Annotated in this window: 40 protein-coding genes and 5 tRNA genes; 10 read left to right on the top strand and 35 right to left on the bottom strand. The window is 61.2% G+C overall.

Features of this window, described 5'->3' with window-relative positions; translation table 11 throughout:
- The coding region (locus ACRX4W_RS05450; protein WP_432299537.1) for an energy-coupling factor ABC transporter ATP-binding protein at positions 1-972 on the bottom strand (972 nt) is incomplete at its 3' end.
- Positions 972-1,859 carry an energy-coupling factor transporter transmembrane component T gene (locus tag ACRX4W_RS05445; RefSeq protein WP_231500817.1) on the bottom strand — a complete coding sequence of 296 codons (888 nt, stop codon included), beginning with the start codon at positions 1,857-1,859 and terminating at the stop codon, positions 972-974. The genes ACRX4W_RS05445 and ACRX4W_RS05450, both read right to left, overlap by 1 nt.
- 199 nt (positions 1,860-2,058) lie before the next feature.
- On the opposite strand from ACRX4W_RS05445, the gene glmU reads away from it, so the two are divergent.
- The 5 genes from glmU to gltA all read left to right on the top strand — a co-directional run bounded on the left by glmU (position 2,059) and on the right by gltA (position 8,118).
- Complete coding sequence (gene glmU / locus ACRX4W_RS05440; RefSeq protein ID WP_117646163.1) at positions 2,059-3,471, top strand: bifunctional UDP-N-acetylglucosamine diphosphorylase/glucosamine-1-phosphate N-acetyltransferase GlmU; 1,413 nt, start codon at positions 2,059-2,061, stop codon at positions 3,469-3,471.
- Between the two features lie 192 nt (positions 3,472-3,663).
- Positions 3,664-4,650, top strand: coding sequence for a ribose-phosphate diphosphokinase (locus ACRX4W_RS05435; protein ID WP_089573682.1), 987 nt, complete (start codon positions 3,664-3,666; stop codon positions 4,648-4,650).
- 224 nt (positions 4,651-4,874) lie between these two features.
- The gene (gene pth, locus ACRX4W_RS05430; protein WP_192934494.1) at positions 4,875-5,504 is read left to right on the top strand and encodes an aminoacyl-tRNA hydrolase; all 630 of its coding nucleotides are present in this window, start codon (positions 4,875-4,877) and stop codon (positions 5,502-5,504) included.
- A 374-nt stretch (positions 5,505-5,878) separates the two neighbouring features.
- Entirely contained in the window at positions 5,879-6,718 is an 840-nt protein-coding gene (locus tag ACRX4W_RS05425; RefSeq protein WP_117647773.1) for a sulfide/dihydroorotate dehydrogenase-like FAD/NAD-binding protein, read from the top strand.
- Positions 6,709-8,118, top strand: coding sequence for an NADPH-dependent glutamate synthase (gene gltA / locus ACRX4W_RS05420; RefSeq protein ID WP_022094914.1), 1,410 nt, complete (start codon positions 6,709-6,711; stop codon positions 8,116-8,118). Before ACRX4W_RS05425 ends, gltA begins: the two co-directional genes overlap by 10 nt.
- A gap of 459 nt (positions 8,119-8,577) precedes the next feature.
- On the opposite strand, the gene ACRX4W_RS05415 is transcribed toward gltA, so the two are convergent.
- The 11 genes from ACRX4W_RS05415 to purF form a co-directional block, all read right to left on the bottom strand.
- A complete protein-coding gene (locus tag ACRX4W_RS05415) occupies positions 8,578-9,201 on the bottom strand; it encodes a cytidylate kinase-like family protein (RefSeq protein WP_432299533.1) in 624 nt (207 codons plus the stop codon).
- Positions 9,202-9,371: 170 nt separating this feature from the next.
- Positions 9,372-10,010: an amino acid ABC transporter permease gene (locus ACRX4W_RS05410; protein ID WP_117840355.1), complete on the bottom strand. Its 639-nt coding sequence runs from the start codon at positions 10,008-10,010 to the stop codon at positions 9,372-9,374.
- Positions 10,011-10,013: 3 nt separating this feature from the next.
- On the bottom strand, positions 10,014-10,760 hold the full coding sequence (locus tag ACRX4W_RS05405) for an amino acid ABC transporter permease (RefSeq protein WP_035136546.1): 747 nt from the start codon (positions 10,758-10,760) through the stop codon (positions 10,014-10,016).
- Between the two features lie 25 nt (positions 10,761-10,785).
- Positions 10,786-11,661, bottom strand: a complete 876-nt coding sequence (locus ACRX4W_RS05400) for a transporter substrate-binding domain-containing protein (RefSeq protein WP_082435536.1) — start codon at positions 11,659-11,661, stop codon at positions 10,786-10,788.
- 8 nt (positions 11,662-11,669) lie between these two features.
- On the bottom strand, positions 11,670-12,401 hold the full coding sequence (locus ACRX4W_RS05395; protein ID WP_117803476.1) for an amino acid ABC transporter ATP-binding protein: 732 nt from the start codon (positions 12,399-12,401) through the stop codon (positions 11,670-11,672).
- A 319-nt stretch (positions 12,402-12,720) separates the two neighbouring features.
- Positions 12,721-13,164 (bottom strand): GatB/YqeY domain-containing protein, encoded by a 444-nt coding sequence (locus tag ACRX4W_RS05390; protein ID WP_006235801.1) that lies wholly within the window; start codon positions 13,162-13,164, stop codon positions 12,721-12,723.
- A 54-nt stretch (positions 13,165-13,218) separates the two neighbouring features.
- The gene (locus ACRX4W_RS05385) at positions 13,219-14,439 is read right to left on the bottom strand and encodes a peptidylprolyl isomerase (RefSeq protein ID WP_117840356.1); all 1,221 of its coding nucleotides are present in this window, start codon (positions 14,437-14,439) and stop codon (positions 13,219-13,221) included.
- Positions 14,440-14,663: 224 nt separating this feature from the next.
- The gene (locus ACRX4W_RS05380; protein WP_161194393.1) at positions 14,664-15,128 is read right to left on the bottom strand and encodes a PTS sugar transporter subunit IIA; all 465 of its coding nucleotides are present in this window, start codon (positions 15,126-15,128) and stop codon (positions 14,664-14,666) included.
- Between the two features lie 152 nt (positions 15,129-15,280).
- On the bottom strand, positions 15,281-15,982 hold the full coding sequence (gene purN / locus ACRX4W_RS05375) for a phosphoribosylglycinamide formyltransferase (RefSeq protein ID WP_117778666.1): 702 nt from the start codon (positions 15,980-15,982) through the stop codon (positions 15,281-15,283).
- Positions 15,972-17,075 carry a phosphoribosylformylglycinamidine cyclo-ligase gene (gene purM, locus ACRX4W_RS05370; protein ID WP_055251557.1) on the bottom strand — a complete coding sequence of 368 codons (1,104 nt, stop codon included), beginning with the start codon at positions 17,073-17,075 and terminating at the stop codon, positions 15,972-15,974. Before purM ends, purN begins: the two co-directional genes overlap by 11 nt.
- 157 nt (positions 17,076-17,232) lie before the next feature.
- The gene (purF, locus tag ACRX4W_RS05365) at positions 17,233-18,903 is read right to left on the bottom strand and encodes an amidophosphoribosyltransferase (RefSeq protein ID WP_055251559.1); all 1,671 of its coding nucleotides are present in this window, start codon (positions 18,901-18,903) and stop codon (positions 17,233-17,235) included.
- A 296-nt stretch (positions 18,904-19,199) separates the two neighbouring features.
- Here purF and ACRX4W_RS05360 point away from each other — a divergent pair, with 296 nt between their 5' ends.
- Positions 19,200-20,429 (top strand): putative ABC transporter permease, encoded by a 1,230-nt coding sequence (locus ACRX4W_RS05360; RefSeq protein ID WP_117564037.1) that lies wholly within the window; start codon positions 19,200-19,202, stop codon positions 20,427-20,429.
- A 90-nt stretch (positions 20,430-20,519) separates the two neighbouring features.
- On the opposite strand, the gene ACRX4W_RS05355 is transcribed toward ACRX4W_RS05360, so the two are convergent.
- The 15 genes from ACRX4W_RS05355 to rpsF all read right to left on the bottom strand — a co-directional run bounded on the left by ACRX4W_RS05355 (position 20,520) and on the right by rpsF (position 37,675).
- Complete coding sequence (locus tag ACRX4W_RS05355) at positions 20,520-20,936, bottom strand: molybdenum cofactor biosynthesis protein MoaE (RefSeq protein WP_117564036.1); 417 nt, start codon at positions 20,934-20,936, stop codon at positions 20,520-20,522.
- A 66-nt stretch (positions 20,937-21,002) separates the two neighbouring features.
- Positions 21,003-22,001: a class B sortase gene (locus tag ACRX4W_RS05350; protein ID WP_118373259.1), complete on the bottom strand. Its 999-nt coding sequence runs from the start codon at positions 21,999-22,001 to the stop codon at positions 21,003-21,005.
- 35 nt (positions 22,002-22,036) lie between these two features.
- Positions 22,037-22,501, bottom strand: a complete 465-nt coding sequence (gene purE / locus ACRX4W_RS05345; RefSeq protein WP_006235810.1) for a 5-(carboxyamino)imidazole ribonucleotide mutase — start codon at positions 22,499-22,501, stop codon at positions 22,037-22,039.
- Positions 22,502-22,943: 442 nt separating this feature from the next.
- Positions 22,944-26,258 carry a carbamoyl-phosphate synthase large subunit gene (gene carB, locus ACRX4W_RS05340; protein ID WP_432299526.1) on the bottom strand — a complete coding sequence of 1,105 codons (3,315 nt, stop codon included), beginning with the start codon at positions 26,256-26,258 and terminating at the stop codon, positions 22,944-22,946.
- A gap of 1 nt (position 26,259) precedes the next feature.
- Positions 26,260-27,699 carry a glutamine-hydrolyzing carbamoyl-phosphate synthase small subunit gene (gene carA / locus ACRX4W_RS05335; RefSeq protein WP_432299524.1) on the bottom strand — a complete coding sequence of 480 codons (1,440 nt, stop codon included), beginning with the start codon at positions 27,697-27,699 and terminating at the stop codon, positions 26,260-26,262.
- Positions 27,700-27,907: 208 nt separating this feature from the next.
- A complete protein-coding gene (locus tag ACRX4W_RS05330) occupies positions 27,908-28,873 on the bottom strand; it encodes a hypothetical protein (RefSeq protein ID WP_117564028.1) in 966 nt (321 codons plus the stop codon).
- 19 nt (positions 28,874-28,892) lie between these two features.
- The gene (locus ACRX4W_RS05325) at positions 28,893-30,665 is read right to left on the bottom strand and encodes an ABC transporter ATP-binding protein (protein ID WP_432299522.1); all 1,773 of its coding nucleotides are present in this window, start codon (positions 30,663-30,665) and stop codon (positions 28,893-28,895) included.
- A gap of 185 nt (positions 30,666-30,850) precedes the next feature.
- The gene (locus ACRX4W_RS05320; protein WP_432299520.1) at positions 30,851-31,546 is read right to left on the bottom strand and encodes an NUDIX domain-containing protein; all 696 of its coding nucleotides are present in this window, start codon (positions 31,544-31,546) and stop codon (positions 30,851-30,853) included.
- A 21-nt stretch (positions 31,547-31,567) separates the two neighbouring features.
- Complete coding sequence (gene purD / locus ACRX4W_RS05315) at positions 31,568-32,872, bottom strand: phosphoribosylamine--glycine ligase (RefSeq protein ID WP_432299518.1); 1,305 nt, start codon at positions 32,870-32,872, stop codon at positions 31,568-31,570.
- Between the two features lie 118 nt (positions 32,873-32,990).
- Positions 32,991-34,277, bottom strand: a complete 1,287-nt coding sequence (locus ACRX4W_RS05310) for an adenylosuccinate synthase (RefSeq protein WP_432299516.1) — start codon at positions 34,275-34,277, stop codon at positions 32,991-32,993.
- Between the two features lie 93 nt (positions 34,278-34,370).
- Positions 34,371-35,768: a replicative DNA helicase gene (gene dnaB, locus ACRX4W_RS05305; protein WP_006235827.1), complete on the bottom strand. Its 1,398-nt coding sequence runs from the start codon at positions 35,766-35,768 to the stop codon at positions 34,371-34,373.
- A gap of 218 nt (positions 35,769-35,986) precedes the next feature.
- Entirely contained in the window at positions 35,987-36,526 is a 540-nt protein-coding gene (gene rplI, locus ACRX4W_RS05300; RefSeq protein WP_022094073.1) for a 50S ribosomal protein L9, read from the bottom strand.
- Between the two features lie 15 nt (positions 36,527-36,541).
- Entirely contained in the window at positions 36,542-36,808 is a 267-nt protein-coding gene (rpsR, locus tag ACRX4W_RS05295) for a 30S ribosomal protein S18 (RefSeq protein WP_006235829.1), read from the bottom strand.
- A 72-nt stretch (positions 36,809-36,880) separates the two neighbouring features.
- A complete protein-coding gene (locus tag ACRX4W_RS05290) occupies positions 36,881-37,333 on the bottom strand; it encodes a single-stranded DNA-binding protein (protein ID WP_006235830.1) in 453 nt (150 codons plus the stop codon).
- Positions 37,334-37,381: 48 nt separating this feature from the next.
- Positions 37,382-37,675 (bottom strand): 30S ribosomal protein S6, encoded by a 294-nt coding sequence (gene rpsF / locus ACRX4W_RS05285; RefSeq protein WP_006235831.1) that lies wholly within the window; start codon positions 37,673-37,675, stop codon positions 37,382-37,384.
- A gap of 505 nt (positions 37,676-38,180) precedes the next feature.
- Between rpsF and ACRX4W_RS05280 the strand changes: the two genes are divergently transcribed.
- The 4 genes from ACRX4W_RS05280 (at position 38,181) to ACRX4W_RS05265 (ending at position 40,721) form a co-directional block, all read left to right on the top strand.
- Positions 38,181-38,271 (top strand) — tRNA-Ser (locus tag ACRX4W_RS05280).
- Positions 38,272-38,319: 48 nt separating this feature from the next.
- Positions 38,320-38,410: transfer RNA gene (locus ACRX4W_RS05275), tRNA-Ser, on the top strand.
- 369 nt (positions 38,411-38,779) lie between these two features.
- Positions 38,780-39,469 (top strand): trimeric intracellular cation channel family protein, encoded by a 690-nt coding sequence (locus tag ACRX4W_RS05270; protein ID WP_233504599.1) that lies wholly within the window; start codon positions 38,780-38,782, stop codon positions 39,467-39,469.
- A 106-nt stretch (positions 39,470-39,575) separates the two neighbouring features.
- On the top strand, positions 39,576-40,721 hold the full coding sequence (locus tag ACRX4W_RS05265; RefSeq protein ID WP_432299512.1) for a bactofilin family protein: 1,146 nt from the start codon (positions 39,576-39,578) through the stop codon (positions 40,719-40,721).
- 129 nt (positions 40,722-40,850) lie between these two features.
- Here the strand turns inward: ACRX4W_RS05265 and typA are convergent, their stop codons facing one another.
- From typA to ACRX4W_RS05230, 7 genes are all read right to left on the bottom strand, one after another.
- Positions 40,851-42,689 carry a translational GTPase TypA gene (gene typA, locus ACRX4W_RS05260; protein ID WP_432299510.1) on the bottom strand — a complete coding sequence of 613 codons (1,839 nt, stop codon included), beginning with the start codon at positions 42,687-42,689 and terminating at the stop codon, positions 40,851-40,853.
- 117 nt (positions 42,690-42,806) lie between these two features.
- Positions 42,807-43,256, bottom strand: a complete 450-nt coding sequence (locus ACRX4W_RS05255) for a hypothetical protein (protein ID WP_432299508.1) — start codon at positions 43,254-43,256, stop codon at positions 42,807-42,809.
- 30 nt (positions 43,257-43,286) lie between these two features.
- Positions 43,287-43,643 (bottom strand): hypothetical protein, encoded by a 357-nt coding sequence (locus tag ACRX4W_RS05250; protein WP_432299507.1) that lies wholly within the window; start codon positions 43,641-43,643, stop codon positions 43,287-43,289.
- A gap of 33 nt (positions 43,644-43,676) precedes the next feature.
- Positions 43,677-44,177 carry a bifunctional nuclease family protein gene (locus tag ACRX4W_RS05245; protein ID WP_432299505.1) on the bottom strand — a complete coding sequence of 167 codons (501 nt, stop codon included), beginning with the start codon at positions 44,175-44,177 and terminating at the stop codon, positions 43,677-43,679.
- A 158-nt stretch (positions 44,178-44,335) separates the two neighbouring features.
- Positions 44,336-44,412: transfer RNA gene (locus ACRX4W_RS05240), tRNA-Ile, on the bottom strand.
- Between the two features lie 4 nt (positions 44,413-44,416).
- Positions 44,417-44,492 (bottom strand) — tRNA-Ala (locus tag ACRX4W_RS05235).
- A 67-nt stretch (positions 44,493-44,559) separates the two neighbouring features.
- Positions 44,560-44,636, bottom strand: a tRNA-Ile gene (locus ACRX4W_RS05230).
- Positions 44,637-44,638 lie beyond the last annotated feature (2 nt).

Here is a 44,638-nt window from a genome sequence, read left to right as displayed (position 1 = left end):
GCTCGACCTTCTCCCTGCTGTACATGCGAACCTCCAGTCCGGACCGCCCCGCGGTCCAACTTTCTGTCCGCACCCCCATTTGTCCAATTCCGAACTTTTTTTCGCGCTCGATACGTCCCCGGGCGGCTCCAGAGAGCCCAAATTGTCCTCACGCCTGCTGAATACTCCGTTTTTTGCACATCGGACGGCACCCCACCCCAACATGTCGTCGGAAAACAACGATTCTCGGCGTCCCAAAGAAGCCATATCCGCCACCTCGCGCACGCGACCGTCCTCAATCCGGTACGCACACGTCGCATACTCGAGCATTGGACGCGGTTGATGCGTAGCCACAACAACCGTGCAGCCCAACTCACGGTTCACGCGAAACAGCGCGTGCAGAAAATTCTTCTCGGCAACGGGATCGAGCTGAGACGTGGGCTCGTCGAGTAGCAGCACACGCGGACGCAGCGCCAGGACGGCGGCAAGCGACAGCAGCTGCTTGCGGCCGCCCGAAAGCGTATCGGTATCGCGATGAAGCCAGTCCTCCAGACCAAAGAAATAGCTGGTCTCAGCTACGCGACGGCGCATCTCATCACGTGCTAGCCCCAAGTTTTCCAGGCCAAACGCCATCTCGTGCCACACGGTTTCGCACACGATCTGGTTCTCGGGATCCTGGAACACATAGCCCACGCGCTCCGCCGATGCCCGCACGTCCATGTCGGCAACGTTCTCGCCCAGCACGCGCGCATCACCAGTGCGCTCGCCCGCCGGCGCGATCTCGGGCTTGAGCAGCGACAGCAGCGTCGACTTGCCCGAACCGGTACCGCCAACAAGCAGCGCAAATGCACCTTGGGGAACACGCCAATCAAGCCCCTCGAGCACCGGTGCCTCGGCCCCGGGATAGGCAAAACTAAGGCCCTGCACCTCAATCGCCGGAATATCCGGGCCGCACGCCGCGCCCGACACCGGGCCCCTATCCAACCGAGCCATCAGCCAAACCTCTTCTCATCAATCGCGTGCGACGCGCAAGGCAGCATCATCCAGGCAGCGTACACGACATAGCCCCGCCACGGCGCCGGCACCGAGAGCTGCGGATAAAACGAATACTGCGTTGTCGCGGTCCATGCCACCGCCACCGCGGCGGCACCAAACACCGCAAGCCCAGCCAGCGCGGCAACGTCGCTGCGCCCCAGTCGATACCGCGCATACGTCGTACGACGCGTCGCGGCACCCCACCCGCGCGAGCGCATCGCGTCCGCGCGCTCCAGCGAATCTTCCATGCCCCAGCCCATCAACACACTCGATGCCCGCAAACGCGAACGCACGGGGTCGGCCGGCGCGCTGCCCGGCACATCAATCGCATCCTGCACCGCCAGCACCGTACGACCGCGGCGCAAAAACTGCGGGATAAGCCTCATGCACATCGAGATCATGAGCGCAATCACCGGCGCGGCATTGCCCAGCAGCGCGAGTACCTTGTCGTATTCGAGCATCGATGCCGCCGCCTCAAACCACAACACGCTCGCCACAAACAGCCCGCCCATGCACAGGCCGTATACCATGCTCTCCAGATACACCGCGCGCATGCCAATACGGAACAGCTCCGTCGAACCCGAGGCGCTAAACAGCGGATTGAGCAGCGCGACGATCAAAATCACCGGCAGCTGCCAGCGGAGCGCGCCCAGCGTGCGGGCAGCCCCACGCGTCGCAAATCCATACGCCAGCCCGCCTGCGAGCGACAGCGCGATCAGTACCGGCTGCATCGAGAACATAGTGAGCCCCAGCGTCAGCACTATATAGAGTGCCGGCACAGCCGGATGCGACATCGAGAATGCCGCGACGGGCCCGCCGCCAAACTCCTCTCGTATGTTATCCACGGGCACCCCCGTTCCCTCGCTCAAACAACAGCTCCGCAGCACCGCCAACGCCGCACGCACGCAGTGCAAACGCCACGCCGGCGGCGCAAGCCTCAACCGCCGCAAACCAATCGTTACGCGCTCGTCATATGCCTGCGGTATCATATTGCGCCGTGTATCGTTTCCAAACACACGTCTCTATAACGTAACAGGAGATCACATGGACGCAACCGCAATTATCCTCGCTGCCGGCGAGGGCACCCGCATGAAGTCGAACCACTGCAAGGTTTCGCACAAGATCCTGGGTAAGCCCATGGTCCAGTGGATCGTCGACGCTACCATCAAGGCCGGCTGCAGCCGCGTCGTGGTCGTCATCGGCAGCCACGCCGACGAGATGCGCGCCCTCATCGACGGCGCCTACGCCAACAGCGCCACCAAGGTCGAGTGCGTCGAGCAGACCGAGCGCCTGGGCACCGGCCACGCCGTAAAGGTCGCGCTCGAGGCCTGCGGCATCACGCAAGGCCCCGTCGTCGTGCTCAACGGCGACCTGCCGCTCATCACCGCCGACACCGTCGCCAAGTTCGCGCAAACCGTCGCCACCGGCGAGCTCGCCTGCACCGTCATGACCATGACCCCGCCCGATCCTTTCGGCTACGGCCGCATCAAGCTGGGCGCCGATGGTCAGATCGAGCGCATCATCGAGCAGAAGGACTGCACGCCCGAGCAGGCCGCCACGCTGCTGGAGTGCAACGCCGGCTGCTACGCATTTGACGGCACGCAGCTCGCCGCCCACATCAACGAGATCGGCAACGACAACGCGCAATCCGAGTACTACCTGCCCGACATGCTCGAGATCCTCAAAGGCCACGGCCAGGCTGTCTCCATCTTCCACTGCGACGACTACCGCGACGGCCTGGGCGTCAACAGCCGCATCCAGCTCGCACAGCTCACCGCCATCGCGCGCGACCGCATCAACGAGCACTGGATGGCCGAGGGCGTTACCTTCATCGACCCCACACAGGCCTGGATCGGCCCCGATGCCGTTATCGGCCGCGATACCGTCGTGTGGCCGCAGACGCACCTGATCGGCCACGTCACCGTGGGCGAGGAGTGCCAGCTCGGTCCCAACAGCCGCCTCACCGACACCACCGTCGGCAGCGGCTGCACCATCGATGAGACCATCGCCATTGAGGCCGTCATCGAGAACGGCGTCGACTGCGGCCCGCGCGCCTACCTGCGCCCGGGCACCCACATGCTCGACGGCTCCAAGGCCGGCACGCACGTGGAGATCAAGAAGTCCACGATCGGCGAGGGTTCCAAGGTGCCCCACCTGTCCTACATCGGCGACACCACCATGGGCTCCGGCGTCAACGTGGGCGCGGGCTCCATCACCTGCAACTACGATGGCGTGCACAAGCACAAGACCGTCATCGGCAAGGACGCCTTCATTGGCTCCGACACCATGATGGTCGCGCCCGCCCAGATCGGCGACGGTGCACTCGTGGCCGCCGGCTCCGTCATCACCGAGCCGGTCCCGGCAGACGCGCTCGGTCTGGGCCGCGCCCGTCAGGTAAATATTGAGGGCTGGGCCGCCGATTACCGCCGCCGCCTGCACGAGGACGACGAGGTATAACGTTTTACCAAGCACAAAAGGAGCTGCTCCATGGGGGCGGCTCCTTTTTCTATCGTGACCTGCGCAACCGGATGAGTGGTCGGTTCGTGTCCGTTGGCGGTAAAGACGTTATCAAGACCCGATAAACCCCGCCGCGCGGTTACAATGCAACAAGGCATCTATATGGCATTCGATGTATAAAGGAGAAGGGTAATGCCGATTAATGATCCCGAGAAGTCGGAGAATATGCGCAAGTCCATCCGCGTGTATTCCGGTTCCTCCAACCGTCCCCTCGCTCAGAAGATTGCTGAGTACCTTGGGGTCGAGCTTTCGGGCCTTACGCTAAAGCAGTTCGCCAATGGTGAGATTTACGCCCGCTACGACGAGACCGTCCGCGGCGCCGACGTCTTCCTGATTCAGTCCGTGGCCGGCGGCAACGTCAACGACATGCTCATGGAGCTGCTCATCGCCACCGACGCTGCCAAGCGCGCATCCGCCCGCTCCATCACCGCCGTTATCACCCACTACGGCTATGCCCGCCAGGACCGCAAGGCCGGCCCGCGCGAGCCCATCACCGCCCGCCTCGTCGCCAACCTGCTCGAGCGTGCCGGCGTCAACCGCATCATCACCCTCGACCTGCACCAGGGCCAGATCCAGGGCTTCTTCGATATCCCGGTTAACCACCTGTCCGCACTGCCGCTATTTGGCCAGTACTACAACGACATGCACTTCGACACCGACAACCTGGTTGTCGTCTCCCCCGACGTGGGTCGCGCCAAGGCCGCCAAGAAGCTGTCCGACATGCTCGGCTGCGACCTGGCCATCGCCCACAAGGGCCGTCCGCGCCACAACGCCGCCGAGGTCATGGGCATCATCGGTGACATCAAGGGCAAGACCTGCATCATCAACGACGACATGATCGACACTGCTGGCACCCTGTGCGCCAACGTCAAGGAGCTCAAGGCTATGGGCGCCGGCGACATCTACGTCTGCGCCACCCACGGCATCTTCTCCGGTCCGGCCATCGAGCGCCTGAACGATGCCCCCATCGTCGAGTGCGTCGTCACCGACGCCATCCCCGTCGAGGTCGGCGGCAAGATCAAGACTATCTCGGTCGCCGAGGAGTTCGCTCAGGCCATCTCCGCCGTTTACCACGAGGAGCCCGTCTCCACGCTCGTCGGCGGCGACTTCGCGCTGTAGTCGCATCGTCCTTGCAACCCGGCGCATCGCCGCCGGAACAGAAGAAACCCCCGCGCTCCCCCTTGCTTCGCAAAGGTCGCGCGGGGGTTTCTTCTGTTCCGGCGGCTCGCTCTGCCGCGGCCGCGCTTTTGTCTGGTGGGATTTCGCTGAAACGAAGTCTCGCCTTCGGCGGGCGTGGTAGCCTTTGTCGTTGAACGAACTACTTATGTAACGAAAGGAAGCCTATGGCAGCTGCACAGCCGCTTAAGATTCGCATGGTTGCCGGACTCGGCAACCCGGGTGAGGAATATGCCGAGACCCGCCACAACGCCGGCTTTAAGGCGATCGATGAGCTGGCCCGTCAGGCCGGCGTCACGTACTGGAAAAACCAGGCCGGCGCCGAGGTCGCGCTCATCAATATCAACGATGCCGAGGAAGAGGGCGGCAAGCGCCAGATTGTGCTGGTCAAGCCGCAGTCATACATGAACACCTCGGGCGGCCCCATCTCCAAGCTCTGCCGCGAGTACAAAATCAAGGCCGAGGAGCTGCTCGTAATCCACGACGAGCTCGATATTCCCGCCGGCGATGTGCGTGTTAAGGTGGGCGGCGGCCACGCCGGCCACAACGGCCTGCGCTCCATCATCGACAAGATGGGCAGCCGCGACTTCAGCCGCATCCGCACCGGTATCGGCAACCCTCCCGGCAAGATGGCTGTCGCCGACTACGTGCTCAAGCAGCTGCGCGCCCGCGAGGCCGAGGACTTCCAGGACACCTGCGCCCGCGCCGCAGACGCCGCCGGCCTGGCAATCGTGCACGGCGTGATCTATGCCCGCGACCACGTCAACGGCTCCGCCTCCGCCAACGGCAAGCACTAAAACCTACCATTTAGGGACAGGTTTATTTCGGCAGGTTTTATCTGCGTAAACGCCGCAGTCGGCACATCGCAATAAACACGCTGCCACCATACATGCATAACGCCCCAAAGGGGGCCGGCCTCACCGATGCGCGAGGCCGGCCCCCTTTGCCGTTTTGCCTGATAAAACCTGCCAAAATAAACCTTTCCCCCTTTGGTAGGCCGAAGTGGATAAACCCTTTTCCCGACCGCCGAAGACACACGTAAGCGACATGTCCATGAGGGTATAATTTGCACCGTATGTCTGCACAACGCCTGTGCGCGTACGGTTTTATTCGGGCTACCGTCCATTTCCGTGGAGGCACGGTTCGGCGGCCCTAACAAGAGAGGGGTTCTATGTATAAGATCCTGGAGAAGACGCAGTTCTCGGAGAAGGTGTTCAAGTTCCGCATCGAGGCGCCTGCAATCGCCAAGCATGCGCACGCTGGACAGTTCCTCATGGTTCGCGCCAACGAGACGGGCGAACGTGTCCCGTTTACCCTGGCCGGCTGGAACGGTGACGAGGGCTGGGTCGAGTTCATCTTCATGGTGATCGGCAAGACCACCGAGATGCTTTCCACCTACGAGGCCGGCGAGTCGCTGCGCGACGTCGTGGGCCCGCTGGGCGTTCCCACCGAGATGGCTGAGGGCCCCTGCGCCGTCATTGGCGGCGGCGTCGGCCTGGCAATTGCCTTCCCGGTCGCCAAGCACCTGGTCGAGACCGGCCACGAGGTGCACGCCATCATGGGCGCCCGCACCAAGGACCTCCTGCTCATGGAGGACCAGTTCCGCGAGCTCCTCGACGAGGACCACATCCACATCACCACTGACGACGGCTCCTATGGCGAGCAGGGCGTTGTCACCGCTCCGCTGGAGCGCCTGCTGCAGGACAAGGCCGTGAGCCAGGTCTTCTGCGTCGGCCCCGTTCCGATGATGAAGTTCTCGACCCTCACCGCCCAGAAGTACGACACCCCCATCACCGCGTCGCTCAACCCCATCATGGTTGACGGCACCGGTATGTGCGGCTGCTGCCGCGTCGAGGTGGGCGGCGTGACCAAGTTCGCTTGCGTCGACGGCCCCGACTTCGATGCCACCCTGGTCGACTGGGATGACCTTCGTGCCCGCCAGGCCGCTTACCGTTCCGAAGAGGGCGCGTCCCTCAAGGCCTATGAGGAAAAGAGCTGCGCATGCCACTAGTTAACGGTCGTTTCGTTGCCGATATGAAGTCGCCCCGCACCCCCGATAACGAGGAGCCGGCTGCCGAGCGCGCCTGCGACTTCCGCCCCGTCGACAAGGGCTTCACCGAGGAGATGGCGCTGGCCGAGGCCGAGCGCTGTCTCAACTGCAAGAAGCCGTTCTGTGTTGAGGGCTGCCCCGTCAACATCAACATTCCCCGCTTTATCGAGCAGATCCGCGCGAAGGACTTCGGCGGCGCTCTCGATACCATCCGCGAGGACTCCATGCTTCCCGCCATCTGCGGTCGCGTCTGCCCGCAGGAGAACCAGTGCGAGGGCAAGTGCATCCGTGGTAAGAAGTCCGAGCCCGTGGCCATCGGCCAGCTCGAGCGCTTCCTGGGTGACCGCCCCGAGCTCGCCTCCACGCCCAAGATGGCCCCCAAGAACGGCAAGAAGGTCGCCGTCGTGGGCTCTGGCCCGTCCGGCATCACCTGCGCCGGCGAGCTCGCCCGTAACGGCTTTGACGTCACCGTCTTTGAGGCCTTCTTTACCGGCGGCGGCGTGCTGGTCTACGGCATCCCCGAGTTCCGTCTGCCCAAGGCGGTCGTCAAGCGCGAGATTGACGGCCTGGAGGACATGGGCGTCAAGTTTGAGTACAACTCCGTCGTGGGCAACATGGCCACGGCCGAGGAGCTGTTCGAGCAGGGCTTCGACGCCATCTACGTGGCGACCGGCGCTGGCCTGCCCAAGTTCCTCAACGTCCCCGGCGAGAACCTGCCCAACGTCTTCTTCGCCAACGAGTACCTCACCCGCGTGAACCTGATGAAGGCCAACAAGTTCCCCGAGTACGACACCCCCACCAAGCACGGCAAGAACGTCGTCGTCTTTGGTGGCGGCAACGTGGCTATGGACGCCGTCCGTACCGCCAAGCGCCTGGGCGCCGAGCACGCCATCATCGCCTACCGTCGTACCGAGGACGAGATGCCCTGCCGTCGCGCCGAGCTGCACCATGCTAAGGCCGAGGGCGTCGAGGTTCTGCCGCTCGTCTCCCCGCTCGAGTTTGTCGCTGGCGAGGACGGCTCCGTGTGCGCCGTCAAGGTCCAGAAGATGGAGCTCGGCGAGCCCGACGAGTCCGGCCGCCGTCGCCCGGTGCCCATCGAGGGCGCCATCGAGGAGATTCCCTGCGACGTCGCGATCTCGGCTATCGGCACCAACGCCAACCCCTTCGCAAAGAAGATCGGCGGCAAGATGGAGCTCAACAAGTGGGGCTACATCGTTGCCGACGAGGAGACCGGCCAGACCACCGATCCCCGCATCTGGGCCGGCGGCGACATCGTCACCGGTGCCGCTACGGTCATTCTGGCGATGGGCGCCGGCAAGAAGGCCGCCGCTTCCATCACCAAGAGCCTGCTGGGCGAGTAATCACCTGCAGTGCTAGCCATCAAACGGCAAAGTCCCCGTCGAGCACACGCCCGGCGGGGACTTTTTTATGCCGGCCGCCCAAACCACCACGATGGGGCAGGCACCTTTGTGGTGGTTTGGGACTTGCCCGGTCGTTTTGTCTCAATCTGTAACAGCTGGAGTCCGTTGAGCCCTGCAGTTGTTACAGATTGAGATATTGTGCCGGCCGGCCACGCTGCATCTCAATCTGTAACAGTTAGAGACCAAATATGCCGCCTGGTGTTACAGATCAAGACGTTGGGCTGACGGCCGAACGGTTCATCTCAATCTGTAACAGTTAGAGCCATTTTCGCTGGCTTGGTGTTACAGATCGAGACTATGCAAAAGCCGAGGATAGGCACTGCCGCCAAGGCCTTCCCCTCAGCCTAAAACAAAAACCACCACAAAGGTGCCTGTCCCCTTTGTGGTGGTTTTGGTCGGCTAGCCTTCGAGCTGCGCCACTTTATAGCGGTAGGCTGCGGCGATGACGTCTTTACAGCCCTCGCGGCCCAACTTGGCGCGGTTGACGACGATGTCCTTGCCGCTCGTCATCTTCCACTTTCCGGCGCTGTAGCGCTTGTAGAACGCCTCGCGCGCCTTCTGCTGCTGCTTGACCAGCTTGGCGCCCTTCTTTTTGTTAAGGCCGCGCTTCTTGCGCACGATCTCGACGCGGTCCTCAAAGGGTGCGGTCACCAACACGGCAATGTGGTTGGGGTTGTTGTGAAGCAGATAATCGGACAGGCGGCCTTCGATAATGCAACTCTCGGTCTCGCCCAGGTCCAAAATCACCTGGCTCATCTTTTGGAACAACTTGTCCGAGTACGAGCGCGCGTCGTAGCGGTCGGGCAGAAACGCCATGTTCTCCACAGCCAGACGCTCGTCGTAGGCGGCCATCTTATCGAGCGACTCGCCCGCACGCAGCGACGCGCGCACCAGCAGCGCGTTGTCGTACAGAGGAATCCCCAACTCGTTGGCGAGGATGCGTCCGATCTCGTGGCCCTCGGCACCAAAGTCGCGCGCGATGGTAATGACCACAGGACTCTTCTTGTTCTCCAGATCGCTCATCGCGATTCCTTTCTAACAAATGAGAAAAGGCAATTCCTGATTCCCATTTTGTCACTTACGACCGTCCTGGTTTCCCAAGTGCGGCAGATTGCCCCGAAAGAGGAGCGCCGCGTACTAAATGTACGCAAGCGACGATTGAGGGGCAAGGTGCCGTGCTTGGGGAAGCAGGACTATGCGGCCACGATGCGGCGTTGATATGCCCTCACCAACAACGAGATACCAAAGTTGAGCATAAAGTACATCGCAAACACCAGGCCGTAGAGCATAAGTACCTGCGACAGATCAATCGCGTGGGCCATCACGACGTTTGCCGTGTACATGAGCTCGGCCACGTTAATGCCCGAAAGATACGAGCTGTCCTTAATGACGGTCGTGCATTGGCTAAACAGCGCCGGAATGATCGTCTTAAACGTCTGCGGCAGAATGATGTAGCGCATGGTGGCAAAAAAGCCGAAGCCTTGGCTCTGCGCTGCCTCAAACTGGCCGCGCGGAATCGAGTTGAGGCCGCCGCGCACAATCTCGGCCATAACAGCGCTGGTAAACAGCGTAAAGGCGATGGTCGAAATCACAATGTCCAAGCCCTGCACCGTAAAGTAGATAAACAGGATCCACAGCAGGTTCGGCGTGCAACGGAACAGCTCGATATAGGCACTCACCAAAATACGGAACGGGCGGGGCGCATAGCTTTTAACAAGCGCCAGCACCGTGCCAAAGATGAGCGAGAAAAAGATCGACAGCGCCGAGATCTCGATCGTCTTAACAAAGCCGCCCCAAATGTAGAGCAGGTTGGTCGCGTTGAAGATTTCCATGCGCTAGGCCTCCTCTACGTTGTCGAGCCCCAGCTCGGCGAGGCTCACGCCGCGCGGACGCTCCTTGGAGCGGCGCTCGAGCCACTGCACCAGCATGGCGAGCGGAAAGCAGATGATGAAGTACATAAGGCAGCAGACGATGTATCCCTGCAGGTAACCGTACAGACTCACAAAGTTGTCGGAACGGTACATAAGGTCGCCGCCGGCCACAAGCGCCAGCACCGACGTGTTCTTGACTAGGTTGAGTGCCTGGTTGCACAGCGGCGGCAGAATGATCTTGAATGTCTGGGGCAGCACGATGTACCAGTACGCCTGCGCACGGGTGAAGCCCTGGCTCTGCGCCGCCTCCATCTGACCGCGCGGAACCGCCTCGATACCGGTGCGGATGACCTCCGAGATGTAGGCCGCGTGATACAGGCCCACGCCCAAGAAGCCCAGCACGAACGGCGCGATGCGCACCGGCTGGTCGGCACCGGTTATGGCCTGCAAAAACTGCGGACCAGCCATGTACATAAAGAGCACCTGCACGGGCAACGGGGTGTTCTGGTAAAACTCCACGTATACGCGGCTTATGGCGCGCAGCACGCGCGAACGGGTGGTAGAGAACACACCCAGCAGCGTGCCCAGCACCAGCGACAGCAGCAGACCGGCAACGACCACCTGTAGCGTCACGCCAAAGCCCTCCCAGAAGGGCCCCATGTTTTGAAATGTCGTCGACCAACGGTCGGCGTCAAATAATCCTTCGAGCATTTGATTCCTTCCTTGGACGATGCGCCTATACAAGACCCCAGGTCTTGACCTCTTGGTCGAGCCAGCCGTCGGCCAGACGATCGCAAATCACCTGATCGACCACGGCCGAAAGGTCGCAGCCCTTCTTGGTCGCCACGCCGTAGCCCTGCTCGCCAAACTTGACCTCGGGCTGCAACAGCTCAACGGTCTCGTTCATGTAACCGGCCAGCGTGGAGCGGTCCATGGCAAAGACGTCGATATTGCCGGCGTCGAGCGAGCTCTTGATGATGGGGTAGCCGCTAAAGGCCCTAAACTCGGGCTTGCAGCTAAAGCCGTTGTCCTTGATCATCTGCTCGATCAGGCCCTGCGTGGTGGCACCCTGGCTCACGCCGATGACCTTGCCGTCCAGGTCCTCAATCGAGGTAAAGCCCGAACGCTTCTTGACCATGAGTCCCACGTAGTCGGTGCGGTACGGCGTCGAGAAATCCCAGCTCTTCTTGCGCTCGTCGGTGATGGTGTAGGTCGCTGCGACCACGTCGAGTTGGCCGTTATCGATCAGCGGGCCGCGTGTCTTGGGCGTTACGTCGGTAAACTCGACAAGCTCCTGGGCACGGGCTTCCTTGTAGCTCACGCCAAAGACAGCGGCGGCGATCTGGTAGCACAAATCGACTTCCATGCCCTCAAAGCGGCCTTTGGCGGTGTCGTAATAGCCGTAGCCGGGAACATCTTTCTTGACGCCGGCATTCAGATGGCCGCGCGACTTGATGGCCGCAAGCTTGGATCCCTTGTCGGAACCCTCGCCGCTGGTGGAGTTGCCGCAACCGGTGAGCGCGGTCCCCGTCAGCGCGAGCATGCCGGCGCCCGCCAGCTGCAAAAAGTGACGGCGCGACACGGCCGCCCTCGTCATATCCGTCATGTCCATCACCGCGCCTAGTGCAGAATCTTGGACAGGAACTCGCGGCAGCGCGGGTTCTCGGGGTTATCGAAGAAGTGCTCGGGCGTGCCCTCCTCCAGGATGCGGCCGTCCTCCATAAAGATGACGCGGTCGGCCACCTGGCGCGCAAAGCCCATCTCGTGCGTCACGCAGATCATGGTGATGTCCTCCTGCGCGAGCTCAATCATAACGTCCAGAACCTCCTGGACCATCTCGGGGTCGAGCGCCGAGGTCGGCTCGTCAAACAGGATGATGGGCTGCTTGGTGCACAGGGCACGGGCGATGGCGATGCGCTGCTGCTGACCGCCCGAGAGGTTCTGCGGATACTCGCCGGCCTTATGCGCCATGCCGACGCGCTTGAGCGCGGCGACGGCGATCTCGGTCGCCTCCTCCTTGCTCTTCTTTTGCAGCTTGATGGGCGCGAGCGTCAGATTGCCCAGCACCGTCATGTTGGGATACAGGTTGAACTGCTGAAACACCATGGAGCTATATTTGCGAGCCATTTCCAGGTGATTCTTCTTAGTGAGCGGCGTACCGTCGATGATGACCTCGCCCGACGTGGGCTCCTCAAGATAATCGACACAGCGGATGAGCGTCGACTTACCCGAGCCGGAAGGCCCGATCATTACGAGCTTCTCGCCGCGCTTGACGGTGAGGTTGATATCTTTGAGCACATGCAGGTCGCCAAAGTACTTGTTGAGATGCTTGATCTCGATCATGTCTGCCATGAATGTCCCTTCCCTGCGTTTACACGAGTTGAACTATTGTACGGAAAGAACCACGTTTCCGCAGCCCACACTACATTCCCGTAAAGAACCCGCAATCTTCCACCCACTCATTGGGCACTCATTTAAGTCTGTCCCCAGTGAGCGCCCAACCGCCCTTGTTGAGCATAAGTCAGCGAAAACCCGTACACGCGAGCAAGGTGACGTGAAATGAAAGGGCGCAGACCTTATGGTCGCGCCCTTGAAATTGAACGTCAGATTGCCGCGTGTACGGGTTTGCAGCGTCGAGCCGTTACGCGGTTTGGTAAAACCGCGTAACAAATTACGCGAGTTTGGCTCCGACGATCTTTGCCGCGGCCGGCTTATCGAAGTTGCCGCCAGTGGCCTTGCCGAGTGCACCCATAACCTGGCCCATCTGCTTCTTGGACGTGGCGCCCAGCTCGGCGATGACCTGCTCGATCAGAGCCTCGAGCTCCTCGCCCGAAACCTGCGCGGGCAGCAGGCTCTCCAGAATCTTGACCTGCTCGGTCAGGTTGTCGGTACGCTCCTGGTCGGTGCCGGCCTTGATGGACATCTCCAGTGTCTCGCTCGTCTGCTTGATCAGACGCTTGATCATGCTGTTGACGTCTTCCTCGGTCACATCGCGGCGCTCATTGACCTCGATATTCTTCACCTCGGCCTTAACCTGGCGAATGATGGACAGGCGAACCTTGTCCTTGGCCTTCATGGCCGCGATCATTTCCTTCTGCAGCTCTTCGTTGGTCATCTGCAAATCCTCTCTAATAGCGTGGGCGGCACTCGCGCGAGCACCGCCCCATGATTACTCAGTCGTCGACGAATCGTCGGTCGAACTCTTGGTGATGCCCTTCAGACTCACGTTATAGGGTACGTCCTTGGGCATGGGGTTGACGGTAATGTCGGCGTCCTTCTTGTACTGCTCCAGCCACTCACTGTACGCGGTACTGGCCGCCTGCGTCTTCACCACGTTGGAGACGTACTTCTTGATGGCCTTGGGCACCTGGTTGATGTCATCAACCTGATTATCGACATGGAAGTAGTCGGTGCACTTGATGATGTGGTAGCCATAGGTCGACTCGATGACTTCGCTCACGTCGCCCTTGTTGAGCCCCTCGAGCGCCGTCTGGTAGCTGTCGACAAAGGTGGTGAGCTTATCCCAGCCCACATCGCCCTTCTTCTCCTTGGAACCGGTGTCCTCGGAGTACTGCTCAACGGCGTCCTCAAAGCTCAGCTCACCGGAGTTGATCTTGTCCAGGCACTCCTGCGCCTTGGCCTTGGCGGCAGCCTTGTCCTCGTCGGAAGCGTCGGAATCAACCTTGATCAGGATGTTCGACGAGCGACGGGCGTCGTTGTAGCTGGACAGGTTTTCGTTGATGTAATCGACAATCTCGCTGTCCTTGGGTTTGCTCGTGGGCGCGGCGGCATCCTTGAGTTTCTGCTGCGCCAGACTCTCCTTGAGCGAATCCTTGTAGGTATCCTCGGTATAGCCGTAGGTCTTGAGGGTCTTCTTAAAGGCCTTGGCACCGCCCGCGCTCTTGCACGCGTCCTTCCAAGCCTTCTCGACCTCCTCGTCCGACACCGTCACGCCGTTCTCCTTCTGTGCCTGTTGAAGCAGAATCTGCTGCGTGTAGGAGTCGATGAGTTGCTTGCGATACTTCTTGGGCGTGAGGTCGTTGTCGACCAGATACTGCGCCCAGTCCTTGTCCTTGGTGTAGCCGTAGGACGTGCGCATGCTCATGATCTGCTTGGTCACGGTGTCCTCGGTGAGGTTGGTGCCGTTGATAGTAGCAGCAACACCGCCGGTCAGCTTGTAGCCCGAGGTGTCCTCGGCCTGCGACATAAGGCCGGAGCACGCCATCGCCGAGACGGAAAGCAGCATCGCCAGCACGCCGATGACCACCAGAACGATCTTGACGGTCTTGGACACGCGGGTCTTGCGCTGCTTCTTGCGAGAGTTGGAGGCGGCGCGAGCCTGCTGCTCGGGCGTCGGCTCGAGTGCGGGGTTCTTTTTCTTATTTGCCATAGTTGGCCTTTCGCATAACGAATCGAACAAACGCCATTGTGTCACAACGCAGCCCCCGCGGCACGCTTGGTGCATTGGGGACAGGTTAATCTGCACCATTTTGGTGCAAAGGGGACAGCTCTGGCAGCCGGCAGTTAGGGACGTTCCTTTTCTGCCGGCAGTTAGGGACAGTCCCCAAGTGCCGGCACATAAGGAACGTCCCTAGGTGCCGGCTTAGCCCCACCTTAGAAGTGGCGGCGGATGGCGTCGACCATGCCCTGCGGCGTGGTCTGGCCGAGCACGTCGGCTGCGGCATCGGCGTCCATAAAGATGTTCATGAGCGCCTGCAGAGCCTCGACCTGGCCGCCCGGCTCGGCGATGCCCAGATTGATGACGATCTGCGCCGGCACCGGAGCGCCCATGCCAGCCATAGCGTTAAATGTCACGGGCGCGGAGGGCTTCACCACCGCGATATAGGGCTTGGCCACAAACCCCGGATCGGTATGCGGAATGGCAATGTTTGCCGCCGGCATGGCAAGACCCGTGGGATAGGCATCCTCGCGCGTGCGAACGGCGTCGAGCCAACCGTCGGCAATGTAGCCGCGCGGAGCAAGCTCACTCTCGAGCTGCGCAAACACCTCACCCGGCGTCGCACACTCCCAATCAAAAAACACCAGCTCAGGCGTAAACAGCGCTTCGTTATCCGCCATGCGCTCACCTCTCTCACCTAGTCACCTGCGACGTTCTTAAACGACTAGTCATTCAAGAACGTCGCGGGTGACTACCCAAAACAAAAGGTGGCCACGCGCGCCTTGGCGCCAATGACCACCCTGACCACTCAACTAAATTGTACTGTGCGCCGCTAGCCGCGGGGCGCATCAATTGCGACCTTGCCGCTCTCCAGCACGTGGACGCGGCCGTCGGCGAGCATTTGCACGACCTCGGGATACAGCACGTGCTCAATCGCGTGGATGTGCTCCTCGAGCGTGTCGACATCCCAGCCCTCCTCGACAGCCAGCGCACGCTGGGCGATGATGGGACCGTTGTCGTAGACCTCGTTGGCAAAATGCACGGTCACGCCAGTTACCTTGACGCCGCGCGCAAAGGCATCGTCAATCGCATGCGCACCGGTAAAGCTCGGCAGCAGCGCCGGATGCAAGTTGACCACGCGGTTGGGAAACGCCGCCAACAGAGGCGTGTGCACCATGCGCATGTAGCCGGCCATGACCACATACTCGCAGCCGCGCTCGAGCAGCTCGTGCGCGATGATCTCGTCGGCGGCAATAGGGTCGGCATAGACATCCTTGGACAGCGTGAGCGTCTGGATGCCCGCGCGCTCAGCGCGCTGCAAACCCTTAGCCGAAGGACGGCTCGACACCACAAGCTCAATCGAGGCGTTGAGCTTACCGGCGGCGATCAGATCGATCAGCGCCTGCAGGTTGGTACCCGAACCGCTGATGAGCACACCGATCTTAAGCGGCTCGGCCGTATCGGTGGCGGTCGGACGGGTATAGGGCACAAAGTCCAGGCCCTCGGCGGCAGCCATCTGCTCGTTAGCGCTCATCGGAGTACACGACCTTACCGGAACCCTCGACGCACTCGCCCACGCGGAACGGCTTCTCGCCCAGCGCGACCAGGGCCTCGGTAACCGCGGCCTCGTCCTCGGGGGCGACGATCAGGCACAGGCCAACGCCCATGTTGAAGGTCTTGCATGCCTCGTTGGGGGCGAGCTCGGCCTGGCGCGACACGTAGGTGATGACGGGAGGAACGTCCCAACCCATCTCGGCGCCGTTGCGGGTGACCACGGCGTCAACGTCGTCGGCGAGCGCGCGGTTGAGGTTCTCGGTAATACCGCCGCCGGTGATGTGGGCGATAGCATGCACGTTGGCGCCGCCGCGCAGCAGCTCAAGAATCGGCTTCACATAAATGCGCGTGGGGGCCAGCAGGGCGTCAGCCAGCGAAGCGCCACCGAGCTCCTCGAGCGGACGGCTCAGCTCCTCGGCCTTAGCGGCGGCCTCGGGCGTGCCCGGCTTGATGCCGTCGACGCCGATGACCTTGCGCACGAGCGAGTAGCCGTTGGAGTGCACGCCGGTGGAAGGCAGGCCCAGGATCACGTCGCCGGGGCGGACGTTTGCGGGGTCGAGCATCTTGGGACGGTCGACGACGCCCACGGTAAAGCCGGCGAGGTCGTAGTCGGCCGGAGCCATGACGCCCGGGTGCTCGGCCATCTCGCCGCCCACGAGCGCGCAGCCCGCGAGCTTGCAGCCGTCGGCCACACCCTTGATAATCTTTGCCATGTGCTCGGCCTCTATGTGGCCAATGGCAACGTAGTCCAGGAAGAACAGCGGCTCGGCGCCCGAAGCCAAAATGTCGTTGACGCACATAGCGACCAGATCCTGGCCCACCGTCTCGTGACGGTCCATGATCTGGGCGAGCACGAGCTTGGTGCCCACGCCGTCGGTACCGCTGATCAGGATCGGGTCTTCCATATCCTTAAGCGCGGCGGCCGAGAACAGGCCACCAAAGCCACCGATGCCGCCGATAACTTCGGGACGATTGGTGTCCTTGACCATCTGCTTAATCGCGTCGACGGCGCGACCGCCCTCGGCGGTATCGACGCCGGCGTCCTCGTACGTCACATGCTTGCTGTCGCTCATCTGAGCCTTCCTCTCCCACTACCGTCGCGCCGCGCGGGCGCCAAACGGTGCTCATAATTGCGTTCATTTCGGCGTGTGCCATAACAGCACCCGCCGTCATATCAACAAAACAGCAGGTAAAACCTACCAAAATATACCTGTCCCCATATGGCAGGTTTTAGGCCTCGCCGTGCTCCTCTTCCCAGCTGCGGTCGTCGTATTTCTCGACCACGGCGTCGTCGTCAAAGTACAGCGGCTTGTCCAGGTTGCGGGGCTTAAAGCCCTCCATAAACTTGTCGCGGCCAAAGCTCTCGGGAATCGCCACGGGATAGCGGCCGGTAAAGCACGCGTCGCAGTAGCCGCCCTTGGGCATGACCTTAAGCAGGCCCTCGACCGAAAGGAAGGCCAGCGAATCGGCGCCGATATACTCGCAAATCTCGTCGACCGTCTTGTTGGCGCTGATAAGCTGCGACTGCACGTCGGTATCGATACCGTAGAAGCACGGCCAAATGACCTCGGGCGAGTTGATGCGGATGTGAATCTCCTTGGCGCCGGCGTTGCGCAGCATCTTGACGAGCTGCACCATGGTGGTGCCGCGCACGATGGAGTCGTCGATGACGACCAGGCGCTTGCCCTCGATATTGTCGCGCAGCGGGTTGAGTTTCATACGCACGCCCATGGCGCGCAACTCCTGCGTAGGCTCGATAAACGTACGGCCCACGTAGCGGTTCTTGATAAGGCCCTCGCCAAAGGGAATACCGCTCTCGTGCGAATACCCCTCCGCGGGCGGCAGGCCAGAGTCGGGCACGCCGATGACCAGGTCGGCCTCGACGGGCTCCTCGTGTGCCAGCTGGCGACCCATGTCGTAACGGCAGGCATAGACGCTCTTGCCGTTCATGATGGAGTCGGGGCGGGCAAAGTAGACCTGCTCAAAGATGCAGTTGGCGGGCTCTTCGGCTGCAGGCACGCCCTGCTCGGATACCAGACCCTCGGCGCTGATGCGCAAGATCTCGCCGGGACGGACGTCACGGACGTACTCGGCACCCACGATGTCGAGTGCGCAGGTCTCGGAAGCAACGACCCAGCCGCCGGCGCGCGTGACACGGACGGCGGAGTCGACCGTCGCGGCGCCGTCCTGCGACGGCAGCTGCGAAACGGCTGCGGCGTCGGCCTGATCAAGACCCTCGTCCACCAGCTTGCCCAGCACGAGCGGGCGAATGCCGTGCGGATCGCGGAATGCATAGAGCGCTTGCTCGTTGATGAGCGTCATGGCGTAGCCGCCGCGCACGAGCTCCATGGTCTTGCGAATGCCCTCGCGCAGATGGCCCGTACGCTGGGTAAAGTAGCCGATGAGTTTGGTCGCGACCTCGGAATCCGAATTGGAGAGGAATGGCACGCCCAGCTCGATCAGCTGGCGGCGCAGCTCGTCGGTGTTGACGAGGGTGCCGTTGTGAGCAAGCGCGATAATGACGCTGTTGATGGTAGAGAGGTGCGGCTGAGAGGCTTCCCAGCTCTTGGCGCCGGCGGTGCCGTAGCGCACATGACCCACGGCCAGCTGGCCGGAGAGCGTCGACAGGTCGGCATTGGAGAACACGCGGTCGAGCAGGCCCAGATCCTTGCGGACCATAACCGTGCCGCCGTCACCCACGGCGATTCCCGCCGATTCCTGGCCACGGTGCTGCAGTGCACGCAGGCCAAAGTACGTCAGTCGAGCCACGTCGCGATCGGGCGCCCATACGCCGAAAATGCCACATTCCTCATGCAGCTGGTCGGAGTCCGGATCATACGTCGACATGGTGTTCACCTGTCCCGCGGCACGCTCGGCCGCGCGGATGGTTTCTTGAGACATGGTATCCCCTCAGAGCCTCGTTTTTTTGGCGTTACCCGCCTTATTATACGCACGGCGCGACGTGCTCCTCAGCGCATGAGCAGCGCTTTTTAAAAGCCCACCGAGCTTATAATCCGTTTTGCAGCCAAACATTTTATTGGGCAATCGCCTCGGGACCGACGATCCCGCATGCTTCCGTTGCGGCGCGTCTCGCCCGCCGTTAGGGCTTACATTGTTGCAATTGGGACGTTCGTCCTGTCTTTTGGCAGGTCGGCGGCGTATCCTTATAACCTACAACAAAGCGAGAAAGGTTCTGTATGGATCGAAACGAACTCGACCCCAGCGTCCCCAGCGCCACGGAGGTCAAGAAGATCCCCCTCATCATTAAGGTGTACGCCGTCCTGTGCATCCTTTCCGGCGTGGGCACGCTCCCGTCGGTCGCTGCCTTTATGTGGCAGGTCATCACGGCACTTGTTAACGGCAACGCCACCGAAAAGCTCGGCGACAACACGCTCGTCGCAGTCGGCCTTATCGTCGCCGGCATCATGCTCTCTGCGGCAAGTGCCGTCATCCTAATCATCTTTGGCCTGGACCTTATCAAAAACCAGCGCCGCAACGCCGCCCGCCTGTCCTACATCCTTATTGCATTCACCGTCGTCGAGCTTTTGGTCGACGTGATGCTCCAGGGCATCGGGCCCTTCCTGCTGCGTCCCGCGATCCAGCTCGGCATCCTCGTTGCACTTTCGGCAACCGTCGACCCCACGCTTCGTCAGGAGCGCGAACTGCAGCGCCGCCTGCAGGAGATGCTCGACCGCGACGCCGCCGCCGAGGGCATGCTCGGCCGCGATGAAACCGGCGAGGGCTACATCAAGCTCAACTACTTCAACCTGTTCTGGGTGTTCTTTGTCTGCTGCATACTCGGCCTGATCGCCGAGGACATCTGGCACATGACAGTCGACGACCCGGGCGTCTATCAGAACCGCGCCGGCATGCTGTTTGGCCCCTTCAGCCCCATCTACGGATTTGGCGCCGTGCTCATGACCATGGTGCTTAACCGCTTCTACAAAAAGAACCCCATCATCATTTTCCTGGTGAGCGCCCTGCTCGGCGCCAGCTTTGAGGTGTTCGTGGGCTGGTTTATGCAGACCGCGTTTGGCGTGGTCTCGTGGAGCTACTCGCACATAACGCTGTTCGGTTTGCCCGATCCGCTCGTGGTCCTCACGGGCGGACGCACCTGCACGGGCTTCGCCTGCCTGTGGGGCCTGGGCGGCCTCATCTGGATCAAGCTGCTGCTGCCGAGGCTGCTTAAGCTTATCAACAAGATCCCCTGGAAGAGCCGCTACTCGGCCACCGTCATCTTTACCGTTATCATGCTGGTCGACGGCGTCATGACGCTGCAGTCGCTCGACTACTGGTACCAGCGCGTTAACGGCACGGAGCCGGACATTCCCGTCGCACAGTTCTACGGAGAGCACTTCGATAACGAGTACATGGAAAACCGCTTCCAGAGCATGACCATGAGCCCCAAGGATGCGACGCGCGTGTAGCGCCCACCGCGCCCAAAACGCAAAATGCCCGCCGGTATCACACGTACCGGTGGGCATTTTTATAAACGATCCTTCTATCGACGCAAGCCTCTACGCCTCGCGCTCGACCTCACTCACGCATTCGTTCTTAATGGTGCCAACGAGCGCCTGCAGCGCATCGACCACGTGCGGGCGAATGTCCCCGCCGATGAGCACGAGCATGATGTCGTCACCTACGGCAAGCTCGCCGCTTGCCAGCCACACACGCACATAGCCGATACCCGGCATCGCACGCGTCGCCTCGATAGCAGCCTGCACCTTCTGAGCATCGAAGCCAAACACCATGCCGCCCACCTTATGCCCAGGCGCCACGCCATCGGTCTCGACTCCGCGCACCTCAGCCTTGGGCGTCGCGCGCACCACACCGTTATGCGTCAGATACATCCCACAGCCTGCCGCCGAAGCATCGGCCTTGGCCTCGCGCAGCCAAGCATCAATCGAAGGCATCAATTTGCCACTCTCGAGCATCATTTCTCCCTTACCGTCGTCGAGTAGCTAATTTGGGACGGGGCTTTTTAGCTACTCTCGAACAACTTATTCCTCGACCGGCGTGAGCACCATGACGGCGCGTGTGTTGCTCAGCGACAGCGAACGGCAGGTCACGAGCGTTACAACCTTAGTTGCCGAAGCGGCACGATCGGTGGCATCGCTCGCCACGGCAGAGGCACCGTCGAGCATCTCGGACAGGTAGTTCTTGAGCCCATCGTCGCCCTCAAAATTGGTCGTGCGCGCCTTGGCATACGTGTCCTCGACCACCTTGGTCGCCAGCGGACGCAGCTTATACGTCGCATCGCGCGTGATGTAGTACACATATTCAATGCTATCGAACGTCGCCTGATCAGTGGTGTCCGAAATCACGTTGAACATCGACCCGTCGTTCATATGGTGACCGTAGATCGTGGTCTGCTGGTCGACCATTCCCGGCGCGGTGTCATCGCTATCCAGGAAAATGGCACCGGACGCGTTAGCCGTTCCGTCGAACAGCGTGTTGAGGTATTTGGAGTTGTTGTTGGTCTGCACCACGGGATAGTTGATGTTGGTTCCCGGCACGTAAATCCAACCCACAATCTCGGGGTTCGTCTGAGCAAGCGCATCAAAGTCGATAATCGGCACGCCGCTGGCGTCCTTATCGCTTACATATTGCTTCTCGATTTTCTGATACGAATCGCTCGCCTGCTTATAGCCAATCTGGGCATTAATAAAGATAGCGGCGGCGGCGACAATCAGACCGATACCGATGATGATGAGCAGAATGGGAATAATGGAGCGGCGCTTTTTGCGCGGCGGCTCGGTGCAATCCGACGGCGCGGCATGCGATGAAGACCGGGGCGGCTTCTTAGCGGAGCTATAAGACGAAGGACGATATGCGGCCGGCGCGTCCTGTCGACGATGCGTCGCCGGTGTCACGGGGCGCGGCGCGCGCGGCTGCTGAGGAGAGGATGTCCGACCCTGCTGTGCCGCACGGGCAGCACCTGGCTTCGACGGATCGGGAATCTGAGAAGCCTTGAATCGTTTTCCCTGATAATCGGACATGGCTCTCCTTATACTGCGGTGAAACGGCGGAACGCTTAGGCGTCAGCCATCTCCTGCTTCATCTTCTCGATAACCTTGCGGTACTCGGGGTCGCAAGCACCCAGAATCTGTGTGGCATAGATGGCGGCGTTCTTGGCGCCGTTGATGGCAACGCAGGCCACGGGCACGCCCGAAGGCATCTGCACCATCGATAGCAGCGAATCCATGCCGCCCAGGTCACTCGTCTTCATAGGCACGCCGATAACCGGCAGCGGCGTAAAGGCAGCCACGACACCACCCAAGTGAGCGGCCTTGCCGGCGGCGGCGATAATCACTTTGATACCGCGATCGGCGGCAGTCGAAGCCCACTCGTGGACCTTCGCCGGCGTGCGGTGCGCGCTCGCAATGACGAGCTCATAGGGCACACCCAGTGCCTCGAGCTCGGCGGTGCAGCCTTCCATAACGCCCAGATCGGACTTGGAACCCATGATGATCCCGACAACCGGCTTCTGATCTGCCATAAACATAGACCTCCTGTTGAGAGCGGTGACGCAGCGAATCCGCGACCCTTAACTACTGAGAGTAGTATAGCTGCTCCCGTCCCTGCGGTCTGTGGGTGCTCTGCGGCGGCCCGGTGTTTTCATCTTCACTCCGGTTGCTACGCAAAGTCGTTCAGATGAAAACACCGGGCCGCCGCAGAGCACCTTCGACCTACCGGGGATTGCTATGACGTACGTTGGCTGAAATATTAACGTGGGATCCGCCGTTCGAACGAACGGCGGATCCCACACTCACTTTTTCTCAGCCCCAGTCATCGCGCAAAGCCCCTTCCGCAGCACACGGCGCAGCCAAGTCACCGCAGGCCGGGGCGGGAGGGGCCGAGTTTCTTCCTGAGCGACTCTGCTTGCAGCCGGAGCGAAAGGGGGAAATCTCGGCCCCTCCCGCCCCGGCCGGCCAGGTCAACTACAGCGTGTGCTGCGGCAGGTCCTGCAGGGCGATGACGTCCATGCCCATGTCGTTGGCGCTGCCGTGACCCTGCTGGTCCTCACGCACCGCCTCGATGGCACTCACGTACGTGTTGGCGGCAGACATCGCGGTCACGCAGGTCACACCGCGTCGCACTGCCTCGGTGCGCAGCAGATAGCCGTCGCCGCGCGAGCCCGGACCGTACGGCGTGTTGATGATCACCGCGATCTTGCCATCGGCGATGAGGTCGCCGATGTTGGGGCGCTCGCCGTCGTGCGGGCCGCTAATCTTCTCCACGACCTCGCACGTCACGTTGCCTCCACGCAGCACGCGCGCCGTACCCTCGGTGGAGCAGATGTCAAAGCCCAGGTAGCGCAGGATACGGGCGACCGAAAGGATGTGGCGCTTGTCGCGGTCGCACACGCTGATGAACACCTTGCCGACGCTCGGGTCGGGCAGCTTGTAGTCAATCGCCAGCTGCGTCTTGGCGTATGCCTCGGGATAGCTCTTGGCGATACCCATGACCTCGCCCGTCGACTTCATCTCGGGCCCCAGGATGACGTCGGCGCCCGGGAAACGACCCCAGGGCATGACGGCTTCCTTCATGCAGAACCAGTCCAGCTGACGTTCGTCGCTCGGCAGGCCCAAGCTCGCGATGGAATCGCCTGCCATGATGCGCGCCGCGCATTTGGCCAGCGGCACACCGGTGGCCTTGGAGATAAACGGCACGGTACGGCTGGCGCGCGGGTTGGCCTCGATCACGTAGACGGTCTCGCCCTTGATGGCATATTGCACGTTGACCAGACCGCGGACTCCCAGCGCCATCGCGATGCGGCGCGTGGTCTCGCGGAGCTTCGCCTGCAGGCTCTCGCTAAAGCTGAACGGCGGGATGCAGGTCGCGGAGTCGCCGGAGTGAATACCGGCTTCCTCGATATGCTCCAGGATGCCGCCGATGTATACCTCTTCGCCATCGCACAGGGCGTCGACATCGGACTCGATTGCGCCCTCCAGGAAGCGGTCCAGATACACCGGGTAGTCGGGGCTGATGCGCGCAGCCTCTGCCATGTAATCGCGCAGATGCTCGGCATCGTAGGCGATCATCATGCCGCGGCCGCCCAGCACGTAGCTCGGACGCACCAGCAGCGGGTAGCCGATGTGCGCGGCCACGGCCTCGGCCTCCTCAAACGAGGTGGCCTGACCCGCCGGCGGGTACATAATGCCCAGCTTGTCGAGCAGGGCGGCAAAGCGCTCGCGGTCCTCGGCAAAATCGATGGCGTCGGGCTTGGTACCCATGATGTTCACGCCGCTCTCCTCGAGCATGCGCGCCAGCTTAAGCGGGGTCTGGCCGCCGAGCGTCACCACGACGCCGTCGGGACGCTCAACGTCAATGACGTCCATGACGTCCTCGTAGGTGAGCGGCTCGAAGTACAGGCGGTCGGACGTGTCGTAGTCGGTCGAAACGGTCTCGGGATTGCAGTTGACCATGATGGTCTCGAAGCCGCGGGCCGCCAGCGCGTAGCTCGCGTGCACGCAGCAGTAATCGAACTCGATACCCTGGCCAATGCGGTTGGGGCCGGCGCCCAGGATCATCGCCTTGGGCTTGTCCGCCGGCGTGGTCTCGTCGGGAGCCACGCACTTCTTGGCATCCGGGCTCGTGCGGTAGATGTTCTCGTACGTCTTGTAGTGGTACTCCGTGGCGCTCGAGAACTCGGCCGCGCAGGTATCGACCGTCTTCATGCTGGGAACCACGCCCAGACCCTTGCGATAGGCGCGCACAAAGCGCTCGTCCGAGCCGGTCAGCGCGGCGATCTCGGCGTCGCTCGTGCCGTACTGCTTGAGCAGGCGCATCGCGTCGGCGTCGATATCCTCCACGCGCAGGCCGCGGATGCTCTCCTGGACCTGCACCATGTCGTTGATACGGTTGAGGTACCACGGATCGATACCGCAGATGGCATGGATGTGGGCGATGTCCCAGCCACGGCGCAGGGCCTCGACCACAAAGAAGATGCGGTGCTCGGTCGGGGTTGCCACGGCCTGAGCGAGCTCATCGTCGCTCAGCTTGTCGGCACCCTCCTTGCCACCGGCGCAGATGCCCTGGTGACCGTCCTCCAGTGAGCGCATGGCCTTGCCGAAGGCCTCCTCAAAGGTGCGGCCGATCGCCATAATCTCGCCCACGGCCTTCATACGCGTGGTGAGCGTGGGGTCGGTACCCTTAAACTTCTCGAAGGCAAAGCGCGGCACCTTGACCACGCAGTAGTCGATCGTGGGCTCAAAGCAGGCGGGCGTTGCCTTGGTGATATCGTTGACGATCTCGTCGAGCGTATAGCCCACGGCCAGGCGCGCGGCGGCCTTGGCGATGGGGAAACCCGTGGCCTTGGAGGCCAGTGCGGACGAACGGCTCACGCGCGGGTTCATCTCGATGACGATCAGGCGGCCGGTCTGGGGGTTCACGGCAAACTGCACGTTGGAGCCGCCGGTCTCGACGCCGATCTTCTCCAGAATGGCGAGCGACGCGACACGCATGCGCTGATACTCAAGGTCGGAGAGGGTCTGCGCTGGCGCCACGGTGATGGAGTCGCCGGTGTGCACGCCCATGGGGTCGAGGTTCTCGATGGAGCACACGATGATGCCGTTGCCGGCGTGGTCGCGCATGACCTCCATCTCATACTCTTTCCAGCCCTCGATGGACTCCTCGACCAGCACCTCATGGGCAGGCGAGAGCTCAAGGCCCTGGCTCACGATGGAGACGAGCTCCTCGTGGGTATGCGCGATGCCGCCGCCGGCACCGCCGAGGGTAAAGCTCGGACGCAGCACGCAGGGATAGCCCACGCGCTCGGCGATGGCCTCGGCGTCGGCCACGCTGTAGGCGTAGCCCGAGCGCGCGACCTCCAGGCCAATCTCGGCCATGGCCTCGTTAAAGAGTTTGCGGTCCTCGCCGCGCTCGATGGCGGCCAGGTCGCAGCCGATCATCTCGACGCCGTACTTGTCGAGCGTACCGTCCTTTGCCAGCTCGACGGCGGCGTTCAGACCGGTCTGGCCGCCCAGCGTGGGCAGCAGCGCGTCCGGGCGCTCTTTCTTGATCACGCGCTCGATAAACTCGGCGGTGATAGGCTCAACATAGGTGCGGTCGGCCAAGCCCGGGTCGGTCATGATGGTCGCCGGGTTGGAGTTGACCAGGATGACCTCAAAGCCATCCTCCTTGAGCACCTTGCAGGCCTGGGCGCCGGAGTAGTCGAACTCGCAGGCCTGGCCAATAACGATGGGGCCCGAACCAATAACGAGGATGCGCTTGATGTCAGTACGTTTCGGCATGTTAGTTCTCCTCGGTCGCAGCGTTCTCGGACTCGGCGAAATTCCAGCCGGCGAGGCGGTCCTTCGCGGTGTCGATGTCCAGGTAGTTCTCCTCGCCGTCCATGAGTCGCGTAAAGGCGGTAAAGAGATAGTGGGCATCGGTGGGGCCAGGCGAAGCCTCGGGGTGGTACTGGACCGAGAAACACGGGGCGTCGAGCAGCTGGATGCCCTCGGCGGTGCCGTCGTTGAGGTTCACATGTGTCAGGCGAATGCGACCAAAGCGCTCGTTCATCACGACCGGCGCGATGCCGCGACGCACCCAGGCGCGCAGGTCACCGTCGGCCGCATGCTCGGTTTCGCCGCCGGAAAGCTCCGGAATCAGTTTGCCCAGACTGGGGAACAGCAGGCCAAAGCCGTGGTTTTGCGCGGTGATCTCCACGCGACGGCTCACCAGATTCATAACCGGCTGGTTACCGCCACGGTGACCGAATTTAAGCTTTTCCATTTGGGCGCCGCAGGCCAGGCTGATCATCTGGTGACCGAGGCAAATGCCAAAGACCGGCACCTTGCCGATCAGCTGCTGTACCTGCTCATAGGTCTCCACCACGGCATCGGGGTCGCCGGGGCCGTTGGACAAAAAGACGCCATCGGGATTCATGTCGAGCACCTGCTGGGCGGGCGCATCCCACGGCACGACGGTGAGATCGCAGCCGGCACGGACCAGGCCCTCCAGAATACCGCGCTTCACACCGCAGTCGTAGGCGACCACTTTGTGACGGGCAGGAGCGGCAGCCGCAAGCGCAAAGTCATGCGTGGCAGGCAGGTCGGCGGCCACAAACTCGTGAGGCGCGGGGCAACTTACGGTCTTGACCAGGTTCTCGCCTACCAGCGTGGGCGCAGCGGACAAGCGCTCGGCAAGCTCGTCGACGTCGAAGATCTCGGTCGAGATAATGCCCATCTTGGAACCATTGTCGCGCAGATGGCGCACCAGAGCGCGGGTGTCGATACCCTCGATAGCGACGATGCCGTGAGCGCGCAGGTACTCCGGCACGCTGACGGCCGAGCGCCAGTTAGAAGGCGTGGCGCACATATCGCGAACGATCATGCCGCGCATAGCCGGAGCGCTCGCAGGGCGCACGGCGTCGCCGGGGAAGGCCGACTGGACATCGGTCTCGTCGATACCGTAATTGCCGATCTGCGGATAGGTCATGGTTACAATTTGGCCGGCATAACTCGGGTCGGTCATGACCTCAAAGTAGCCCTCGAGCGAGGTGTTGAAGCAGACTTCGCCGGTCGCGGTGCCCTCGGCGCCGCATGCACGTCCATAAAAAATGGTCCCATCCTCAAGATACAGGATACAGGGACCGCAGGTGCCCTTGCTGGTTTTGGCCAGCATACGCTGGCAAAGCTCGCTGGGCGCGAAGGTGCGGGCGGCAGCGCCCGCGGTATGGTTGTTCGCCATAATTCTCCTTCCCGGTCTCACAGGACCGGCTTAAAGGTGTGTAGTTAGGCCTCGCGGTATTGTAACCGCAAGCATGCCTCATGGCGTTAATTTCATCGAAATGTTTACGAAATGATAATTATGACTTTCTATGCATAATGATTATTTAATCCCCGTCCCAGAAAAATTATCCCGCGTGGGCTTGTGGCTCACGCGGGATAATGGCCTCTTACTTTTGCTTGTCCTGTTCCAGCAGATCGGACGGTGAGCGATCGGGCTTGCCGCCGCGGAAAATCTCGCGGCCATGCAGACGATGCTCCAGGTCACGTTCGGCCTTTTCCTCGTCAATCTTGGTCTGGCTCACCACCGGGTCCTCGATCAGCGACGAAACCGAGTTCACCTGTTTTTGAATGCGCTCGGCAATGGTGTCGTCCATGCTTACGATGCGCATCTTCCAGTCGATACTCGTGGCGTTGGATGAGCTCTTGGTCCACACAAACGTCAAAATGGCGCTCTGATGACCCCGCGCGGGAAACATGCCAAAGAAGGAATCGTGCTGAATGTTGCTATCCTCGTCGATATAGGCGTGAACGTTATACACCACGCGGTCGATCTTATCGTTGAGCAGCGCGTTGGTCGCAAGCGCAGCGGCCTGAATCTGCCCGTTGGACAGCAGCTCGAGCTCATTGGCAGACGACGTGTCCAACACCGTCACCTCAACCGTGCCCGTGCGCTCATCGGCCTCGTCGACGGTAAAATCGAGCGGAAACTGCGTAAAGCCGTTGCCCCACTCAAGGCCGCCCTTCAGCGCCGTCGAAACGGTATCCACCGAAACGCTCTCGGACAGGTTGGCGGTATTCAGACGGCGCATCACGCCGTAGCCGATCTGCATGCCCACGATCAGCACCAGAATACCGATGACCACGGCCATCGCGGTCTTCGTAATGGTATGGCTCACCTGCGAGCCCGAAGGATCGTCCTCGGACAGCGGGTCGATATGTTTTGCCTGGCTCGCGCGGTCCTCGCTGCGCAGCTGCGCTAGCGCCGCTTTGTCACCGCGCTTGGCCGCAGCCTCCTTCTCACGCATGCGCTCGGTTCGCTTTTTGGCAAGCGTGGGATCCAAGACGCCGGATGCATCGATTTCGGAGAATAACTCCGTCACTTCTTCCGGAGTCAAAGGGTTCTTGTCAGCCATAAACTTCCTGTCATATCAATCAGTCGAGCTCGTGCGCACGCGCACCTTCGAACTGCATTCGATAGTAACGGGCATAGGTGCCGTCACGGGCGAGAAGCTCCTCGTGCGTGCCACGCTCCACAACGCGACCATGCTCAACGGTCGCAATCTCATCGGCATGCTTAATGGTCGAAAGACGATGGGCGATGATAATCGTGGTGCGGCCGCGTGCCAGCTCTTCGAGTGACTCCTGCACCGCCTCCTCGCTCTCGTTATCCAAAGCACTCGTCGCCTCGTCCAAAATCAGGATCTTGGGGTTCTTGAGAAACACGCGCGCGATGGCAACGCGCTGTTTCTGTCCGCCCGAAAGACGGCTGCCGCGCTCGCCCACGACCGTGTCATAGCCCTGTGGAAGCGACTCGATAAAGGCATCGATGTTGGCGCGACGGGCGGCCTCGGCGATCTCTTCTGCCGTAGCGCCCGGCTTGCCGTAGGCGATGTTCTCGCCGATTGTTCCGTCAAACAGGTAGACATCCTGCTGCACCAGGCCGATGGCGCGGCGCAAGCTCTGCTGCGTCACATCGCGCACGTCCTGGCCGTCGATGCTAATGGATCCGGCAGCCACGTCATAAAAGCGCGGCAGCAGCGAACAGGTCGTGGACTTGCCACCGCCCGAAGGGCCAACCAAAGCGATGGTCTGCCCGGGCTTGATGGACAGATTCATATGGTCGATAACGGGACGCTCTTCGGCATCACCCTCGCCCAGCTCAACGTCCTCGTAGTTAAAGCACACGTCGTGATAATCCACGGCGCCGGCGGTCACCTGCAGATCCGTGGCGCCCGGCTTGTCCTGGATATCCGGCGCGGTCGAGAGCACCTCGTCCATACGCTTAAAGCCAGCGATGGCCTTCTGATACATTTCGGCCGAATTGACGAGTGTCTCGAGCGGCGTGCAGAACAGCGAAATGTAGAGCGCGAAGGTTGCCATATCGACCGCCTGCAGCTGACCCTGGGCAACGAGCCAACCACCCAGCAGCACCACGATCACGTACAGCACGCCCGAGAGCAGGCCATACGTCGCAGTATAGACGCCCATGGCGTGATACATGTTTTCCTTGGACGAAAGGTAGCGATTGTTGGAGGCGCGGAACTTAGAGCGCTCGGTCTCCTCATTGGCAAAGCTCTTGACCACGCGCATGCCCGCCAGCGAATCCTGCAGCTGCGCATTGATGCCGCTGATTTTTTTGCGATTGTCGCTAAAGACCTCGCGCATGCGCATGTTCTGCCAAAACATGATGACCGCAAACGCTGCCGTCACCACAGCCATGGCAAGCGCCAGCACCGGGGCGATGGTAAAGAGGATCACAAACGAGCCGATAATCTCGATGCCGCAGATGATGATCCACTCGGGCACGTGATGCGCCGCCTCGCAGATATCGAACAGGTCGTTGACCACACGGCTCATCATGTCGCCTGAGCTGTTACGGTCGAAGTACGCAAAGCTAAAGCGCTCGTACTGGTCAAACAGGTCCTCGCGCATCTTGGACTCCATGCGCGCGCCCATCACGTGGCCCCAGTAGCTCACAAAGTAGCGGCAGGCGCAACGGATGATATACATCAGCACCAAACCCACCGCGATCATACCGAGCGCCTGCATAATGGCAGCCTGACCCTGGGTAAACAACCCGCTGGTCAGATTGCGCAGAATAATAGGAAACGCAAGGTCAATGGCAGCAAGCACCAGAGCGCAAACAGTATCGGCAACAAAAAGCCCCATCTGGGGCTTGTAGTAAGAAAGAAACCTCTTCAGCATAATCACCTTACGCGGTTTTACCAAACCGCGTTTCGTCTCGACGCTGCAAGCGCCCCATTTGAGAAAATCTGGCCTTCAATCGTCGGTCGCGTATATCCATACGCTTCCCTCCTCTTTTAGACCACCTTGTCTCAAATGGAGCACTTTCGCTGACTTACACAAACCTGCGGGATCATCCCCGCTCGTTACAGCTCTGCCCCGCCTAGTCGGTGAGCGATACTGTCGCAGGCAAGAGCGCCCACGACGGTCTTGGCGTCTTCGATCTTGCCGTCGAGCACGGCGTCGATCAGCTCGTGCAGCGGCACCAGGTCAACGTTGACAAACTCGTCATCGTCGGGGTTGGGCGCATCAAACTCCAGCTTGGTAGCCAAGTAGATGTGAATGATCTCGTCGCAAAAACCGCAGGACGTGACAATCGACGTCAAAAAGCGAATGCGACCGGCCCTAAAGCCCGTCTCCTCGTGTAGCTCGCGCTTAGCGCAATCGAGTGGGTCCTCGCCCGGGTCGAGCTTGCCGGCGGGGATCTCGACCGTCACGCGGTCGATGGCGGTGCGGTACTGACGCACCAGTACGATCTTGCCGCTCTCGGTCAGCGCCACAACGGCCGCCGCACCCGGATGACGAACGATATCGCGGGCACTGCGGCGACCGTTGGGCAGCTCAACCTCAAGACGGTGGACGTCGAGGATCTTGCCCTTCCAGGCGCACTCCTCCGAAAGAATCTTCTCGTGCAGCTCGGCATCGTGTGGGTCGTCGTCGCCCAGCACCAGCGCCGGCTCGTCAGCGACCTCGCCACCAGGGTCGCCCTCGGCGTGCCCATACACGCGGCTGTCCTCCTCGACGATCTGCGCATCCACGAGCTCTTCGTTCTTTTCGTCCATCCGTCTCATTCCTCTCGGACTTTAGGCATCCCAGGCGTCGCGGCCGCGCAGCGCGCGCAGGCCGATGTCGTGACGCAGGGTCTTGCCCTCAAAATCAATCTTCTCGCAGGCCTCGTAGGCAAGGTTGCGAGCGTTCTCGAACGTGTCGCCCAGAGCGGTCACGGCAAGCACGCGACCACCATTGGTCAAGAGCTGGCCGTTCACCACAGCAGTGCCCGCGTGGTACACGGTCACGTTCTCCATGGCCTCGGCATCGGTGATACCGGTGATGACCTTGCCCTTCTCGTAGCTGCCGGGATAGCCCGCGCTCGTCAGGACAACGGCCACGGCCCACTCGTCACGCCAGTCGAGCTCAATCTGATCGAGCTCGCAGTTGGCGCAGGCGAGCATGACCTCAACCAGGTCGTTCTTAAGGCGCGGCAGCACGACCTGCGTCTCGGGGTCGCCAAAGCGGGCATTGAACTCCAGCACCTTGGGGCCGGCAGGCGTGAGCATAAAGCCGCCATACAGGCAGCCGCGGTAGTCGATGCCCTCGGCAGCGAGCTCGGCCACGGTCTGCTCCATGACCTTCACCATGGTGGCGTGCTCCTCGTCGGTCACGATGGGCACCGGGCTGTAGACGCCCATGCCGCCGGTGTTGGGGCCCTTGTCGCCCTCGAGCGCGCGCTTGTGGTCCTGCGAGGTGGCCATGGGGCGCACGGTCTTGCCGTCGGTAAAGGCGAGCAGCGAGCACTCGGGGCCGGTCAGCATCTCCTCGATGACCACAGTATTGCCGGCATCGCCAAAGGTGCCGCCAAAGCACTCTCGCACGGCCTCCTCGGCCTGCTCAAGTTCGATCGCCACGATGACGCCCTTGCCCGCGGCAAGGCCGTCGGCCTTGACGACCAGCGGGGCGCCCTGCTCGCGCACGTAGGCGAGAGCCGAAGCCTCGTCGGTAAACGAGCCGTAGGCTGCCGTCGGAATGCCCGCGCGCTCCATGAGCTGCTTGGAGAACAGCTTGGAGCCCTCCATCTGGGCGCCCTCGGCACCCGGGCCAAAGCAGAGAATACCCGCCGCGCGCACGGCGTCGGCCACACCCGCCACGAGCGGAGCCTCGGGGCCAATTACCACGAGTCCGCATCCGTGGCTCTGCGCAAACGCCGCCACGGCCGCAGGATCGCAGTCGTCGAGAACAACGTTCTCGCCGCAGCTCGCGGTGCCGCCGTTGCCCGGCGCGATGTAGAGCTTGCCGGCGCGCGGTGATGCTGCGAGCTTAGCTGCCAAAGCATGCTCACGGCCGCCGCTGCCCAACAACAGGATGTCGATGGTTTGAGTGTCCGCCTTCAAGGGTGCCTCCTCTATGGATGAATGGCCCGCTCCGCGCGAGCCCTTTGCAAGCAAATATACCCCTCGGCCGCCCGCTTGGGCTGCAAAGGGGTATATCGCAATAACCAAATAGTCCCGATTACTTCCAGAATCGGTTGATGATCTGCTCGCGACCGGCGCCGACGCCAATGAACGTCACGCGGGTGTGTGCCAGATCCTCGATAAACGCCACGTAGTCCTGAGCCTCCTGCGGCAGCTCATCAAAGCTGCGGCAGCCGGTGATGTCGCACTTCCAGCCGGGGAGCTCCTCGTAGATGGGCTTGGCATGCTCAAAGCGCACCTGATGCTCGGGCACGCTGGTGTAGCGCTCGCCATCGACGTCGTAGGCCACGCACACCTTGATGGTGTCGAAGGCCGAAAGCACGTCGAGCTTAGTCAGGGCGATATCGGTGAGGCCGTTGACGCGCGAGGCGTAGTTGGCGATGGGGCCGTCGAACCAGCCGCAGCGACGACGACGACCGGTGGTCACGCCGTATTCATAGCCCTCCTCGGTCAGCGTGTGACCGGCCTCGGACTCATAGGAAAGCTCGGTGGGCATGGGGCCCGAACCGACGCGGGTGATATAGGCCTTCATGACACCCAGCACGCGGTCGACGTTCTTCATGCCCACGCCGGAGCCGGTGATGGCACCGCCGGCGGTGCAGTTGGAAGACGTCACGTACGGATAGGTGCCGTGGTCGATGTCGAGCAGCGTCGCCTGGGCGCCCTCAAACAGCAGGTCCTTACCCTCGTCGATCATGTTGTTGAGCAGCAGGCTCGTCTCGGTGATGTAGGGGCGCAGGCGCTCGGCCATGGGCAGATACTCGTCGCAAATCTGGTCCACGGTGTAGGTGGGCAGGTTGTAGATGAGCTCGAGCTCGGGGTTCACACGGGCAAGAGCGGTCTCCAGCTTGTCGCGGAACAGCGCCTCGTCCAGCATGTCCTGCATACGCAGGCCGATGCGGGCCATCTTGTCCTGGTAGCACGGACCGATGCCGCGCTTGGTGGTACCGATGTTCTTCTTGCCGAGCTTCTGCTCAAAGGCGCCATCCAGATCGATATGGTACGGCATGATGACATGCGCGTTACCGCTGATCCTGAGGTTCTTGGTGGTGATGCCGTCGGCCTCGAACATGTCGATCTCCTCAAGGACAACCTTGGGGTTGACGACGCAGCCGTTACCGATCACCGACACATGGTCGGAATACATGATGCCGGAGGGCACCTGGTGCAGGCCGTACTTCTTGCCGTTGACGACGATGGTGTGGCCGGCGTTGTTGCCGCCCGAGTAGCGCACGACGGCATCGAAGTCGCCGGCGACCAAGTCGCAAATCTTACCCTTGCCCTCATCGCCCCACTGGGCACCGACCAAAACGGTTGACGGCATGTTTACTCCTTACATTCATGGACTGTCTACGCGCCACGCCGGCACGCAGAAGCACAAAACATTCCCAGTATACCCGTGCAACGGGCGCCTGTCCTACTCCTCGGCATGTGCCCCATCAAGCTCATAGAACTTGGTGGATGCCGGCAGGAACATCAGGTCGACGTCGCCGATCGGGCCCGAACGGTTCTTGGCCACGACGATACGCGTGACGCCCTCATCGGGTCGATCGTCGCGCGAGGCTTCGGCCTCGTCGGCGGAGCGGTCCAAGAACATAACGATATCGGCGTCCTGCTCGATGGAGCCCGATTCACGAAGGTCGGAAAGCTGCGGGCGCTTGCCGGTACGGGATTCGACCTGACGCGAGAGCTGCGACAGCGCGATGAGCGGGATCTTGAGTTCCTTGGCCATGATCTTCAGACCACGCGACATCTCGGAGACCTCGACGGTACGGCTCTCGGAGCGGCGTCCCGGCGGAGGACTCACCAGCTGCAGGTAGTCCAGGATAATGATGGCCTTCTCCTTGTTGTGGAGCATGCGGCGGCTCTTGGCGCGAATCTCGGTCACTGTGGTGCCGGGCGTATCGTCAATCAGAATATCGAGCTTGGACAAGGTCTGCGTGGCCTCGTTGATATTGGCCCACTGCTCGGGGCTAATGCGGCCCATGCGGAAGTCACTGATCGAAATCATGGCGTAGGCGCAAATCAGACGCTGGGCAATTTCCTTGCCCGACATCTCCAGCGAGAAGAAGCCGACGGTATAACCGGCCGCGGCAGCGTTGAGCGCCAGATTCAGGGCGAACGACGTCTTACCCACAGCAGGGCGGGCGCCGATGATGATGAGCTGGCCCTCGCGAAAACCCATGAGCATGCGGTCGAGTGACGGGAAGCCCGTGGGCACTCCCGCAGCCTGGCCACCGGCCTGGCACACTTCCTCGGCCTCGTTATAGGCCTCGACCATAAACTCGGTCAGCGTCTTGTAGCTCGACTTGACCTCGCGTGCCGTGACCTTGAGCAGCTTGCTCTCGGCCAGCTCCACGACCTCTTTGGTATCGGTGGGAGCGTTATAGGCCAGCGCGTTGATCTCGTTGGTGGCGCCGATCAGCTCACGCAGCATCGAATCGCGGCGAACGATAGCGGCATGGTGCTGCCAGTTGACGAGCGACAGGGTCTGACCCATCAACTCCAAAATGTAGGCCTCGCCGCCCACGGCATCAAGCTTGTTGATGCTTCGCAGGTAATCGATCAGCGAGATGGAGTCGATGGGAATGCGGCTGTTGTACATATCGACCATCGCGGTATAGATGGTCTTATGAATGGGCCGGTAGAAGTCATCGGGCTGCAGCTCGACCTGGGCCTCTTCGACCACCTCGGGCGATAGCAGCATAGCGGCCAGTACATTGGCCTCTGCATCTTGGTTTTGGGGAAGACCCAACTTGGAGCCGCGGTCCTCAACCGTCAGCCCGGTCTCCCTATCGTCATATGCCATGAGCATCCTCATTCATATCGCTTGCGAGCATCCATAGTATCAGCCACGGTCCCAAAACGCGCCGCGCGCCGCCAATCATCACCGAACCAAACGGATGAACGGTCCTGTATATAGGACTTCGACGCAACGTTCACCATGACACTCACTCAGCGCAAAAAACAAAAGGGCGCCCTGGTTTCCCAGAGCGCCCTTCTTAGAACAAGATTGTTGCGTTGCAGCAAATGCTACTCGGCAGCAGCCTCAGTCTCGACCTCGGCGGTCTCGGCCTCGGCGACCTCAGCGGCCTCCTCGACCTCAGCCTCGGCAGCGAGCTCCTCGGCGGTAACGCCGACGAGAACGACAACCTCGGCCTTGATCTCGCGGTACAGCGAGATGGCAACGGTGTGGGCACCGGCAACCTTGATGGGCTTACCGAGCTCGACGCGCTTGCGGTCGATGTCCATACCGAGCTGAGCCTTGATGGCGTCAGCGATCATAGCGGCGGTAACGGAGCCAAAGAGGATGCCCTCGTCGCCGACCTTGACGTCAACGGTGACCGTCTTGCCCTCAAAGGCAGCCTTGGTCTCGTTGGCGGTAGCCAGACGGACGGCCTCGCGCTTGGCGATGTTGTTGCGACGCTCGTCAAGCTGCTTGAGGTTGCCCTTGGTGGCGGCAACAGCGAGCTTCTTGGGGAACAGGAAGTTCTCAGCGTAACCCTGAGCGACCTCTACGACGTCACCCTCGCCGCCCTTGCCCTTGATCTCATCGAGAAGAATAACCTTCATGATGCGTCTCCCTTCTTAGCCGCGATCGCGGTTGCCACGAGAGGAAACCACGGGGACGGTGTACGGCAGGAGAGCCATCTCGCGGGCGCGCTTGATGGCGTTGGCGATGTCATGCTGATGCTGCGTGCAAGCGCCAGTGACGCGACGGGGCTTGATCTTGCCACGGTCGGTCATGTACTTACGGAGAAGCTGAGTGTCCTTATAGTCGATGAACTCAGTGTTCTCCTTGCAGAACTGGCAGTACTTACGACGCGGCTGACGTGCAGAAAAATCATTAGCCATGTCAAAATACCTTTCATTTGGCTACTTCGGCGAACCGAAGCCGCCTCTCACTCAAAAATAGGTGAACAACCCTTAGAACGGGATGTCCTCATCGTAGACGTCGACCGCGGGCGGCGTAGCCACCGGTGCGGCAGGACGTGCTGCGGGCGCGGGAGCTGCGGGGGCGTAACCGCCCTGATCGTAGCCGCCCTGGCCACCACGGGAGCTCATAAACTCGATCTCATCGACGATGACCTCAAGCTTGCTCCGGCGCTGACCGTCGCGCTCCCAAGAGCTGTAGCGCAGCTTGCCCTCGATCGCGACCTTGTTTCCCTTTGCCAGGAAACGGCTCACGGCCTCGGCGCGGGTGCCGAACATGGTGCAGTCGACAAAGTTGGGATAGTCCTCCCACTCGCCAGTCTGCGCGTTGCGGCGACGATCGTTCACGGCGACGCCAAAGGACAGAACCTGGGTTCCGCCGGCGGTGGCGCGCAGCTCGGGATCGCGGGTGAGGTTACCGGTGATGTTCACTCGATTGATGCTCATAACTCACTACTTCCTCTTGGGGCACAAGCCCAGTCCAAAACGACAGTCTTACTCCTGGTCGTCGCGACGGACGATCATGTGGCGGACCACAGCGTCGGTGATGCGCAGGACGCGATCAAGCTCGGCGATCTGGGTAGGATCTGCGTGGAAGTTGATGAGGGTGTAGTCACCATCGGTGAGGTCGTTGATCTCGTAGGCGAGCTTGCGCTTGCCCCACTCGTCAACGGAGTCGACCTTGCCAGCGCCCTCAGCGATCGTGGTATCGATACGCTTCATAACAGCGAGACGAGTCTCGGGGTCGAGCGACGGGTCAACAAAGAACAGCAGTTCATAAGCCTTCATATTGTCACCTCCTCTGGGCAAATGTGGCTCCAGGTCGTGAAGGTGCGCCTGAAGCAGGAAAAGACTTGGTAATAATATCTTTCAACCTCCCAGGCCGCAAGAATATGCAGCTACAACCTCATGACCTCCACATATGCCCATACTCGCACGACGTTTCATGCGCATTCCAACCAAATGCTGACCAAATGCTTGACGGATCTGTGTTCAAGATACGGTGCCGTGGGGACAAGCTGAGCCAAGCCGCAGGTCAGCGGGCACAAGGCTGTGGTCGCAAAATGCATACCAGTGGCCCACAGCACCACCCAAAGATTTTTAAATTCATTGCCAAGTCGCTTATGAATACCCTTTTTTGAACAATTGAGTTGATCAACCACGCTGGTCGGAAGCCGTTTTTTGGGACCTCAAGCCCCGCTGCAGCGCCAAGCACGGCCAAGCGTTTTAAAAAATGCCAACTTTTCTGTTTGCACTTTGCGATTCCTCGTGTATACTGACTTTCGCATTTAACGGAGAGTTGTCCGAGTGGCCGAAGGAGCACGATTGGAAATCGTGTAGGCGTCAAAAGCGTCTCCAGGGTTCAAATCCCTGACTCTCCGCCAGTTAATTCCAAAGCAGGCCTTCGAGCCTGCTTTGTTTTTACCCCACGCGGAGGGGTGGCAGAGTGGTTGAATGCGGCGGTCTCGAAAACCGTTTGGCCTGTATAAGGTCACGAGGGTTCGAATCCCTCCTCCTCCGCCATTTTGGTTGAGAAAGCTCCCGAAAACGGGGGCTTTTTTGTTTAGAGTCCCTTACAAGCAAATACGGCGGAGGAGGAGGGATTCGAACCCGTCAGGACGCGGAGCGTAAAGAAAACGCGCCACGGGCGCGTTTTTAGCGCAGCGCGGTCGGCGTAAGCCGACCGGATAAATTTTGAGCAAAGCTCAAAATTTGGACATCCCTCCTATTCAGCCACGCCCCCATCGCGTTCAGCATCAACCCAGATCCCCAAACATGGTACCTACGCCCCCACCCAGTCCCGACCGTTTACCGAGCAATAGGGTCACCACGCCCGCCAACCATGTACTATGTACGGGCATTGTCTAAACCCGCAACCAAAAGGACCCCATCTTGCCCGTCGTCGCTGCTATGACCGTTACCTCACACGCCACGGATGCCATGGTCGCTATTCCGTTTTGGCTCGAGATGTTCGCTGTTGTCGCGGCATCGATCTCAGGCGTGCTGGTCGCGCGCGAGCACAAGCTCGACCTGGTAGGCGCCGTCGCGCTCGCTGTGGTCTGCGGACTGGGCGGCGGTCTTTTGCGCGATATGACGCTGCAGGTGGGCAACGTCTACATCCTCAACCAGCCGATGGCGCTCCCGCTTTCCATTGCCACGGCAGCCATCATCTACATCTTTCCGGCAATCGTCGACAAGCCCGAAAAACTCATTCCCCTGCTCGACATCATATCGGTCGGCATCTACGCCGCCACCGGAGCAGACAAGGCGCTGGTCTACGGCTTTGCGCCGGCAGTGTGCATCATGATGGGCTTTTTCACCGCGGTGGGCGGCGGCATGCTGCGCGACAGTTTTATGGGCGTGGTACCGGGCATTTTCCAGCGCACCAACTTCTATGCCATCGCAGCCATCGCCGGCTCGGCGAGCTATGTATGCCTTGTCATGAGCGGCGTCGTCAGCAACATCACCGCGTTGATCGTATGCGTTGCGGTAACCATGGGGCTGCGCTGGCTGTCGCTGCGTTTTGACATCAAAAGCCCCACCGAAGAGGACATCGCGCGCTTTTTGCACCACAAAAAGTAGATTGCGCGGGCTCATCCTTCGAAATGCAACCGAGAGGTTCTTTTAGAGCGCCCACGCGTTGGGTACCCTGTTAGGTGCATATCGAGCATCTGACGAAGGATTCACTATGCCCCACAATCAATTCCCGTCGACCCAACGCCGTAAAGCGTGGGGCCGCATCACCATCCTATTCGCGCTCATCGCTCTGGCGCTCACCGCACTTCCCGCTACGGCTCTTGCCGGCACGGACACCGCAGGCAACGTACTTGCGACCGACAATGACGCCAATCCGTCCGGCGTCGAAGGTGACCTGTACTGGGCAGGTCAGAGCCTCAACCTGGACGACACCTCCATCGACCGCGATATCATCGCTGCGGGCGATACCCTCTCGATCCGCGACTGCACGGTGGGCGGCGCCGTTCGTCTTGCGGCGCGCACCATCGACATTGCCAAGACTACGGTTGATGGCAGCGTCACGGTCGTCGGTCAGCATGTCGTGCTCAATTCCGACAGCACCGCCAACTGCTTCTATGCGATAGGCGAGACGGTTGCCCTGCGCGGCTCTACCAAGTCGGCAGCGCTCGCGGGCGATACGGTGACCATCGATGGCACCGTCGAGGGCGATGTCGAGGTCTGGGCCGACAAGCTCATCCTGGGCAAGAACGCCCACATCACCGGCACCGTGAACGCCCATGTTTCCGAGGACCCCGAGCGCGCCGCGGGAGCCGAGGTCGGCGCGCTCAAGATCGACCGCACCGAGAACGAGGATTCTTCCACCGTTAACGATGTCATCGGCGGCATCGTCGCCGCGGCGCTCTCGACCTGCTTTGTCGCTCTGCTGCTCGAGCTCGTCTTTCCGCGCGCGACCGCCAGCGCCGCCGGAATGCTCCACCAGCGCCCCACGCCCCTGTGGGTGAGCGGTCTTCTGGGCACGGTCGCTATCGTCCCCGCCGTCCTGCTGCTGATTATCTCAATCGCTGGCCTGCCGCTTGCCGGAACCCTCTTGTGCGGCGTTATCGGCATCGCTTTGGTCTCGGCGGCATTTACGGGCACCGCGGTCGCGCGCATGGTCGGACACAACCAAAACCGCTACGCCATGGCCGCCGTGGGCGGTATCGTCGCGGGCGCACTCACGGCACTTCCTCTTATGGGCAACTTTGTCAGCGGTGTAGCCTTCGTCTTCACGCTCGGCTACGCCATCCAGATCATCTGGCGCAACGCCCACCTCAAGCCGCAGCAGCCGGCTAACACGCCAGGACTCCCCACCGCCTAGCCGCCAACCACCACAAAAGGGCCAGGCACCTTTGTGGTGGCGCAAAGCAACCTGATCCCATTGCACCAAAAAGGGCGCCGACCATTGCGGTCGACGCCCTTTCTTATTGGCAGTTATAAGCCCCAGCGCTTATTTGTTGACCTGGCCGGCGCGGACGGCTGCCTTCTTACGGTCGGTGGCGTTGAGCAGACGCTTGCGCAGGCGGATGTTCTTGGGAGTAATCTCCACCAGCTCGTCGTCGGCGATGTACTCCAGCGCCTCCTCCAGAGAGAAGGTGCGAGGCGGCACCAGCTGCACGGAGATGTCGGAGGTCGAGGAACGCTGGTTACCCAGGTTCTTGGTGCGGGCGATGTTGACGACCATGTCGCCGGCCTTGCTGCGCTCGCCCACGATCATGCCCTCGTAGCACTCGGTACCCGGCTCAACAAACAGCTGACCGCGCTCCTGCAGCGTACCCAGGGCGTAGGCAACGGCCTTCTCGGTGGTCATGGAGATCATGGCGCCGTTCTGGCGGTTGCCGATCTCGCCGGCGTAGGGGCCATACTCCAGGAAGGTGTGGTAGAACACGCCCTCGCCGTGGGTGACGTTCATGATGCGGTTCTTAAGGCCCATGATGCCACGCGTCGGGATCTTGAACTCAAGATGGGTCACGATGCCCGAGGTATCCATGCTCGTCATGATGCCGCCGGAGGTGCCAAAGACCTCGACGACCTTGCCAGAGTACTCGTCCGGGCACTCGACAACAGCCTGCTCGACGGGCTCCAGCTTGTTACCGTTCTCGTCCTTCTTAAACAGAACGCGGGGACGGCCGACCTGGAACTCAAAGCCCTCGCGGCGCATGGACTCCATCAGGACGGACAGGTGCAGAATGCCGCGGCCCGAGACCTCGACGCCGCTCTTGTCCTCGAGCTCCTCGATCTTCATGGTCACGTTGTTCTCGGCCTCGTTGAACAGGCGCTCCTTGAGCTGACGGGCGCCCACGATGTCGCCGTCACGGCCGACGAGCGGGGAGGTCGAAGCCTCAAAGACGATGGACAGGGTCGGCGGGTCGATCTCGATGGGCTCGAGCTCGACGGGGTTCTCGGGGTCGGTGTAAACATCGCCGATATCGGTGCGGTCGATACCCACGACGGCGGCGATGTCGCCGGCGCCGACTTCCTGACACTCGGTGCGGCCCAGGTAGTCGAAGGTAAAGAGCTGCTTGACGGTAGCGGTGGCGCTGGAGCCGTCGTTCTTGACGACCAGGATCTGATCGCCCTGGTGGATGGCGCCGGAGTACACGCGGCCGATACCGATGCGGCCGACGAAGTTGGAGTGGTCGATGGTCACGCACTGCATGGCCAGCGGAGCGGTCTCGTCGACCTCGGGCGCGGGCATGTCGTCGATGATCATGTCGAGCAGCGGGTACATGTCCATGTTGCCGTCCTCGGGATCATGACGGGCAAAGCCGTTGACGCCGCTGGCGTAGATGACATGCTCCATGGCAAACTCAAGCTGGTCGTCGGTAGCGCCCAGGTCGGCCATAAGGTCCAGGCAGTCGTTGTAGGCCTTCTCGGGGTTGGCACCCGGACGGTCGATCTTGTTGACGACGATCATGATCTTAAGGCCGGTGTCGATAGCGTGACGCAGCACGAAGCGGGTCTGGGGCATGGGACCCTCAAAAGCGTCGACCAGCAACAGGGCGCCGTCGGCCATACGCAGCACGCGCTCGACCTCGCCGCCGAAGTCGGCGTGGCCCGGGGTGTCGATGACGTTGATCTTGACGTCCTTGTACTCGATAGAGATGTTCTTGGCGAGAATCGTAATGCCGCGCTCACGCTCCTGGTCGTTAGAGTCCAGGACGCGGTCCTCGACCTGCTGGTTGGCACGGAAGGCGTCCGTGGCACGCAGGAGCTTGTCGACCATCGTCGTCTTGCCGTGGTCGACGTGGGCGATGATGGCGATGTTCCTCAGATTGTCTACGCGCATGTAGTTCCCCTATCTTCTATCCATATACAAACGGCACGCGTATGCGGCCCGCCCAGCGATACAACGCTCAGCGGGAATATTGAGCCTTTTACCGAAAACTCGTTTATTTTAGCGATTTTAGATGAGAGGGGTTTCCTCACCTGCAGGTTCAGGGTCGCTCCACATAAAACCATCGCCGGCGCCCATGCCCTCATACAGCACATATGCCGAAAAACCGCTCTCGAGCGCCGTCTCAAAGAAGCTCACGAGCAGAGCGTCGTGGTAGCCTCCGTCAATCTCGACGCAGCCGGTATAGCCAATGGCATAGCGGGCGATACGGCCCAGACCCTCGTCCTTAAGACCCATCTTATGCTCGGAGATAAAGTTGGTGGCCGCCTCGAGGCACGCCTCTTCGCCATCTTCGTCGAGTGCGGCCAGATAACGGTTGGAAGCGGCGTCCTCAATTGCCACAACCACGCCCGGGTTCTCGCCCGCGGCCAGGTCGTCCAAGAACGCACCAATCAGGTCACACACCATGGCGTCGAGCTCGGCGGAGACGTTAGCGGCGTCCTGCATATCCTGTGCCATCTTTAGACCTTCCCATCGAGTCCGGCGTCGTTACAGTTCTTGTGCCTCGGCAGCAATCTTGGCGGCAGCGTCGCGGGCGCGCATCATATCCATCGCGCGCTTGTCGAGTACCTTGATCTGGTTGGTCAGCATTACCGCATCGACCACACCCCAGATGACCAAGCCCGTCGAAATCGAAAACCCAAGCGCACCAACTGTACCACGAAGACGAGAACAGATTACCGCGACAAGGGCGGAGACGGTAACCATCTTGATAAAGGAGGCGCGGCGTTCGCGAAGCGTGCGGGCCTGCGTCACATAGGCGATGCGTGCGGCCTCAGAAGCCTCCGAGCGCATCTGGGCCTCGCGGGCGATCGCAGCCGCCTCGGCCGACATACCGCCGGCCATCAGCGAACGCTCCGCAGCCTGGCCGCCCCGCATTTAGAAGTCATCGGGGGAGAGCGTATGGACGAACTCGTCGAACTTCTCGAACTCCTGCTCGTCGTCGACTTCCTCGGTGTGGGCAGAAACAGTGCCCAGGCGATTCATGATGTCGTCCTCCACAAACATGGGGGCATTGCTGCGCACGGCAAAGGCAATGGCATCACTGGGGCGGGCGTCGATCTTGCGCTCGTCACCATCGGCCAGTACGACGATCGTCGCGTAGAACACCGGCGGCTCGGCGCGAACGATCTCGATGCGCTCGAGCTTGGCGCCCAGGGCGTCAACGGTATCGAGCAGCAGGTCATGCGTTATCGGGCGCTCGGCGCGACCGCTATCGATGCCACGGCTAATGGCCGCGGCCTCAAACGAGCCGGTCTGAATGGAAAGCGAACGCAGCGGTGCCGTCGAATCCGACTTGCCGCAGCGCTCACGAAGCACGATAAGCGATGGCACGGGACCGGCGGCCATGACGATGGTCTCTATGTCGACACGAACCATGGAACACCTCCGGTACGTAGCGGTTAACACGCGGCAGCTCCACCGCATTGAATAGCTATACTACCCAATCTTTCGCACAGCACACAAAACCAAAATGAGATTTATCACAGACAAGAAAAAGCCCCGAGGCAACGCCCCAGGGCTCTTCACAGTTTTGATGGTGGACCTGACAAGATTCGAACTTGTGACCTCCCGGTTATCAGCCGGACGCTCTAACCAACTGAGCTACAGGTCCATCATGGTGGAGGTTAGGGGGATCGAACCCCTGACCTCAGGCTTGCAAAGCCCGCGCTCTCCCAGCTGAGCTAAACCCCCACGGAGACAGTAATAAACACCCCAGCGGCGACTCGGCTCTCGCTGGGGTGTTTATTGCGAAAGAAAGTGGTGGACCTGACAAGATTCGAACTTGTGACCTCCCGGTTATCAGCCGGACGCTCTAACCAACTGAGCTACAGGTCCAT

This window comes from Collinsella aerofaciens (assembly GCF_964283865.1).
Lineage (GTDB): Bacteria > Actinomycetota > Coriobacteriia > Coriobacteriales > Coriobacteriaceae > Collinsella.
This window is presented reverse-complemented; position numbering and strand designations above follow the sequence as displayed.

Excerpts from the sequence above, each read along its gene's own strand:
- pth (WP_192934494.1), top strand. The coding sequence starts at position 4,875 with ATGGCAGCTGCACAGCCGCTTAAGATTCGCATGGTTGCCGGACTCGGC.
- rpsR (WP_006235829.1), bottom strand. The coding sequence starts at position 36,808 with ATGGCTAATGATTTTTCTGCACGTCAGCCGCGTCGTAAGTACTGCCAG.
- ACRX4W_RS05385 (WP_117840356.1), bottom strand. The coding sequence starts at position 14,439 with ATGGCAAATAAGAAAAAGAACCCCGCACTCGAGCCGACGCCCGAGCAG.
- ACRX4W_RS05245 (WP_432299505.1), bottom strand. The coding sequence starts at position 44,177 with ATGGTTCGTGTCGACATAGAGACCATCGTCATGGCCGCCGGTCCCGTG.
- ACRX4W_RS05405 (WP_035136546.1), bottom strand. The coding sequence starts at position 10,760 with ATGCTCGAAGGATTATTTGACGCCGACCGTTGGTCGACGACATTTCAA.
- purM (WP_055251557.1), bottom strand. The coding sequence starts at position 17,075 with ATGAGCGACAGCAAGCATGTGACGTACGAGGACGCCGGCGTCGATACC.
- rplI (WP_022094073.1), bottom strand. The coding sequence starts at position 36,526 with ATGAAGGTTATTCTTCTCGATGAGATCAAGGGCAAGGGCGGCGAGGGT.
- ACRX4W_RS05330 (WP_117564028.1), bottom strand. The coding sequence starts at position 28,873 with ATGGCTGACAAGAACCCTTTGACTCCGGAAGAAGTGACGGAGTTATTC.
- rpsF (WP_006235831.1), bottom strand. The coding sequence starts at position 37,675 with ATGAAGGCTTATGAACTGCTGTTCTTTGTTGACCCGTCGCTCGACCCC.
- ACRX4W_RS05290 (WP_006235830.1), bottom strand. The coding sequence starts at position 37,333 with ATGAGCATCAATCGAGTGAACATCACCGGTAACCTCACCCGCGATCCC.
- ACRX4W_RS05325 (WP_432299522.1), bottom strand. The coding sequence starts at position 30,665 with ATGCTGAAGAGGTTTCTTTCTTACTACAAGCCCCAGATGGGGCTTTTT.
- ACRX4W_RS05320 (WP_432299520.1), bottom strand. The coding sequence starts at position 31,546 with ATGGACGAAAAGAACGAAGAGCTCGTGGATGCGCAGATCGTCGAGGAG.
- ACRX4W_RS05310 (WP_432299516.1), bottom strand. The coding sequence starts at position 34,277 with ATGCCGTCAACCGTTTTGGTCGGTGCCCAGTGGGGCGATGAGGGCAAG.
- ACRX4W_RS05380 (WP_161194393.1), bottom strand. The coding sequence starts at position 15,128 with ATGGCGGATAACGAAGCGCTGTTTACGCCTGAGCTGGTGTTTTTTGAT.
- ACRX4W_RS05425 (WP_117647773.1), top strand. The coding sequence starts at position 5,879 with ATGTATAAGATCCTGGAGAAGACGCAGTTCTCGGAGAAGGTGTTCAAG.
- dnaB (WP_006235827.1), bottom strand. The coding sequence starts at position 35,768 with ATGCTCATGGCATATGACGATAGGGAGACCGGGCTGACGGTTGAGGAC.
- ACRX4W_RS05265 (WP_432299512.1), top strand. The coding sequence starts at position 39,576 with ATGCCCCACAATCAATTCCCGTCGACCCAACGCCGTAAAGCGTGGGGC.
- purN (WP_117778666.1), bottom strand. The coding sequence starts at position 15,982 with ATGAGCGCTAACGAGCAGATGGCTGCCGCCGAGGGCCTGGACTTTGTG.
- ACRX4W_RS05360 (WP_117564037.1), top strand. The coding sequence starts at position 19,200 with ATGGATCGAAACGAACTCGACCCCAGCGTCCCCAGCGCCACGGAGGTC.
- ACRX4W_RS05410 (WP_117840355.1), bottom strand. The coding sequence starts at position 10,010 with ATGGAAATCTTCAACGCGACCAACCTGCTCTACATTTGGGGCGGCTTT.
- carB (WP_432299526.1), bottom strand. The coding sequence starts at position 26,258 with ATGCCGAAACGTACTGACATCAAGCGCATCCTCGTTATTGGTTCGGGC.
- ACRX4W_RS05250 (WP_432299507.1), bottom strand. The coding sequence starts at position 43,643 with ATGGCCGGCGGTATGTCGGCCGAGGCGGCTGCGATCGCCCGCGAGGCC.
- gltA (WP_022094914.1), top strand. The coding sequence starts at position 6,709 with ATGCCACTAGTTAACGGTCGTTTCGTTGCCGATATGAAGTCGCCCCGC.
- typA (WP_432299510.1), bottom strand. The coding sequence starts at position 42,689 with ATGCGCGTAGACAATCTGAGGAACATCGCCATCATCGCCCACGTCGAC.
- ACRX4W_RS05255 (WP_432299508.1), bottom strand. The coding sequence starts at position 43,256 with ATGGCACAGGATATGCAGGACGCCGCTAACGTCTCCGCCGAGCTCGAC.
- purE (WP_006235810.1), bottom strand. The coding sequence starts at position 22,501 with ATGGCAGATCAGAAGCCGGTTGTCGGGATCATCATGGGTTCCAAGTCC.
- carA (WP_432299524.1), bottom strand. The coding sequence starts at position 27,699 with ATGGCGAACAACCATACCGCGGGCGCTGCCGCCCGCACCTTCGCGCCC.
- ACRX4W_RS05415 (WP_432299533.1), bottom strand. The coding sequence starts at position 9,201 with ATGAGCGATCTGGAGAACAAGAAGAGTCCTGTGGTCATTACCATCGCG.
- ACRX4W_RS05400 (WP_082435536.1), bottom strand. The coding sequence starts at position 11,661 with ATGGACATGACGGATATGACGAGGGCGGCCGTGTCGCGCCGTCACTTT.
- ACRX4W_RS05395 (WP_117803476.1), bottom strand. The coding sequence starts at position 12,401 with ATGGCAGACATGATCGAGATCAAGCATCTCAACAAGTACTTTGGCGAC.
- ACRX4W_RS05355 (WP_117564036.1), bottom strand. The coding sequence starts at position 20,936 with ATGCTCGAGAGTGGCAAATTGATGCCTTCGATTGATGCTTGGCTGCGC.
- glmU (WP_117646163.1), top strand. The coding sequence starts at position 2,059 with ATGGACGCAACCGCAATTATCCTCGCTGCCGGCGAGGGCACCCGCATG.
- ACRX4W_RS05350 (WP_118373259.1), bottom strand. The coding sequence starts at position 22,001 with ATGTCCGATTATCAGGGAAAACGATTCAAGGCTTCTCAGATTCCCGAT.
- ACRX4W_RS05390 (WP_006235801.1), bottom strand. The coding sequence starts at position 13,164 with ATGACCAACGAAGAGCTGCAGAAGGAAATGATCGCGGCCATGAAGGCC.
- ACRX4W_RS05435 (WP_089573682.1), top strand. The coding sequence starts at position 3,664 with ATGCCGATTAATGATCCCGAGAAGTCGGAGAATATGCGCAAGTCCATC.
- purF (WP_055251559.1), bottom strand. The coding sequence starts at position 18,903 with ATGTCTCAAGAAACCATCCGCGCGGCCGAGCGTGCCGCGGGACAGGTG.